The organism is Paractinoplanes polyasparticus (assembly GCF_019710575.1).
Lineage (GTDB): Bacteria > Actinomycetota > Actinomycetes > Mycobacteriales > Micromonosporaceae > Actinoplanes > Actinoplanes polyasparticus.
This window is the reverse complement of record NZ_JAHWFK010000001.1, coordinates 1-57,091: the sequence shown is the minus strand read 5'-3', so window position 1 is coordinate 57,091 and position 57,091 is coordinate 1. Positions and strand designations below refer to the sequence as shown.

The following is a 57,091-nucleotide window of genomic DNA, read 5'->3' as shown; positions in this document are numbered from 1 at the left end:
GTCGGAGCGATGAACCACCCACTCGGTTGATGCGTACCTCCGTGCGACAACTGTCGGCTGTGGGGGCTTGATAGTGAAAGGCCAGTCGGGCGCCACCCTGCAGAACGTCATTCTCGGCAGCCCGGCTGCCGACGGCGTCCACTGCGCAGGCAGTTGCACGCTCAGCAACGTGCACTGGGAGGACGTCGGCGAGGACGCGGCCACCTTCCGCGGCGCGAACGCGACCGTCGTCATCGCGGGCGGCAGCGCGGCGGCGGCCGACGACAAGGTGTTCCAGGACAATCGGGGTGCCGGGGGGTCGGTGACGATCCGTGACTTCGAGGTGTCCGACTTCGGGAAGTTGTATCGGTCGTGCGGTAACTGTTCGACGCAGGCGGCCCGGACTGTGCGGATGGAGAACATCACGGCGAACACACCGGGTGACACGCTGGCCGGCATCAACGTGAACCTGGGCGACCGGCTCACCATCGACGGCGTGCGGCTGGTCGGCGGCGAGATCGGGCTGTGCGACCTGTTCGAGGGCAACGACACGGGCGACGAGCCGACCAAGATCGGCGAGGGGCCGGACGGCACGAGCTGCGTGGCGACCGGCGTCGAAGGTTCCTAGGCGGGATGGCCCGGATGGGTGATCACCAGCACCGGCTTCGGTGATTGTTTGATCAGGTCGAGCGGCACGCTGCCCAGCAGCCGCTCGGCCACCTTCGGGCGGGTGCTCGAGCCGACCACGACGAGGTCGGCGTTGTGCTGCTTCGCGAACTCGAGCACCGCCGGGACCGGGCGGCCCGACAGCACCGTCACACTGGCCTCGACCCCGGCCTCGGCCAGGCGGCGGGCGAAGGAGGCGGCCGACGCGTACGCGTTGTCGGCGAAGACCTTGCGGGGCAGGGCGGCCAGCCGTTCGAGCTCGACCTCGTCGGCGGCGACGACCGCGACCGTGGCTCCGGTCTGTTTGGCCAGGCCGATCACGGCGTCGGCGAGCCACGGCTGGTCGGCTTCGGGCTTGGCGGCGACGACGATGCGCATCACCTGACGTTACCGGCTTATCGCGACTCGTCGATAGTTCTGACTCGACAGAACCCGAGTTGTGTACCAGCCTTGCCGTTATGGCGGACGTCACAACGCACGAGCAACCCGCGCTCAAGCGCGTCATGGGCCCGGGGCTGCTGCTGCTCTTCGTGGTCGGCGACATTCTCGGCACGGGGGTCTACGCGCTCACCGGCCGGGTCGCGGCGGACGTCGGCGGTGCGGTGTGGCTGCCGTTCCTCTGCGCGTTCGTCGTCGCGCTGCTGACCGCGTTCAGCTACCTCGAACTCGTCACCAAGTACCCACGGGCGGCCGGCGCCGCGCTCTACACGCACAAGGCGTTCGGCATCCACTTCCTGACGTTCATCGTCACCTTCGCCGTGATGTGCTCCGGCCTGACCTCGGCCTCCAGCGCGTCCAAGGCGTTCGCGTCGAACTTCGACGAGGCGTTCGACCTGTCGCTGGGCGACGGCGCCGCGCTGACCGGCATCGCGCTCGGCTTCATGCTGCTGATCGCCCTGGTCAACTTCCGTGGCGTCGGCGAGAGCGTGAAGCTCAACGTGCTGCTCACCTGCGTCGAGCTGACCGGTCTGCTGATCGTCATCTGCATCGGCGCGTGGGCGCTGGGCGGGGGCAACGGCGACCTGTCGCGGCTCACCGACTTCACCGCGGCCGAGGGCGAGTCGGCGTTCTTCTCGGTCACCGCGGCCACGGCGCTGGCGTTCTTCGCCATGGTCGGCTTCGAGGACTCGGTCAACATGGCCGAGGAGACCAAGGATCCCGTACGGATCTTCCCGAAGGTGATGCTGACCGGGCTCTGCATCACCGGTGTCATCTACGTACTGGTCTCGATCTCGTCGGTCGCCCTGGTGTCGCCGGAGGAACTCGGCGAGGGCGACGCACCCCTGCTCAAGGTCGTCGAGGCGGGCGCGGCGGGCTTCCCGCTGTGGATCTTCGCGTTCATCACGATGTTCGCCGTGGCCAACTCGGCCCTGATCAACATGCTGATGGCGAGCCGGCTGCTGTACGGCATGGCCAACGAGCGCGTGCTGCCGCGCGTCCTGGGCAGGGTCCACCCCGGCCGCCGTACGCCATGGGTCGGCATCGTCTTCACCACGCTGATCGCCTTCGGGCTGATCTGGTTCGCCGATCTGTCGGCGCTGGGCGGCACCACGTCGCTGCTGCTGCTCTGCGTGTTCACCGTGGTCAACATCGCCGTCCTGGTGCTGCGCCGCGACCCCGTCGACCACGACCACTTCAAGGCGCCCACGGTCATCCCGGTGATCGGCGCCGTCGCCTGTGCCTACCTGGCCAGCCCGCTCTCCGGCCGGGCGGCGGGCGACTACCGCATCGCCGGCATCCTGCTCGTCATCGGCGTCGTCCTGTGGCTCATCACCTGGCTCTACAACCGCAACGTCCGCCACGAGGACACGACGATCGACCCCACTAATCTGCGCGAGTGAGGCGGGCGACGCTCGGAGCCAGGGCGTGCTTGAGGGCCACGTACACCATGTCGCGGAAGAGCGGGGCCCGGCTGATGCGCATGGCCTCCGACTCGAGCCAGACGAACGTGGGCCGCCACCCGTCGTCGTAGCGGATCAGAGCCTGCAAGCGGGACCGTAGCATCGGATTCTTGATCTTCGGATCTGGTCGATAGCGCGGGATCCGCGCACCGCCCGCCCGCCGGAACTTCTCGTACGCGTCGGCTTCGAGCGGCACGAGCAGGACCAGCCGGCTCGGGGGCAGCAGGCGCATGCACTCGCGCAGCTCCCACAGGGTGCCCTCGCTCGTCCCGGCCGACAGCACCACCAGCCGCGCCTTACGGATCAGGTCGCTGACCGGCTTCTGCCAGTCGTCGAGCGGCAGGTAGACCCGGTCGGCTCCGGCGTAGGGCAGGCGCTCGCCCGGCTCGCCGACCGCGACCAGCGGCCCGATCCGCCGTACGGCCCGGGCGATCTGCTCCTCCTCGCTGCGGCCGGAAACCAGGAACTGGGTGAGCGCCGGCATGGACGGGCGCTCCTGCGGCGCGTCGAGCAGCGCATCGTCGACGAAGCTGCGTAGGTAGAGCACGAAGGGCTCGTCACCGATCGCGGTCGGCGAGTCGAGCACCCGGGCCAGATGGCGGCGCCCGTGGCGGCGCAAATTCAACCCCATCACGTACGCCGGCGCCGAGAGCGCGACGACGGCCGGAGTCAGCACCATCACCGCACCCTCGGTGTCACCCGTCATCAGACGCACGGTCAGAAAGACGCAGAGCCCCGCCACCAGAAGGCACCAAAGGGTTCCACAGAGAATCCACAACCTTCCGATACGCCGTGACTGTCCCTTCGAGAAGGGCGTCCAGGAGCTCAATCGGGGCGGCTCGGGCCGGCGCTCCCGGAACAGGAAGGCCGAGTTCTGCTGCACGAAGAGGGCGAGCATGAGCAGGGTGAACATCTCGGCCGCGTCCAGCCACAGGTGTGACGACGGCGAGAACAGCCGAACCTGGTAGGCCCCGATCGTCATCCGGTCGTCGCGCACCAGCCACAGCGCCCCGGCCACAGCCACCAGGCCGAACAGCAGAACCTGAAGGCTCCCGCCGGCGATCAGCCGGGCTCCCCATTCCCGGTTGACCAGCCGCGTGCCCCGCGTGGTGAGCCCCATCCGCAGCGGCAGCGGATGTCCGTCCCGGAATCGGGACCCCCACCAGACGTCGAACATTCCCGTCGCCGCGAACTGCGCGCCCACGGCGATCATCAGCACCTTGATGATGAGCATCGATGCTCACGGTAGCGGCCCCGCGCCCGCCTGCCCCCGATCCGCGCGGTCGACCCGGTAGGGTCAGCGCGTGACTGACGCGACGGGCGGCAACGACAACTCCACAGTCGACACCTCGACCGCTCATCCGGCGCGCCGCTACAACTACTGGCTGGGCGGCAAGGACAACTTCGCCGCCGACCGCGAGTCGGCCGACGCGATCGAGGCGGTCTTCCCCCACATCCGCACGGCCGCGGTCGAGAATCGTCGCTTCCTGCAGCGCGCCGTCCGCGTGCTCACCCAGGAGCACGGCATCCGGCAGTTCCTCGATGTGGGCACCGGCCTGCCGACGGCCGACAACACCCATCAGGTCGCCCAGCGCATCGAGCCGTCCAGCCGAGTCGTCTACGTCGACAACGACCCGCTCGTGCTCACCCACGCCCGCGCGCTGCTCACCAGCGCCCCCGAGGGCCGCACGGCGTACATCTCGGCCGACCTGCGAGACCCGGAAAGCATCCTGAGCCACGCCGACCTGGTCGCCACCCTCGACCTGAGCCGGCCGGTCGCGGTGATGCTGATCGCGGTGCTGCACTTCGTGCACGACGACGACCAGGCGGACAAGGCGATCGCCACCCTCGTGCGGGCGCTGCCGCCGGGCAGCTTCCTGGCCCTGACCCACGCCACGGCCGACTTCCTGCCGCCCGAGATCGCGGCCGCGCTCACCAGCGGCAAGGTGCGGGGCGCGAGCAGCTTCGAGGGCCGCTCCGGCGCGCAGGTCGCCCGCCTGCTCGACGACAACGGCCTCGAACTGATCGAGCCGGGCCTCACCGTGGTCAGCCAATGGCGTCCCGACCCGGGCGTCACCCCGCCCCCGGCCGAGCACGTCTCCGTCTACGGCGCGGTTGCCCGCAAACTCTGACCCGCGCTCTCCCGTTGGCGTCAACGCGACGGCGTTTTTGTCGGGCGCGGCACGGCTGTGAGGCCTTCCGTGCCAACGCTGAAGTCGCCGGGAACAGGCACGCTGTTGCCCCGGCCGAGCGAGGCGCACCGCGGTCGGGCTCGAGTGGCATGGAGAGACGCATGTCGCCTTTTGGCACGTCTATGGCGTCGACGTGGGAAGCGCAGTCCAATCGCCCTTGTGGAGCGCTACGACTGCTTCCTCTCGTACAGCCACGCGGCCGACGGACGGCTCGCGTCGGCTTTGCGTACGGGCCTGCACGGCTTCGCAAAGCCGTGGTATCGAGTCCGGGCGCTCCGCGTATTTCGTGACGACTCGAGCCTGTCCGCAAGTCCGCACCTGTGGGGGTCTATCGAGCAGGCGCTTCGGTCATCGAGGTGGTTCGTTCTGCTCGCCTCTCCGCGAGCAGCAGCGTCGTCCTGGGTGAACCGTGAGGTCAGCACATGGTGTGAACTCGGCGGCAAAGACCGGCTTCTGATCGTGCTCACCAATGGCGATCTGTGTTGGGATGCAGTGGCCGAGGAGATCGACTGGACGCAAACGACAGCGTTGCCGCCGGCTCTACGCGGATGGTTGACCGAGGAGCCCAGGCACGTCGACGCGCGCTGGGCCACCACCATGGCCGATGTCTCTGTACGCAATCCTCACTTCCGTGAGCTCGTAGCCGATCTGGCCGCGAGCGTTCACGAGCGGCCCAAGGACGACCTCATTGGTGAGGATGTACGTCAGTACCGCCGCACTCGGCGCTTGTTCCACTCGCTTGTCGCGGCGCTCGTCGCTTTCTCGTTGACGGTGTCGGTCACGGCATGGGCTGCGGTGATTCAGCGCGACCGCGCACGGGAAGAGCGCGACATCGCGCTGTCCCGCATGCTTGCCGCCCGTTCGGTAGCCGACCGGCCCGTCCGGCTCGATCGATCGTTGTTGCTCAGCATGGCGGCACTGGACGTGAGGGACACTGCCGAGGCCCGTAGTGCACTGCTGGGCGGAGTGGAGTATCTACCCGAGCTCATCGACTTCCTCCCTTACGGCGACCTTCCGGCGGAAGCCGTGGCCGCTCGCCTCCACATCGTGGCCACCGCTCACGACGGCGATGTGGTGCTGTGGGACAAGCGGACCGCTCGGCCGACCGGCAAGCTTGCCGGCCGTGGGGCGAAGGTGATCAGCATGAGTTTCAGCCTCGATGCGTCGGTCATCACCTCGGTCGATGCGCGAGGCGAGATCACCCGGTGGAGCGTGCGGGATCGCGCTGTCATACGGCGATCGAAGGCCACCTCGTTGCCGATCGATCATGCCGCAATCAATGCCGATGGGTCCCGTGTGGCTCTCTTTGGCGAAGGGGTGGCGACGCTGTGGAACGGCAGGACGTCAACGCCGCTTTCCCTGCCGGGTGGAGAAGTCCACAGCATCGCGATCACCCCCGATGGGCGAACCCTTGCGTACGGCCTGGAAGCGGGCGTCCGGTTCTTTGACCTTCGCCGCAAACGGCCGGTCGGTCCGAATATCGAAGTACCGGTTGGCGACTACAGCCAGCAGGTGAGCGTGCTGGCATTCAGCCCGGACGGAGAGTTCCTCGCCTCCGGTGGCGCAGGCGGCGGAGGGGTTGGCCTCTGGCGGACATCCGACCACGAACCGTTAGCAGGGTTGGGAGACATCGCCGGTGTGCGGCCGCCGGTAACCGCTCTTGAGTTCGTCGATGGAACTTGGGGCCCTGAGTTGGTCGCGGCTGACAGCGAGGGCAGGTTGACCCGGTGGGATGTCACTGACCACCATCAGATCGGCGAGTTGCTGCCGAGCCAGGGCGTGGTTGTCGATCTAGCCGCCGGATCCGATGGTATCGAAATGGTCTCCGCCACAACGGAGGGCGCTGCAGCGCGCTGGGACTTCAGCCGATCGATGCGGCTGGGACGTGGCCTCCTCGAAGGAGCGAGCGAGTTTGCCGGCGCAATAGTCCATGCCCCGAACGGCCATGTCTTGGCGGCTGTCATGGACCGCATCGAGGTGCTCGATCCGCGGACCCGACGGACCGCCAGAAATCCGATCACGGTGGGTGAGGACCTGTTCTTCGAAAGCCTGGCGTTCACCGCCAACGGTGCGGTTCTGGCGGCTGGGATGAGCGACGGACACGTCCGACTGTGGGACGCACGCACTTGGCGCCGGATGGCACCCGACTTGGCAGGTCACACGGGGAGTGTCACCGGTGTGGCCTTCGACGCGCGAGGTGATCTGCTCGCGTCGAGCGGATCAGACGGCAGAATCCTCGCCTGGGACGCGAGCACGTTCAAGCGGTCAGAGTCCGCTCTCATCCGTCACAAGGGGGCGGTGACGGGACTGGCCTTCCAGCCGAACGGCACCCTCCTGGCATCCGCTGGTGAGGACGGCCGGATCCTTCTTCAAGACCCGGATGCGCCCAAACCGACAGCACTATCACTCGCCGCGCATCCCGGCGGCGTCAGCGACCTCGCATTCAGCCCGGACGGAAAGGTGCTGGCCTCAAGCGGCGTCGACGGTCGGGTCGTTCTGTGGGATGTGCGGCGCGGAGCACGGTCAGGGGAGCCGCTCGCTCGAGGTAAGGCCGATCTCGGAGCGGTGGCATTTTCAACCGATGCCACGATGCTGGCGGTTGCTGCCGGCCGGACCGTGGAAATTTGGGACGTAGCGGACCGGCAGATGCTCGGCCATGTGTTGACCGGAACGCTGGACGGACTGTCGAGTCTGGCATTCAGTCCCGACAACACGCTCGCCTGGGGCAGCTTCGCTATCGCACCAACATCCGAGTTGGTGGCCGTCTGGGACGCTCGACCTGCCGCGTGGCGGATGCACGCCTGCGCGATCACACACCGGCAGCTCACCACGCAGGAATGGAACACCCATGTCGGTCCGAACCGGTCGCGTGAGTCGACATGCCGATGAGGGAAGCGTTACGGGGCGGCGTCCGGCCCCGCGAAGCTCCCTCGGAACGAAGTGCTCCGCAGCTGGGACTGGATCGCGTGGCGGTCGATGAGGGACGTGACGGCGGCTATGCGGTGGTCGACGAAGTCGTAGAAGACGTGTTCGGCGAAGGTCAGGCGGACGCCGGCGGCGGGGTACCCGAGGAAGTCGCTCTGCGGGGTGGTGACGAACAGGATGCGACAGGCGATCCGCGTGTCGGTGGCGACGATGATCCTGGCGTCGTAGAACAGGTCGGGGGCGGCGGCCAGATCGTGGGCGATCAGGGCGGCGTACTCGGCTCGGGTGATCGGTTTGTCGTTGTAGGTCAGCCGGTCGTGCACGAACTCGGCCAAGTCGTCGAGACGGCGGTCGTTGAGGGCCCGCAGGTACGCGCGGTAGGTGTCTTCGAGGGTCATGGGGTGATCATGCCTGGCCACAGGATTCTGCCAGTTCGCCCGTGAGTCAATGTCGGGCATGGATGCGGAGAGCAGGCGCCCCACGCGGGCCTCGGCGGGGTTCTGGTTCTTCTCGGCGGCGCTCTACTCGGTGGCGGTCAGCATCGCGTTGCTGGTGCCGCCGGCCGGCCTGCTCCGGCAGGAGGGCGCCTGGGTCGTCGGGCTTCTCGCGGTTCCGGTCCTGCTCAGCTTTCTGGCGGTGCTGGCCCGGGCGCAGCGCATCCTGGTGTGGGGGAGCATCGCTCTTCTGGCCGGGTTCGTGCTCTTCAGCATCGCCTCGGTCGGCCTCGTCTATCTGCCCGCCCTGGTGATGCTGGGCGTGGCGGCGGTCCGGCAGGGCCGCTGACAGCGCCTGTTAGTGGACCGGCGGAAGGGCGAGGGCCGCGCCCGGACGTGGACGCGGCCCTGGTGAGAGCGGGTGGCTAGCCCTTGACGCTGCCGGACATCAGGCCGCGCACGAAGTAGCGCTGCAGCAGCAGGAACACCGTCACGGGCACGATGATGGAGACGAAGGCGCCGGCCGAGAGCAGTTGCCAGGCCGTGCCTCTCGTGCCGCTCAGGTTGGCCAGCTGCAGGGTGATCGGGGCGACTTCGTCACCACCGCCGGCGAACACCAGCGCGACCAGCAGGTCGTTCCAGACCCAGAGGAACTGGAAGATGCCGAACGCGGCCAGCGCGGGAGTGAGCAGCGGCAGCATGACCTTGAAGAAGATCGAGACGTGGCCGGCGCCGTCGACCCGGGCGGCTTCGATCAAGCTGGCCGGGACCTCCCGCATGAAGTTGTGCAGGAGATAGATGGCCAGGGGGAGCGCGAAGGTGGAGTGCGACAGCCACAGCGTCCAGAACGTGCCGCTCAGGTTCACGTTCACGAAGATCTCGAGCAGCGGGATCAGCGTGACCTGCAGGGGAACGATCTGCAGCGCGAAGACGACCAGGAACAGCACGTTGCGGCCCGGGAAGTTGATCCAGGCGAACGAGTACGCCGCCAGGGCCGCCAGCGACATCGGGATGAGCACCGACGGGATGCAGATGATCAGCGAGTTCACGAAGAAGGCGGCCAGGTTGACGCCACCGTCCTCGCCGAAGACCCCGCGGTAGTTGTCCAGCGTGAGCGTCGGATTGCTGAAGAACGTCCACCAGCCGGTCGTCTTGATCGCCCGCTCCGGACGGAACGAGGAGACCAGCAGGCCGAAGGTGGGCAGGGTCCACAGCACGGCCAGGACGATCGCCGCGAGGGACGCCCACGGCGAGCTGAGGCGCTTCTTGGCGATCTGGGACGCGGACAGCTTGTCGGCGGCGAGCGGGGGAGTCGTCGTCACCGGAGTGGCGGTGGTCATCGTGCCTCCGATTGACGCAGCGAGCGGATGTTGTACCAGACGATCGGGATGACCAGCAGGAACAGCAGCGTCGCGAGCGCGGCGCCCAGGCCCTGGTTGTCGGCGTTGAACGTCTGGCGGTAGAACTCGTTCGCCACGACGCTGGTGTTGAAGTTGCCGCCGGTCATCGTCCGCACGATGTCGAAGACCTTCAGCGTTCCGATGCCGATCGTGGTGAGCACCACGACGACGGTCGGCTGCACGCTCGGCAGCGTGATCTTGCGGAACATGCTCCACGCGTTCACGCCGTCGAGGCGGGCCGCCTCGATGATGTCGTCCGGGATGGCCTTGATGGCCGCGGACAGGATGGTCATGGCGAAGCCGGCCTGGATCCAGATCATCACGACGATGAGCAGGAACGAGTTGAGCGGCGACTCGATGAGCAGCTGCACCGGCTTGCCGCCGAACCACACGATGAACTGGTTGATCAGGCCGATCTGCTTCACGTTGCCCTGGTCGGGGCGGTACTCGTACATGAACTTCCAGATCACGCTCGCGGCCACGAACGAGATCGACATGGGCAGGAAGATCAGGGTCTTGGCGAACGACTCGAACCGCGACTTGTCGACCAGGATCGCGTAGACCAGGCCGATCGCGGTGGCCACGAACGGGGTGAGCACCACCCAGAACACCGTGTTCCGCAGCACGGTGAGCTGGTCGGGGTCGGTGAAGATCGTGCTGTAGTTGTCGAATCCGATGAACGCGTCGCCCGCGGCATCGAAGAACGACTGGTAGATGGTGCGAAGGCCGGGATAGATGAGGCCGACCGCCAGCAGCAGGATGACGGGCAGCAGGTAGAGGTAGGCGACCACCCGGTCGCCCTTCCTGCCGCCGAACCGGCCGGCGATGAAGAGGATGACACCCATGACAGCCGCGAACAGCAGAAGCGCCGCGAGCATCTGAAGGATTTTCTCGGGGGTGGTGGAGGCGGTGTTGAACACGCGACCCGGACCTCCTTTGTGCGCTGGAAAAGGAGAGAGAGGTTCGGGGCCGGTCGGAAATGCTCCGACCGGCCCCGGCAGTGCTGGGGAACTACTTCGGCCACGCCTTTTCGATGTTGTTCAGCGTGGTCGCCGTGTCCTGTCCGGTGATCCACTGCGTCGACTGCTTCCAGAACGCGTCCGAGCCCACGGCGGCCGGCATCTGGTCCGAGCCGTCGAAGCGGAAGGTCGCCTTCGGGTCGAGCAGGATGGTGCCGGCGAGCTTGTCGATCGGGTTCGTCAGGTTGTTGGGGTCGAGGCCCTTGTTGGCGCTGACCCAGCCGGACGAGAGCTTCGCCTTGGTGTTGGCCCACACGTCCGACGAGAGGTAGGTCTGGAAGGCCTGAACCTCGGGACGGTCGGCGAAGGCCACCACGAACTCACCAGCGCCGAGAACCGGCTTGGTGGCGGCGTCCTTGCCGGGCAGGTAGAACGCGAAGACGTCGCCGTCCTCGGCCACCTTGGTGCCCTTGGGGAAGTTGGCCGCGTAGAAGCTGGCCTGGCGGTGCAGCGAGCAGGTGCCGTCCAGGATCGGCAGACCCGCGTCCTGGAAGGTGGTGGTGGCGATGCTCTTGACGTCGCCCAGACCGCCGTTGACGTACTGGTCGTTCTTCAGGTAACCGCCGACAGCGTCGAGCGCGGCCGTCGCCTCGGGGCCGTTGAACGGGATCTCGTGGCTGACCCACTTGTCGTACGTCTCCGGGTCGCTGGTCCGGAGCATGAAGTCTTCCATCCAGTCGGTGACCGGCCAACCGGTCGCGTCACCACTGCCGATGCCGGCGCACCACGGCTTCTTCTTGTCCGCCACCATCTTGTCGGACAGAGCCTTCAGCTCGTCCAGCGTGGTCGGAACGGTGTAGCCCGAGTCCTTGAACTCGGAGGGCGAATACCACACCAGCGACTTGACGCTGGCGCCCAGCGGGGCGCCGTAGAACTTGCCGTCGATCGTGGTGTAGGCCTTCCAGGCCTTGTCCCAGTTCTTGTCCACGTTGGCGGCGGTGTCCGCCGGCGCGGCCACGGCCTTGCCGGTGGCCACCAGCTGCTTGACCAGACCCGGCTGGGGCACGATCGCGAGGTCCGGCGGGTTGCCGGCGCGGGCCCGCACCAGAATCTGCGTCTCGAACGACTTGTCGCCCTCGTACTTGATCGTGGCGCCGGTGCAATTCTCGAAGGGCTTGTACGACTCGATGTGCGGAGTGTCCTCCGGAGTCACAATGCCCGTGTAGATCGTGACCGTCTTGCCCTTGAGGTCGCCGAATTTGGTGTATGGCGCACAGTCGATTGCCGACGCCGAAGCGTCGGTGCTCGCGCTGTCGTCGTCGCTGCCACCGCCGCAAGCTGCGAGGCCGAAGACCAGCCCCGCGCTCAGCGTGCCGGCGAGCGCGGCCCGAATGCGCGGGCTCGTAGGTTGACCGAACATACCGCTCCCTATGTCAAATCGCGCTTCCGACGTCCGGAGACGTCGCCGTCCGAAGCGCTACTTGGATCACAGTCAAGAGGTAACCGGCACGTTGCGCAATGATTTCCGCTTGATCGACTCGGTAACGATACGGCGTCGCTGCTCCGATGACCTTAACCGGTTAAGGTGGAGCCCCTGCTCAGGCCGCGAAAAGCGCCTCATCTGGACCCTAGCCTCAGACAGAACACCCCGCCTCGGATATCGACGAATCTCCGAGGCGGGGTGGTCTGATCGGTGGATGCGGCGGCGCGTCAGCCCGCCATCGCGATGTACTTGTAGCCCAGCCGCTCCATGCGCTCCTGGTCGAGCACGTTGCGGCCGTCGAGGACGATCGGCGTCCGCATGAGACCGACGAACTTGCCCCAGTCGAGTTCGAGATATTGCGCCCATTTGGTCACCAGGACGATGGCGTCGCAGTCGTCGAAGACGCCGTCGAGCGTGTCGCTCAGGTGCGGGGCCATTTCCGGGTATTCGCGGCGGAAACGGTCGCCGGCGATCGGGTCGTGCAGCTTGACCCGGGCGCCCCGGGCGACCAGCAGGCTCGCGATGTCGAGGGCGGGCGAGTCGCGCAGGTCGTCGGTGTTGGGCTTGAACGCGACGCCCAGCAGGCCGATCTTGCGGCCCTTGAGGATGCGCAGCTCGCTCTGCAGCCGCTCGACCGCGATCTCGCGCTGACGCTGGTTGACGTCGCGCGCCGCCTGCACGATCGGCATGTCGTACTTGTACTCGGACGCGGTCGCGATCAGGGCCTTGGTGTCCTTGCCGAAGCAGGAGCCGCCCCAGCCGACGCCGGGCTCGAGGAAGCGCGAGCCGATGCGCTGGTCGAGGCCGATGCCGCGGGCGACCTCGGTGATGTCGGCGCCGACCTTGCCGGCCAGCTGGCCGATCTCGTTCACGTAGCTGATCTTGAGCGCCAGGAACGCGTTGGCCGCGTACTTGATCAGCTCGGCCGACGCGAGGTCGGTCGACACCAGCGGGACGGCCGTGGTGTCGTCCGGCCGGGGCTGGAACGAGGGCGGGGTGAAGGTCTGGTTGATCAGCGGGCGGTAGAGCTGGTTGAGCACCTCGAGCGCGCGCGGGTTGTCCGAGCCGATGACGATGCGGTCGGGGAACAGCGTGTCGTGGATGGCGTTGCCCTCACGCAGGAACTCCGGATTCGACGCGACCGAGAATTCGCAGTTCTCGGGGCGGTCGGTGCGGGTGGCGAACGAATCGCGCAGAATCGCGTCGACCCAGTTGCCGCTGCCGATCGGAACGGTCGACTTGTTGACCACGACGGTGAACTCGTGGTCGAGGCTCTGAGCCACGCTCTCGGCGGCCGAGCGCAGGTAGCGCAGGTCGGGGCTGCCGTCGGGGGCGGACGGGGTCTGCACGGCGACGAAGACGACGTCGGCGCCGGGGACGCCCTCGGCGTAGCTGGTGGTGAAGGTCAGGTTCTGCGCGGCCTCGGCCAGCAGCTCCTCCATGCCGGGCTCGTAGATCGGGCAGCGCCCGCCCCGCAGCATGTCGACCTTCTCCTGGTCGAGGTCGACGCAGGTCACCTCGTGTCCCAGGAAGGCCAGACTCACTCCGGTGGTGAGACCGACGTAGCCCGTGCCCACAACACAAACCTTCATCAAATGCTCCTCCGCTGCGGGCTCCGCTGGGGGACGCGGGTCCGCTCCCGTAATCACGGCCAGATGATACACAGCGTAGAAAAACGTCGCGCAAATCCCTGACGTACCGTTATCGGTTCATTCCTTAGAGTTGCCGCGTGTTGTTCCGATTCATTTAGCTATTGAGAAACCCGAATGCCCGCCGCGGTTTGCCGCGCCTGTGCGGGGCCGGTACCCGCCCCGCGCGTGATCATGCCGCCGGCGGACAGCAGGCCGGCCAAGATATGCACGATTGTCAACTCCTGGTTTCCAGGGCTTGACAGAAAGATGTCGGGCCCACGACGCTGCTGGGAGCGCTCCCATGTGGAAGCTCGTCGATGGAAGGCTCTTGGATGCGTCGATCCACCATTGCCGCGGTCGTCACCGCCGTGCTGCTCAGCTCGGCCGCTGTCGCCCTGGCGCGGCCGCTCGGCGCGTCCGCGGCAGCGTCCGACCCGTACGTCTGGAGGAACGTCCGCATCGACGGCGGAGGCTTCGTGCCGGGGGTCGTCTTCAACCCCGGTGAGCGCGATCTCATCTACGCCCGCACCGACATCGGCGGCGCCTATCGCTGGAACCAGAGCGGCCAGAGCTGGACGCCGCTGCTCGACTGGGTGGGACAGGACGACTGGGGCTACAACGGCGTGCTCAGCATCGCGCCCGACCCGGTCGACACGAACCGGGTGTACGCGGCGGTCGGCATGTACACGAACAGCTGGGACCCGGACAACGGGGCGATCCTGCGCTCGTCCGACAAGGGAAACACCTGGCAGACGGCCGTCCTGCCGTTCAAGAACGGCGGCAACATGCCGGGCCGGGGCATGGGGGAGCGGCTCGCGGTCGATCCGCACGACAACCGGAAGGTCTATTTCGCCGCGGAGGGTGGAAACGGGCTGTGGCGGAGCACCGATCACGGCGCGACCTGGGCGAAGGTGACGAACTTCCCGAACGCCGGCAACTACGTGCAGGACCCGGCCGACCCCAACGGCTATCTGAGCCAGAACCAGGGCCTGACCTGGGTGACCTTTGGCGCCGCGAACCAGATCTACGTCGGCGTGGCGGACAAGCAGAACCCCGTTTACCGTTCGCTCGACGGCGGCGCGACCTGGGAGCGCATCCCCGGCCAGCCCACCGGCTACCTCGCACACAAGGGCGTCGTCGCCGGCAACCATCTGTTCATCGCCACCAGCGACACCGGCGGTCCGTACGACGGCGGCGCGGGTCAGGTGCAGCGGTTCGACACGACCACCGGCGCCTGGACGGACATCTCGCCCACGCCGGCCTCGGCCTCGCCGTACTACGGATATTCGGGCCTGACCGTCGACCGGCAGAAACCGGGCACGCTCATGGTCGCCACGCAGATCTCGTGGTGGCCCGACGCGATCTTCTTCCGCAGCACCGACAACGGCGCCACCTGGACCCGGATCTGGGACTTCGACGGCTACCCGTCGGTGTCGAAGCGCTACTCCATGGACATCTCGGCCAACCCGTGGCTCGACTTCAACACCAACCCGCAGCCGCCGGAGTCGACGCCGAAGCTCGGCTGGATGAACGAGTCGCTCGAGATCGACCCGTTCGACTCCGACCGCATGCTCTACGGCACCGGCGCGACGATCTACGGCACCACCGAGCTGACCAACTGGGACAGGAACACCACGTTCACCATCAAGCCGATGGCCCGGGGCCTCGAGGAGACGGCCGTCCTCGACCTGGCCAGTCCACCCTCGGGGGCGCCACTGGTGAGCGCGCTGGGCGACATCGGCGGCTTCCATCACGCGTCGCTCGACACGGTGCAGCCGAACTTCCACGACACGCCGGCGCTGGGCAGCAACACGTCGCTGGACTTCGCCGAGCTCAGCCCGGCGGTCTTCGCCCGGGTCGGCAACGCGGACGTGGCCCCGCACATCGGCATCTCGTCCGACGGCGGCAAGAACTGGTACCAGGGCCAGGAACCGTCCGGAGTGACCGGGGGCGGGACCATCGCCGTCGGCGCCGACGCCACCGCGATGGTGTGGTCGCCGCAGGGGGTGGGCGTCCACCACTCGACCACGCGGGGCAGCTCGTGGACGGCCTCGAGCGGCATCCCGGCCGGCGCGATCGTCGAGAGCGACCGCGTCGACCCCAGAACCTTCTATGCGTACGCGGCGGGAAAGTTCTACACCAGCAAGGACGGCGGGGCCTCGTTCACGGCTTCGGCGGCCACCCTCCCGGGGGCCGGCCGGCTGCACTTCAAGGCGGTGCCCGGCGCGCAGGGTGAGGTCTGGTTCGCGGGGGAGAGCGGACTGTTGCGCTCGACCGACTCCGGAGCGTCGTTCACCCGGATCGCTTCGGTGACCGCCGGTATCAACGTCGCGTTCGGCAAGGCGGCGCCGGGCTCCACCCGCCCGACGGTCTTCCTGGTCGGCACGGTCGACGGGGTGACCGGCGTCTTCCGCTCCGGCGACAGCGGCACGAGCTGGGTGCGGATCAACGACGACGAGCACCAGTACGGCAACGCCGGTGACGCCCTGGCCGGCGATCCCCGCGTCTACGGCCGGGTCTACCTCGGCACCAACGGGCGCGGAATCCTTTACGCCGACCCGGTATCGACCCCCACCACGCCGCCCACGGTGTCGCCACCGACTTCCACCCCGCCGCCGACCACCCCGCCGCCGACCACCCCGCCGCCGACCTCGACGCCGCCTCCCTCGGGTGGTTGCGAGGCAACGTACAAAGTGACCGGCCTTTGGAGCGGCGGCTTCCAAGGCGAGGTGACCGTCAAGAACACGGGATCGTCCCCGACCGCCGCGTGGACCGTCGGCTGGACCTACGGCGGCGGCCAGACCATCTCCCAGCTGTGGGGCGGCGCCCACACGCAGACCGGCACCGCGGTCAGCGTGCGCAACGCCTCCTGGAACGGCGCCCTGGCCGCGGGCGCGAGCACCACCTTCGGCTTCCTCGGAGGCCTCAGCGGCAGCGCCAATCCCGTCCCCTCCCCGGTCACCTGCGCCCCGGCGTAGCGCGCCTCCCCACGGAAAGGAACTCCCCGTGCAAGTAAGAGCCCCCATCAGACGCCGTTTGCGTCGCGGGATGGCCGTCACCGGCGCCGCCGTCCTCGGCGCCGGCGCGGCCCTCGTGGCCGGCGTCCCCGCCCTGGCCGCACCGAGCTGCACCGTCGTCTACAAGGTGCAGAGCCAGTGGACCGGCGGCTTCACCGGCGACATCGCCATCACCAACACCGGCGACCCGGTGTCCACCTGGAAGCTCGACTACGACTTCCCGGACGCCGCCCAGCGGGTCACCCAGGGCTGGAGCGGCGTCTACAGCCAGAGCGGCCAGCGCGTCACCGTGAACAACGCGGCCTGGAACGGCAGCCTGGGCACCAACGGCACGGTCAGCACGGGCTTCAACGGCACGTTCGGGTCGGCCAACCCGGTGCCGACGGCGTTCACGCTCAACGGCACCCGCTGCAACGGCCCGGCCAACGCGCCGACGGTCGAGATCAGCAGCCCAGCGGCGAACACCCGCTACACCGCGCCGGCCTCGATCCCGATCACGGCGGTGCCGACCGTGCCGTCCGGCGGCTCGATCAGCAAGGTCGAGTTCTACCACGACGGGCTGCTGCTCAACACGGACACGGCCGCGCCGTACACGTACACCTGGACCGGGGTTCCGGCCCAGACCGCGGCCTATCAGCTGCAGGCCATCGCGTACGACGCCACCGGCGGTAAGAGCAACACCGCGGCGGTGCCCGTGTTCGTGGACGCGGCCACCACCCCGGCGGTCGTCACCGATGCCACCTCGGTGAGCGTCTCGCCCGGCGGCAGCGCGATGTTCAAGCTGGCGCTCTCCAAGGCTCCGACGGCCGACGTGACCGTGGCGGTCGCCCGCAGCACCGGCGCCACCACCGTCTCGGCCGCGCCGGCGTCGCTCACCTTCACCCCGTCGAACTGGAACACCGGTCAGACCGTCACGGTCGCGGCCACCAGCGCGGCGGCGATCGGCGCGACGGCCGCGTTCTCGGCCACCGCGAGCGGGCACACCGCCGCGACGGTCAACGCGACGGTCGTCCGGGAAGGGGCAGCCGACGCCCGGTTCACCCAGATGTACAACGACATCAAGAACCCGGCCAACGGCTACTTCAGCCCCGACGGCGTGCCCTACCACTCGATCGAGACGCTGATCGACGAGGCGCCCGACCACGGCCACGAGACCACCTCCGAGGCGTTCAGCTACTGGCTGTGGCTCGAGGCGGAGTACGGGCACACGTCGGGTGACTGGGCGCCGTTCAACAGCGCCTGGGCGACGATGGAGAAGTACATCATCCCGTCGCACGCCGACCAGCCGACCAACGACAAGTACGACGCGTCCAAGCCGGCGACCTACGCGGCCGAGTACCCGCTGCCTTCGCAGTACCCGTCGCAGCTCGACCCGAGCGTCTCGGTGGGCAACGACCCGCTGGCGTCGGAGCTGAAGAGCGCGTACGGCACCTCCGACATCTACGGCATGCACTGGCTGCTCGACGTGGACAACACGTACGGTTTCGGCCGCTGCGGCGACGGCACCACGCGCAACGTCTACATCAACACGTTCCAGCGCGGCCCGCAGGAGTCGACGTTCGAGACCGTGCCCCAGCCCAGCTGTGACACGTTCAAGCACGGCGGCCCCAACGGCTACCTCGACCTGTTCACCAAGGACACCAGCTACGCCAAGCAATGGAAGTACACCAACGCCCCGGACGCGGACTCGCGCGCGGTGCAGGCGGCGTACTGGGCGTTGACCTGGGCCACCGAGCAGGGCAAGCAGTCGCAGCTGACCGCGGCCGTGGCCAACGCGGCCAAGATGGGCGACTACCTGCGCTACTCCTTCTACGACAAGTACTTCAAGCAGCCGGGCTGCGCCTCGACCTCGTGCGCGGCGGGCAACGGCAAGAACTCCTCCAGCAACCTGATGTCCTGGTACTACGCCTGGGGTGGCGCGACCGACACCAACGCCGGCTGGGCGTGGCGGATCGGCTCGAGCACCAGCCACTTCGGCTACCAGAACCCGATGGCCGCCTACGTCCTGTCCAACGTCAGCGCCTTCGCTCCGAAGTCGCCGACGGCCAAGGCGGACTGGCAGGCCAGCCTGAACCGGCAGCTCGAGTTCTACCAGTGGCTGCAGTCGTCCGAGGGCGCGATCGCCGGCGGCGCGACGAACAGCTGGAACGGCAGCTACCAGGCCCGGCCGGCCGGCACGCCGACGTTCTACGGACTCGCGTACGTGGAAGCCCCGGTCTACGAGGACCCGCCGTCGAACCGCTGGTTCGGCATGCAGACCTGGTCGCTGGAGCGGCTGGCCGAGTACTACTACCTGACCAACGACGCCAAGGCCAAGTCGGTGCTCGACAAGTGGGTGCCGTGGGCGCTGGAGAACAGCACCATCAGCGCCACCGACTTCTCGATCCCGTCCGACATGGCGTGGTCGGGCGCCCCGGCCACCTGGAACGCGTCGTCGCCGGCGCCCAACACCAACCTGCACGTCACGGTGACCAGCCACGGCCAGGACCTCGGCGTGGCGGGCTCGTTCGCCAAGCTGCTGACCTACTACGCGGCCAAGTCGGGCAGCGCCTCGGCCAAGACGGCGGCCAAGAACCTGCTCGACGCGATCTGGACCAAGAAGGACTCGAAGGGCGTGTCCGTCACCGAGACCCGCGCCGACTACAACCGGATGGACGACACCTACAACGCGTCGACCGGTCAGGGCATCTACATCCCGCCGGGCTGGACCGGCAAGATGCCGAACGGCGACGAGATCAAGCCGGGCGTGTCCTTCCTGGACATCCGGTCCTTCTACAAGAACGACCCGGACTACCCGAAGGTCGACGCCTACCTGAAGGGCGGCCCGGCGCCGACGTTCAACTACCACCGCTTCTGGGCCCAGGTCGACGTGGCCACCGGCTACGCCGACTTCGCCCGGCTCTTCCCCAACGGATAGGAGGTCTCGTCAATGCGAAAAAAGCTTCTTGCGTACGCGCTCGCAGGGCTGCTTGCCGCCGGTGTCGGCGCGGTGGTCTCACCGGTCGCCGCCCAGGCCCACGGCGCGATGATGGTGCCGGGCAGCCGCACATGGCTCTGCTACAAGGACGGCCGCAACCCGCAGACGGGTGCAATCGAGCCGAAGAACGCCGCGTGCGCGGCCGCCGTGGCGCAGAGCGGGACGACCTCGCTCTACAACTGGTTCGCGGTGCTGCGCTCGGACGGGGCGGGCCGGACCTCCGGGTTCATCCCCGACGGTCAGCTGTGCTCGGGCGGCACCGGTGGCCCGTACAACTTCACGGGCTTCAACCTGCCGCGCAACGACTGGCCGCTCACCCACCTGACCGCCGGCCGGCAGATCGGGGTCCAGTACAACAACTGGGCCAAGCACCCCGGCACGTTCCGCATGTACATCACCAAGGACAGCTGGAGCCCGACCCGGGCCCTGGCCTGGAGCGACCTGGAGTCGGCCCCGTTCGACTCGGTGACCAACCCGCCGTCCAACGGTGGTCCCGGGTCCGATGACGGGCACTACTACTGGAACGCGACGCTGCCGTCCGGCAAGAGCGGCCGCCACCTGATCTACTCGGTGTGGCAGCGCTCGGACAGCAACGAGACGTTCTACGGCTGCTCCGACGTGACCTTCGACGGCGGCAACGGCGAGGTGACCGGCGTCGGTGGCGGCGGCACCACGACGCCTCCGCCCACCACGCCTCCGCCCACGACCCCGCCGCCGACCACACCGCCGCCCTCCACGCCTCCGCCTACGACCCCGCCGCCTGCGGGATCCGGCGACTGCACCGCGATGTTCAACATCACGGGCACCTGGAACGGCGGATTCCAGGCCGAGGTGATGGTCCACGCGGGCACCGCGGCGATCAACAACTGGTCGGTCAACTGGACCTGGCCCGGGTCGCAGACCCTGGCCCAGGCCTGGAGCGGCACGGCCACCAGCAGCGGCTCGCTCGTGACGGTCAAGAACGTCAACTGGAACGGCACGGTCGCCGCCGGCAAGTACGTGACGTTCGGGCTGATCGGCTCGGGCACGGCGCCACCATCGGTCAACAACCTGGCCTGCGCCACCACCTGACCTGACCCGCTCCGAAATGGAACCCGGCGGCGGCGCGACCCCATCGCGCCGCCGCCGGCCCCTTTGACACCGGATCCGCCCGGCTGCCAAGCTGCCTCATGGGCTTTCGCGCGCCCTCGGCGGACAAGATCTACCGGTACGCTCTGCGCCTGGACAGCACCGGAGGCCTGGTCGACCGGTTCGGCTGGTCCATAGTGGTGCTGAACGACAGCTCGGCCGCGTCCCGGCAATTCCTCTCGCGCTACTGCGTCGACCTCTGCGTCCGTACGGCCGACCGGGTGCGGTTCGTCTTCTTCTCCGACTTGTCGGTGGGCGCTTTCACGGCCGCCATGTGGGAGGGGCACGACGGCCCGCTTCGTGGATCGAAGCTCGGAGTCATCGGGCCGGTGCTCGACAGCATCGCCCGCCTGGACTTCGAACGGGATCCGTGGCGGCAGCTGCGGCCGGCCGCGCTGCGGCCCTTCGTCGACCTCGGCGAGATCGACGAGCAGATCGGCTGGGAGTGTTCGGAGAAGGCAGCGATGCCGGGTTCGGGCGAGGCGTTGCGATTCGCCCAGCGGCTCGGCATCGGCGCCCAGGTCCCGTGCATCCTCGTCTTCACGGACATCGGCGCGCTCACCGTGCATGTGTTGCCGTTCGAGGGTGCCTCCCCGGATCAGATCTTCGAGCGCGTACGGGGCTGGATCGACGACTTCTACGCGGAGAACCGTGCCGCGCTGGCCCGGTGGCAGTCGGTCGAGGACGACATCGCCCGGCTCGCCGAGCAGTCCCGGTCGACGCTCAGGGCCGTTCGGGGCTGGCAGCATTCGCGGCGGAACGCGTGGAACGACCTCAGGAACGCGCTCGGGGCCAAGCGCGCACTCGCCGACGGCCCGGAGGCGGGTCTGGCGGAACTGCAGCGGATCGTGACGGACTATCACATTCCCTGGCGCTTCCGTAACCGCGTCATCGAGCTCGCCGCGGACTTCGAGGCCGTCGTGCGGCCCTCGGCCGCGGTCCTGGAGTTGCGCCGCCGAGCGGTGAAGCTGCCCGCTCACACCGAACCGAAGCGGATCCGGGCGCAACTGCGAGAGATCGAACGCCGGTCGGAGCTACTGGGACCGGTCTCCCGGGCGGCGGTCGCCGAGGCGTCGGCGGCGCTGCGGAACTCACGATCGGCGCACCCGCCGCGCGATCGCCTGTTCCGGTGGTGGCGAGGCACGGTGCTCACCTTGCTGTCCAACAGGCAGTTTCGTCGGCAGCGCCTGCAGTGGACTCCGTCGGAACCGACGGACGCCCACGCACAACTGCGCACGCGGGACAGACTGCGAATCGAGTACGGCGTTTTTCGCGAAGCTGTCGGCGGCTGCCGGGTAACCGCCGGCGCCGAGACGATCGCCGACTGCGCCTTCTCCGCGCTGGCCGCGTTCCATGAGATCCCGGAGGGCTCGTCGGCCTGGATCGCCGCCACGTCGGGTCACCGGCAGAACCTCGTCGCAAGTCTCGGAAGACTGCGATGGGGCGTGCCGCGCTGGCTCGAAGGGCTGCCGATCGGTGAATGCGTGCCGCTCGGACGTCCGGCCGACCCGGATTCGTTCGAGGCGTTCATCCGGTCCCAGCCCCGGTTGCTCGCCGTGGTGGAGTCGGAGGCGGCGCGGTGGAGTGAGGCTGAGGAAACCCACGCGCGGCATCGCGACCGGGTCGCCGAGGCGCTACGAATGGAGCTGACGCCGCCGACCCCGGCCGCGGCGGTCGAGAAGCTCCGCCAGGCTCTGGCGGAGGTTCACGCCGAGATGCTCGCCGACGCGCGTGCCCGGGCCCTCGCCGACGATTCAGCCGACCTGCCGGAAACGGATCTCGCGTCGGTGCCGCTGCTGGCGGAGTCGCTCGACGAGTACGACGCCGCCGTGGCCCGGATAAGCTTCCCGCACCTGCGTGACCCCCTGCTCGTGCCGGTGCCGACCGAGCTGTCCCCGGCGGAGGCGGCTGGGGCCGAGCGGCACCCGCCCCGCCCCGGCCCGTCAGAACGGCTGGCGGAGGCGGTCGCCACCACCCGCCAGGCGTACGACATGATGACGAGGGCCGAGGCGGATCGCTCGCGTCGGGCCGCGGTCCTGTCCGGCGTGGTCGGACCGGCCCGGCTGCCCGCCCTGTTAACCGCCGGCGGCGATCAGGCCCCGTTCGAGACGCTGGTCGAACGCCTCGACGCCGACGAGCTGAACGCCCTGCGGCAGGCCCTCGACGGCCGGAATCACGTCGCCGCACGTGTCTCCGCGGCGTCGCCGACCCGGTTCGACGTCTTCATGGCCCACAACAGCGCCGACAAGCCGGCGGTCCTGGACCTGTGCCGCCGCCTGCGGGACCGCGGGCTGAAGCCGTGGATCGACGTCGAGCAGATCCCGCCCGGCCGCTGGTTCTCCGACGTCATTCAGTCTGCCGTCCTGAAATCTGACGCCGCCGCGGTCTGCATCGGTCCGGCGAGCGTCGGCCGCTGGCAGGCCCTGGAGATCCGTACCTTCCTGGAACAGTGCGTGGAGCGGCAGGTGCCGGTGATCCCGGTGCTGCTGCCCGGCGCCGACCGCATCCCGGCCGAGCTCGTCTTCCTGCGCAACCTCCACCATGTCCGCTTCACCGACCACCTCGACGAACCGGCCGCCCTGAACGACCTCGTCTGGGGCATCCGCGGCCACAAGCCATGATCCACCTTGGCGGTGGATCCTACGATGCGGTTATCGATCGGCGATGGGCGGACGGATGCCTTCGAGAAGCCGGGGTCACGGCGGGAACGGTGATGTCGGACCGTCACGCTCGCGCACCGGCGGGACCGAATCGGTCCGAGCCGAGCAACAAATGGTTACCGAGGTCTCGGCGACCGGGCGCTCGGTGGAGAACGGCGGCACCGGCAGTCGGCCCGAGTCGACGGACACGCAGCGGCAGCACGCCGACGACCGGCTCACCCGACGATCCGGTCGACCCGGCGACGCCCCGTACGGCCCGCCCAAGGACATCAAGCCGGGCGAGGACTCCGAGGTCCGCCGTTCGCTGGAGATGGAGAACTCGGGCGCCGTCGTGCTCGCTGATCGGGGCTATCACGTCCAGCAGAACCCGTCCAAGGCCGACGTCGCCCAGGCGCGGATGAACGCCGGCGATCTGGGAGATCCGGGCAAGGACCCCGATTATCTTGTCGAAGGGCGGGTGTTCGACTGCTACTCGCCGGTCAAGCCCACGAAGGCTGTGCGAGGCATCTGGTCCGAGGCCCAGGAGAAGGTTGAGGACGGTCAGACCCAGCGGGTGGTGGTGAATTTGGAGGATTGGCGCGGAGACATGTCCGCACTGAGGAAGCAGTTCGCGGACTGGCCCGTTCCAGGGCTCAAGGAGGTCAAAGCGATCACCCCTGAGGGCGACATCGTGCAGATCGACCTCCCGCCGTATCGACCGATGGAAGAGCACCCATGGCTACCCAGTACAAGCTGACACTGGCCGGCGACACCCCGGTGAATCAGGTCGCCGAGCGGGCCTTTCCGGCGTCCGACGAGCGCCCGACCGGTGTCGCGCCGCGTCTTGTCGCGGATCTGAAAGGGCGGTACGGATTCGACGTGACGATTGCGGCCGGGCGCGACGGCTACCTCGACCTGGAAACTGACGAGGGATCATTCGAGTGGGAACCCGAGTCGTATGTCCGGATCGTCTTTCGTCTGGACCGGCTGGCTGATCCGCTGTGGGCGGTGGGGAATCTGCTGACCGCGGTTCGCCGGGTGCTGGACACCGGGTCGGAGGACGCCATCTTCGATTTCAACGGGGACATTCTGTTGTTCGCCCGTCATGGCGGCGTGGTGACGAAACATCGACGGGGCACGTGGTGGGAGCGGTACTCCGACGGGGGTCAGCTGATTCCTGACTGAGCGTTCCGGTCTTGGCGGGCGTGCGAGAGACTCGATTGCACGCCTACGAGGGGGCACACATGCCGTACCTCAATGTAGTTGATCCGGGCTTCGACTTCACGGCGCCGGAGGTGTTCGCCGCCCAGGCGGCCGGGTGGTGGGCCGAGAGTCCGCTCGGGCCGCTGGTGTTGCGGTATGCCGAGACTCAGGAGCTGTTGCGGGACAGGCGGCTCGACCATGGCGGCGACGGGTATCTGATTCAGCACGGCGTCACGTCGGGGCCGATCCACGACTGGTGGGCTCCGATGATCGTCAACCATGACGGGGCGGACCATCGGCGGCTGCGGGGGCTGGTCGGCCGGGCGTTCACGCCGCGCATGGTCGAGCAGGTGCGGCCGTTCATCCGGGAGACGGTGGAGGCGCTGGCCGACGAGGTCGAGGCGGCCGGGGACGTCGAATTCGTCGAGGCGTTCGCGAGCCGGCTGCCGCTGGCGGTCATGGGGGAGCTGCTCGGCGTTCCCGCTGACGACCACGACCTGTTCAGCGTCTGGTCGAGCGACATCGGGCTGATCTTCGCGCTGGCCGCCGGCGGTGACACGGTGTCCCGGGTGGAACGGGCTGTGGCCGGGCTGGACGGGTACGTCGAGTCGCTGATCGACGTCAAGATGGCTCGTCCGGCCGATGACCTGATCTCCCGGATGGTCGCCGTGTGGCGGGACGAGCGGACGGTGAGCCGGGCAGAACTTCGGAACCTCGTCGTCACGCTCGTTTTCGGGGCGCACGACAACACACTCCACCAGTTGTCGAACGCGATGGTGACGTTCGCCGAGCATCCGGCGCAGTGGGGGCTGCTGCGGGAGCGGCCCGAGCTGGCCGATCGGGCCGTCACCGAGGTTATGCGGTGGCGTCCGTCGGCGGCCAGTGTGTTCCGGCGGGCGACCGAGGATATCGACTACCGCGGCCTGGCCGTCGCGGCCGGCACGTTCGTGACGATGGCGGTGCAGGCGGCCCAGAGGGATCCGCTCGCCTATCCGGGCGGCGACGCCTTCGACATCACGGCTGTCCGCGATGCGCCCCTGCTGCAGTTCGGGGCCGGCCCGCACTACTGCCTCGGCTCGGCGCTGGCCCACGCCCAGTTGAGCGAGGCGCTGCCGATCCTGGCCCGCCGGTTCTCACCGCCGGTCGTCACCGGCCAGGTCACCTGGCGTCCGGCGATCGGCACTCACGGGCCGAACGCGTTGCCGTTGTGCTTCACGAGGCCGGGCTGAAGGGACTGCTGGCGGGCCAGCAGGCGGGAGACGCCGTCGGCGGTCATCGGCTCGGCCAGGTGGAAGCCCTGGCCCAGGGTGTAGCCGAGCTCGCGCAGCGCGGCCACCTGCTCGGGGCTCTCGATCCCCTCGGCCACGGTGTCGAGGCCCAGGGCGTGCGCGAGCTGGATCACCGCCCGGGCCACCGCCTGGCGGGCGTCGGCCGCGGCCGGCTGACCGTCGTCGATCTCGATGCCGTCGACGAAGGACTTGTCCAGTTTGACGATGGCGGCGGGGAAGGCCCGCAGCAGGCTCAGTGACGACTCGCCGGTGCCGAAGTCGTCGAGGGCGAGCCGGATGCCCATGCGGTCGAGTTCGTGCAGCGCCCGGGAGACCTGGGGGCCGCGCAGGACCGCCGATTCGGTCACCTCCAGCACCAGGCGCTCGCAGGGCAGGCCGCTGTCGGCCAGCGTCTTGGCGACCTCGGACACGAAGTCGGGGTCGTGCAGCTGCCGGGCGGAGACGTTGAGGGCGGCTTCCTTCAGCGCGTCGGGGCCGAACTCGTCGAGCCACGCCGCGGCCTGACGGCATGTCTCGCGCAGCACGAAGCGGCCCAGCGGCACGATCAGGCCGGTCCGTTCGGCGGCCGGGATGAAATCGCCCGGGCCGACCAGGCCGCGGCCCGGGTGGTGCCAGCGGACCAGGGCCTCGACGCCGATCACCCGGTTGCCGTCGAGCCGCACGATCGGCTGGTAGACCACCCGGAACTCGTCGTTGTCGAGAGCGCGGCGCAGTTCGGCGCCGAGTTGCATGTGCGCCAGCACCGGCTCGCCCATGCCGTCCACATAGCGTACGAACCCCGCCTTGCCCCGCTGTTTGGCCGTCTACATCGCGACGTCGGCGTCCCGCAGCACCGAGTCGACGGTCGCCTCCGGCGCCGCGGTGGCGATGCCGATGCTCGCCTGCACCAGCAGCCGGTGCTCACTGATCGGATGTGACAGCGCGGTCAGCAGCCGCTCGGCCAGGTGCTCGGCGTCCAGCCCGTTCCCGTTCAGCACCACGGCGAACTCGTCGCCGCCGACGCGGGCCGGCAGCCCCCGGCCGCCCACCTCGGTGTGCAGCAGCAGCGACACCGAGACCAGCAGCCGGTCGCCGACCCCGTGCCCGAGCAGGTCGTTGACGGCCTTGAAGTCGTCCAGGTCGAGCAGCAGCACGGTGGTCGGGCCGCCGGTGGCCAGCTCGGTGGTGAGCCGGTCGCGGAACAGCGCCCGGTTGGCCAGCCCGGTCAGACCGTCGTGGCTGACCTCGTACTGAAGCCGTTCCTCCTGAAAGCGCGCGTTCCGCAGCAGGCGGGAGTTCTCCCGGTACGCGAGATATTGCCGGACCATGACCAGCGCGGTCACTACGACGGCGGCGATCAGCACCACCCGCACGGGCGGGCGCAACGGCGCGCCGAACGCCACGGCGATCAGCGGCACGTCGACCAGCACCATGGCCAGGTAGGGCAGCAGCACCCCGACCCGGGCCGGCGGCCGGCGTAGCCCGCGTTCGGCCCGTTCCTGCGCGGCCACGCCCAGGGCGATCGCCACTGGGGCCAGGGGCAGGACGATCGAGCCGGCCGGGACGCTGGCGAGATAGCCGAACTGGACCGCGAGCACCGCGCAGGCGGCGGCCGGAACACCGCCGGCGGCCGCGACGAGACGCATCGCCACCCGGTCGACCGGGCCGCCGGCGATGTACGACACCTTGGTCGCGGACCCGACGGCGACCAGGAACCCGAGTCCGACCAGAGCTGTCGCCTGAGGGCTCCACGGCTCGCGGGCGGCCAGCATCGGGGCCAGCCCGAGATACCAGAGCACGGCCGCGCAGCCGAGGAACGCGATCATCCGGTCCAGGGTCATCCGCCACCGCTCGGCGCCGTGCGCCGCGCCCACCGGCACGCGAGCCAACGCCCAGATGGCGATCAGGAAGCCGAGGATCGCGAGGGCCGCCGCCGGCGCCGGCATGCTGCGCGTGCGGACCTCGTCGGGGTGGGCGAACATGTCCACCGCCAGCCACGCGTAGCCGATCGTGTTCAGGCCGACGGCGAGCAGGATGGCCCGCCAGAATCGCCGCGCCACGGGATCGAGCCCGCTCGCGACGCGGGTCAGCCGGTGGACGGACGCGGTCGCCAGGGCCGCGTTGACCGGGACGAACAGGTACGCGATCGTCTCCGGTCCGGCGCCGGTCCGCAGATAGACCACGCACCAGAGCGTTCCGATTGCGGCGACGGCGGCGGTGGCCAGCACATACCGGCGAGCTGTCGGCTCGAGCACATCCCGCGTCACGGGCCCGACCCTAACGGCTCCGATGTAGAGCTGATCTCCCCCGAACGTTCACGTTCACCCGGCGGCGAGTTTCTCGCGGACCCGGGCCGGCTGCCACCCACCGCCGATTCGGGCATAGATAACGATCACTGGAAGCGGCCAGAATCGGGCCATGAGGGAATACGACCTGTTCGCCCCCGAGGCGATGGCTGACCCCGACGCCTTCCTGCACAGAGTCCGCGCCGAGAGCCCGATCGCCTGGCTGCCGCGGCTCGACGCCTACCTGCTGACCCGGTACGCCGACGTCGACGCGGCGCTGCGGAACAAGCGCCTCGACACCGCCAACATGTTGCGGGTCCTCCAGCGCCTCAGCCCGGCCGAGCAGGAGGAGCTGGAGCCGGTCCGCCGATCCATCGAGATGTGGATGGGGCACACCGTCCCGGCCGACCATGTCCGCTTCCAGCAACTGCTCAAGCGTTACTTCACCCCGGCGATGGTCGACCAGTTGCGTCCGCGGGTGCGCGAGTTCACGCACGAGCTGATCGACGCGGTCGCGTCCAAGGGGCAGATGGATGTGGTCCGCGACCTGGCGTACCCGCTGCCCGCGAACGTGATCGCCGAGCTGCTCGGCATGCCGGTCAGCGATCGTGAGCAGTTGCAGGCGTGGTCCCGGGACATCGTGCCGATCTTCGGCCTGGGCGACCGCCGGCAGTTGCTGCAGGCCCAGCGCAGCATGCTCGAGATGCACGACTACCTGCGACTGCTCGCGGCCGACCGCCGCCGCGAGCCTCGCGACGACGTGCTGAGCACGTTCATGGCGGCCGAGGCCGAGGGCGTCCTCACCGAGGACGAGGCGGTGGCCAACTGCGTGCTGCTGCTCTTCGCCGGCCACGAGACCACGGCCAACCTGATCGCCAACGGCCTCGTCCTGCTCTTCGACAACCCCGGCCAGTTGGCGCTGCTGCGCGAGGACCCGGCCCGGATGCCGCTCGCCGTCGAGGAGATGTTGCGATGCGACGGCCCGGCCGGCGTCATCGGCCGGGTGACCACCGAGCCCGTCGAGCTGGCCGGGACGAGCGTGCCGGCCGGCAAGCATGTCTATCTGGCCCTCATGGCGGCGAACCGCGACCCGGAGGTCTTCGCCGACCCGGACCGCTTCGACGTCACCCGCCGGGGCAGCCGGCATCTCAGCTTCGGCATGGGCACCTACTACTGCCTGGGCGCGGCGCTGGCCCGCATGGAGACGGACGAGTGCCTGCGGATCCTGCTCGACCGCTGCCCGGACCTCCGCCCCGCCTACGCGACGCCGGACTGGACGCCGAGCCTGCCGATCGGCCACCGCCTGGCTTCGCTGCCGGTCACTTTCTGACGGCGCGCAGGCCTCGCAGGACGAAGTCGAGGCGGCGGCGGTAGTCGTCCCGGGTCTGCTGGTCGCAGGCCCGCACGATGACACCGCGCTCGAGGATCAGGTAGGCCAGGTCGTCGGGGGTGATGTCGGCGCGGACCACGCCGGCGGCCTGGGCCTCGTGCAGCAGGCGGCCGCCGAAGTGGCAGGCGCGATCGAACAGGGTGGTCAGCGGCTCGGAATCGGGGAGGACCCGCATCAGGACGTCGTTGGCCGCGGGCTCGTCGAACTGCAGCAGCCATGTGCGCAGCAGGTATTCCTCGAAGCGGAGCAGCGGGCCGTCGAGGGCGTCGACCGCCTCGATGATGCCGGCGATGCGTTCGGCCACCAGCTCTTCCACCACCGCGTCGATCAGGCCGGTGCGGCTGCCGAAGCGGTGGTAGATGGTGCCCTTGCTGACCCCGGCGGCCCGGGCCACCTCGTCGAGCGGGGTGGTGAGGCCGCCGGCGCGGAACACGTCGAGGGCAGCGCGGCGGATGCCCTCGACGTTGCGCCGGGCGTCGGCTCTCATGCGGGGGAGGCTGCCCTGTCCTGCCAGGTCACGTCGAGCGCCTGGCGGAACAGCTCGATCGGCTGGGCGCCGGAGACGGCCCGCTTGTTGTCGAAGACGAAGAACGGGACGCCGCTGATGCCCAGTTCGCGGGCGCGGGCCAGGTCGGCCCGGATGTCCTGCTCGTAGGCCTTGGTCTCGAGCGCCTTCAGCGCCTCGGCACGGTCGAGCCCGAGCTCGGCCGCCAGGTCGGCCAGCACGCCGTGGTCGGCCAGGTTGAGGCCGTCGGTGAACTCGGCCCGGAACAGGCGGTCGACCATGGCCGGCTCGGCGTCGTGGGCCTTGGCCAGGTGGATCATGCGGTGGGCGTCGAGCGTGTTGATCATCATCGTGGCCGGGAACCGGTAGTCGAGGCCGGACTGGGCGCCCCGGGCCGCCAGCTGGGCGTGCGAGGCCTCGATCTGAGCCTTGGGCATGCCGTACTGCTGGGCGAGGTAGTCGTCGGCCAGGACGGCCTCACCGACCGGGAAGCCGGGGTTGAGCTGGAAGCTGTGATAGCGGACCTGCACCGCGCTGCCGTGCGGGAACTGGTCCACCGCCTCTTTGAGGACGGCGTTGCCCAGGTAGCAGAACGGGCAGACGACGTCGCTCCAGACGTCGATGACGATCGGCTCGGCCGCGGGGCCGAAGACGCTGCCGCTCATCAGTCGCACCACCCGTCGACGGCGCAGACACCGGAGTCGTCCGGCGTCTCCAGCATGATCAGTGGCGCGGGAGCCGGCTCGGCCGCCTCCGCCTCGACCTGGGTGTCGTCCTCGACGACGTTACTTGACTGCATAGTCAAGAAGTTACCAGCAACTTGACCGCGCCGCCAAGATAGTGACTTTCGACATGGTGGCCGAAAGTTCCGACGTATTGCGAATATCAAAACGCGACGAAAGTGCTTCTGATCAAGGAAAGTAATCTTGACGACATAGACGGTCGCCTTTACGTTACGAAGGTCCGCCCGATGTGTTTCCGAAACTTCCGGCCACCGCGGGAGTTTCGGCGCTTGCTGACCCCGGCGGCCGAGAAGGAGCTCCCCCATGCCCACTCGACGCGAGTTACTCGCTCTGACCTCCGGCGCAGCAGTCACCGCCGCGGCCGGATTGCCCGCCCCCGCCCAGGCCCACGCCTCCCGTACGGACGGCTGGACCGCCACGTGGGCGGCCGCCCCCACCACCGTCCCGCCCACCCCGTCCACCGTCCTCGCCAATCAGACCGTCCGACAGATCGTCCACACCAGCCTCGGCGGCGACGAGATCCGCATCCGGGTCACCAACGAGTTCGGCAACGGTCCGCTGCGCCTCGGCGCGGCCCGCGTCGCCCTGCGTTCCGGCGAGGGCGCGAGCACGGCGATCGTTCCCGGCTCGGATCGCCGCGTGACCTTCGGCAACCGCGCCGCGGTGACCATCCCGGCCGGCTCGCCGCTGGTCAGCGACCCGGTCCGCCTGCGGGTGACACCGGGCGCCGACCTGGCGATCAGCCTCTACCTGCCGGCCCGGACGCCGGTGACGACGCTGGCCGCGTTCGCGTTCCAGGACAACGTCATCGCCGACGGCGACGTCACCGCGGCCCGCACGGTGAGCCCGGTCGCCACCATCGGGCAGTACCTGTTCCTGTCCGGGGTGGCCGTCCGCCGCGAGGCCCGGGCCGTCGTCACCCTGGGCGACTCGATCACCAACGGCGCCAACACGGCCAGCAACCTCAACCACCGCTGGCCCGACCTGCTCGCCGCCCGGCTGCGCCACATCGGCGTGGCCAACGTCGGCATCTCGGGCAACCGACTGCTGCACGATCCGAACCCGGCGCCCGGAAGTGACGCCGAGGGCTTCGCGGCGTACTTCGGGCACAGTGGCCTCCGCCGTTTCGACCGGGACGTCATCGCCCAGCCCGGCGCTGCCTACCTGGTCGTGCTGCTGGGCGTCAACGACCTCGGCCACCCGGGCACGGTCGCTCCCGCCTCCGAGGTGGTCAGCGCCGACGACCTGATCGGCGGTCACCGCCAACTGATCGCCCGCGCGCACTCGGCCGGCCTGGTCGCGATCGGCGCCACGGTCCTGCCGTTCAAGGGTGACACCCTCGGCTTCTACAGCGAGGCCAACGAGCGCAAGCGCGACGTGCTCAACCGCTGGATCCGGTCCGGTGGCGAGTACGACGGGGTCATCGACTTCGACCGGGCCCTGCGCGACCCGGCCGACCCGCTGCGGCTCAACCCGGACTACGACAGCGGCGACGGCCTTCATCCCAACGACGCCGGCATGGCCGCGATGGCGGACGCCGTGCCGCTGAGGCTCTTCTCATGAGGGCCGCGATCGCTTCTCTGACGGCCGCGAGCCTCCTGGTGCTCGCGCCGGTGCCCGCAGCGGCCGGCCACGCTTCGGTCGGTGGGAAGACCCAGTCGTACGTCTCCACGGAGAACGGCCCGGGCCGCTTCCCCCTGCGGGGGGCGCCCATCGTGGTCAGCAAGGACGACTTCGCGGGCGTCATCCGCGTCGCCGACGACCTGCAGACCGACCTCGGGAAGGTCACCGGCGTCAAGCCCGTCGTCGGGCACGACACGATTCCGGCCGGGCGCGACCCGGTCATCGTCGGCACCATCGGCAAGAGCCCGCTCATCGACCGGATCATCGCGCGCGGCAAGCTCGACGTGCGGGGGATTCAGGGCAAGTGGGAGACCACGGTCGAACAGGTCGTCCGGGATCCGCTCCCCGGCGTACGGCGTGCCTTCGTCATCGCCGGAAGCGACCAGCGGGGCAGCATCTACGGCGCCTACGACCTGTCGCGGAAGATCGGTGTCTCGCCCTGGCACTTCTGGGACGACGTGCCCGTGCAGAAGAAGGCCGAGCTCTATGTGCTGCCCGGCCGGCACACCCAGGGCACCCCGAAGGTGAAGTACCGCGGGTTCTTCATCAACGACGAGAACCCGGCCACCGGCACGTGGGCGCCCGGCTACTTCGGGCCGGGCAAGGCGCCCGGTCATCCCGGCGGGCTCAACAGCGAGTACTTCTCCCAGGTCTTCGAGACCATGCTGCGGCTGAAGGCCAATTACCTGTGGCCGGCCGTGTGGGGGCGCGCCTTCGCCGAGGACGACCCGCTCAACCATGCCACCGCCAGCTTCTACGGCGTCGTCATGGGCACCTCGCACGAGGCGCCGATGATGCGCGGCATCGAGGAGTGGAACCGGCACCCGACCGGGACTGGGGAGTGGAGCTTCCGCCGGAACGCGGACGCCATCAAGGCGTACTGGCGGGACGGCGCCGAACGGATGCGCGACCAGAACATCGAGGGCGTCATCACGCTCGGCATGCGCGGCAACGGCGATGTCAGCCTGCCCGACGGCGACGGCATCGACCTGATGTCGTCCATCATCGACAGTCAGCGGCAGATCCTGCGCGAGACCGGGCTGATCGACCGGCCGCAGGTGCAGACCCTCTACAAAGAGGTGCAGCGGTACTGGGACAACGGCTATCGGCCGCCGGACGACGTCACGGTCGTTTTCTGCGACGACAACTGGGGCAACATGCGGAAGCTGCCCGACGCGTCGTTGCCTGCCCGCAGCGGGGGCTACGGCATGTACTACCACTTCGACTACGTGGGCGACGGCCGCAACTACAAATGGGCCGACACCATCAATCTCACCAACACGTGGGAGCAGCTGAACCTCGCGTACCGCAAGGGTGTCGACCGGCTCTGGGTCGTGAACGTGGGCGACCTGAAGAACGAGGAGCTGCCCACCCAGTTCTTCCTCGACTACGCGTGGAACCCGGATTCGGTGCCGCTGCACGGGATCGACGAATGGACCACGTCGTTCGCCGCCGAGAACTTCGGGAAATCGCTCGCGCCGGCCGTCGCGGAACTGCTCGACGAGTACTCATTCCTGCAGTCGCGCCGCAAGCCGGAGTTGCTGAACCGGCGCATCACCGTCGACCCGGCCAAGGACATCACCACCGACCCGACGGCCGTCGTCTACAACGACCAGGCCACCCCGTTCAGCCTCACCGACTACGGCGAGATGGACCGCGTGACCGAGGACTGGATCGATCTCGCCCGGCGGGCCGAACGGCTGCGAGCGAAGGTGCCCCCGGCCTGGCAGGACGCGTTCTATCAACTGGTCTACTACCAGATCAAGGACACGGCTGTCATCTATGAGCTGCGGCGCGCGCAATTCACCAACATCGCCTACGCGGCGCAGGGCCGAGCGGCCACGAACAAGCTCGCCGACACCGCCGAACGGCTCTTCGCCGAGGACCAGGCGATGAGCGACTACTACAACACCGTCCTGGCCGGCGGGAAGTGGAAGAACTGGCAACTGCAACCCAAGATCGGGTACGGCAACGTCGAGCGCTACGGCCCGAACGCGCCCTGGCAGCAGCCGGAGCTGAACAACGTGGCCCTGCCGGACGAGATCTACCCGCACCTCCAGCGGATCGACGTGCCCGCGGGCAGTGAGCTGGGAGTCGGGCTCGACGGCGGTGACCCGGAGACGCTGCCGGCGTTCAGCCCGTGGCAGGCGCAGCGTCCGCAGTACATCGACGTCTACAACAAGGGCGCGACGCCGTTCCGGTACCGGATCACCACGGGCGCTTCGTGGGTGCGCGTGGCGCCGGCGTCCGGCATCGTGGACGACCAGGTGCGGGCGACGGTCAAGGTCGACTGGCGGCGCGCGCCGAAGGGCACGACCACCGTGCCGATCACCGTCACCGGCGCCGGGACATCCGTCGTCGTGCGGGCGCCGATCGCGAATCCCACGGTCAAGCCGGTCGGCTTCCTCGAGGCCAACGGGTACGTGGCCATGGAGGCGGACCACTACACCGGCCGGACCGGGAAGTGGCAGCTGCTGCCGGGCATCGGCAAGACCGGCAACGGGCTGACGCCGGTGGACACCTCGGACGCCCGCCTCGACTACAAGATGACGCTCACCACCAGTGGTCCGGTGCGTGTCACCGCGTACCTGTCGCCGCGCAACAACGTGCTGCCGGGGGACGGCCTGAAGTACGCGGTGTCCATCGACGGGCAGACGCCGCAGGTGGTGAACGTGACCAAGGCGACCGGCGCCAACGACACCACCATGAACCGGCAGTGGGCGCGCAACACGTCCGACAACATCAACCGCACGACGACGACCCACCAGATCTCCGGGCCGGGCGTGCACACGCTGACGTTCCGGGCGATCGACCCCACGGTGATCGTGCAGCGTCTGGTCGTGGACACCGGCGGGGTCAAGGACAGCTACTTCGGGCCGCCCGAGAGCCGGAGGCGCTGACATGCGGCGAAGGACATTGCTGAGCCTCGGCGGGGCGGCGGTGCTGCCCGTGCCGCTGTCCGGCGCGGCGGCAGCCGGCGGCCGGAAGCGGTGGATCCACACCTGGACCGCGATGCCGCAGCTGACCGAGCCCCACAATCTGCCACCGGCGCCGTTCACCGGGGAGAGCGCGGTGCTGGTCGACACCACCCTGCGTCAGACCGTGCACGTGACGGTCGGTGGTTCCCGCGTACGGATCCGCTTCTCCAACGCTTTCGGCGGAGCGGCCCTGCCGCTGACGGCGGCGGCGGTGGCCCGGCCGGTCGGCGGCCAGGCCGGAGTGCCGGCGATCGTGCCCGGGTCGAGCCGCCCGCTCACGTTCGGCGGGCGGCGGTCGGTCACGGTGCCGGTCGGGGCGCAGATCGTCTCCGACCCGGTGCCGCTCCCGGCCGGGCGGGGCGAGAACCTGACCGTCACCGTGTACCTGGCGACGGGACAGGCCACGCTCAACCTCACCTCCCATCCCGGGTCGCGGACCACCTCGTACCTCGTCGGCGGTGACCAGCACGCCGCGCCCGACCTGCCCGGCGCCGTCGGCGTCGCGCACTGGTATCTGCTCAGCGGCGTCGAGGTGGAATCGGACGCGCCGGCGCTGGCGGTCGTCGGCGACTCCCTCACCGACGGGCGGGGCTCGACGACCGACGGAAACGACCGCTGGCCCGACCAGCTGTTCGCCCGGGGGGCCCGCGCGGCCGTGCTCAACCAGGCGGCGGGCGGCAACCGGGTGCTCAACGACGGGCTCGGGCCGAGCGTGCTGGCCCGGCTCGACCGGGACGTGCTCGCCACCAGCGGCGTCGACCGGATGCTGCTGTTCGAGGGCGTCAACGACATCGGCACGGCGCCGGCCACGGTCGCCGATCAGAAGGCGGTGACCGACGATCTGCTGGTCGCCTACGAGCAGATCGTGCTGCGCGCCCACGCCGCCGACCTCAGGGTGTACGGCGCGACGATCACCCCGTTCGGCGGCAACACCGGCTACGACGATCCCGGTGGTCTGCGAGAGGCTTCGCGGACGGCGGTCAACGCGGCCGTCCGGCGGCGCGGCCTGTTCGACGGGGTGGCCGACTTCGACGCCGCCGTGCGGGACCCGGCCGTGCCACGGCAGCTTCTCCCGGCGTACGACACGGGGGACCACCTGCACCTGAACCCGGCCGGCTACCGGGCGATCGCGCAGGCAGTGCCGTTGCGCTGGCTGAACTGACGTCGCAGCCGGCGGTGGCCTTCGGGCGACCTACTATCGGGCGGTGACGTTCCGCGGCTGGCCCAGCGAGGCCCTCGAGTTCTACGAGGGCCTCGAGGCCGACAACTCGAAGACGTACTGGACCGCGCACCTCGACTTCTACGAGAAGCAGGTGCGCGATCCCATGCGGGAGCTGCTGGCCGAACTCGAGCCCGAGTTCGGCCCCGGCAAGATCTTCCGGCCGTACCGGGATGTGCGGTTCAGCAAGGACAAGTCGCCCTACAAGACGCACCTCGGGGCGTGGCTCGACATGGGCGGCTACCTCCAGCTTTCGGCCGAGGGGCTGGCAGCGGGCTGCGGCGTCTACCAGATGGACAAGGAGCAGCTCGACCGCTACCGGCGGGCGGTGGTCGACGATCGCGCCGGCGCGGAGCTGGCCGCCATCGCCGGCCAGGTCGGCGTACACGGCCACGGATCGTTGAAAACGGCGCCCCGGGGCTACGACAAGGAGCATCCGCGCGCCGACCTGTTGCGGCACAAGGGCCTGACCACGTGGCAGCAGTGGGAGCCGGCAGCCTGGCTCGGGACCGCGGCCGCCAAGAAGCGGATCGTCGACTTCCTGCGCGCGAGCCGGCCGCTCAAGGACTGGCTGGACACCAACGTCCGCTGAGGGCCTTGCTAGCGGCCGATCGCCTCGTCTTTCGTGCTCTGGTCGATCAGGGGACGGCCGCCCAGTGGGGCGGTGAGCTTGATCGGATAGAGGCGGACGGGTGGCACCGGCGACGTACGGTCGGAGTCGCAGAGTATCTTCGCCTGCGTGCACGTTCCCGTGAGCGTGATGGTGACCGATTCGGGGGACTCCTGCACGCTGAGGCCGTCCACGCGGAACGCGCCGTCGACGGCGACGAGCAGGTTGGTTCCGGCCGGAAGGTCGAGGTCGAAGGGATTGGCGTTCTCGACGGTCGTGTATCGCCACACGGCGAGCAGGCCGTCAGTGCCCGTGCCGGTCGTTCCGGATGACGGGGTCGCAGCGGCCGAGGTCCTGGTGGTCGAGGGGAAGGCCGACGGGGTGGCGGGGGCCGGCGGTGGCGCGAGCTCGACGTGGGTGGTTCCGAACCGTTGCTCGCGGGCCTTACGAACGGCGGCGGCGTCGCCCTGGACCGAGTCGGCGCGGATGAGATAGCCGCCCAGGATCACCACGAGCAGGATCGTGCCGACGCCGGCGGCCCGCCCCAGGTTGTAGGAGAGGTCGCTGGGCTCGTTCGCGTCCGGATCCCGATAGCGCCAGGCGTTGAGCGTCAGCCACTGGTGGCGCGGCGCGATCACGGTCCACAGCGCGAAGGCGATCAGCAGAACGCCGCCGATGATCAATCCCACGAGGCTCAGTCTGGCAAAGCGGATCCAGGCCGCCGCGGGAGGCGCCCGGGAGCGAGGGGCGGCCCGGCAGCGGATCGGGATCTACGCTGCCCGGCATGGCCTTGCGACCGGACGAGTTCTACGCCCATGCCCTCGAAGCCGCGGACGGCCAGCGGCGGCTGCCGCTGGCCCGGATGACCGGCTGGGACATCAGCCCGTTCACGCCGGACGGGCTGAGCGTCTCGCCGCTGCGCGAGCCCGTGCTGCCCGAGCCGCCCCGGCACGGCGAGGACCCGGCCGACTGCCGGTCGTGCGACCGCCGCGACGAGGGCCTCTGGCTGAACGACAGCTGGCGGCTGACCCGCATCCCCAAGGCGGGCGTGCCGCTGATCCTGATGCTGCATCCGCGCGACCACCACGACCTGGCCGACCTGCCCGACGAGCTCGCGGCCGAACTGGGCGTGCTGACCAAACACCTCGCCCGGCACATCCAGGCGTTGCCGAACATCTCGCGGGCCCACGTCTACCGCATCGGCGACGGCGGCGCCCACCTGCACGTCTGGTTCTTCGCCCGGCCCGAGGGCCAGTCCCAGCTGTACGGCTCGTGGCTCGTCGTCTGGGACGACCTGCTGCCCGAATACCCCGACGACGTGGCCGCGGCCGACGCGTCCGTGGTCGTCGACGCCCTGATCGACTCGTACGGCGGCCGCCGCCCCTGAGCCGGTGTGTCAGATCGTGGCGGCTGTCCGGCCGGCGAGGGGCGCCGCCAACGGGTACGGCCTCTCGCGCGGCAGGAGCTCGGCCGCGCCCGCCTCGTCGCCGGCCGAGAGCCGCGCCCGGATGGCGTGCGCCTGCTCGGTCACCTCGGTGAGCCGGGTGACCCAGTCGTCCACATAGCGCTCGACGGCCTCGCCGCCGAGACCGACCTGCAGCGAGCGGTACGGCAGCGGCTGCAGACGCACGGAACGCTCTGATGATGGCCGAGGGCGGGCCGGGCCCGACAGCGGATTTCAGAGCACGGCGTGACCGTAGCGGAGGGCCGGCCCGGCGAGGTCGGGCAGGCCGTACTGCGCCGTCAGGGCCGCGAACCGGGCCGTCGCGCCCGGCCCGAAACGAGCGAGCGAGGCCGCGTACGCCGAAGGGGTGTTGAAACGGGGCGGCGAGGTCTTGCTGTGGAACTTGTCGGCGTACATCACGAGGGTTTCCTCGGGGGTCTCGGCCAGATAGTCCACGGGCGGCAGGGGCAGCCGCTGGCGCAGGACGTCGTCGCGGCTGATGCCGACGCCCGTGTGGTGGGAGCAGATGCGGGCGAGCGGCTCCGGCAGGTCGAGCGCGCGCAGCATTTCGTGGCCCAGAAGGCCATGTCTGACGTACGACTCGCCCGGCGCCAGCCGATAGACGCCGATGTCATGGAGCAGGGCGCCGGCCCGGACGAGGTCCCCGTCCTCATCGGTCAGCAACTGCCCGGCGATGTCGCCGATGATCCGGCAGTGGGTCCAGACCAGCTCGAACGCCTCGCGGTCGGGGGCGAAGCGCTCGTGCAGGGCGCGGATCTCGTCGTCGCTCGGCAGGTCCACGGCGTCAGCCGGCCTCTGTCGTCTGCGGGTCCGACACCTGGCTCCCCACGAGTAAGGCGGCGAGCGGGTCGGCATCCACGATGTCCAGCCTACGGGTCCTCGACCCGCCGGTCAGGGCGGAGCGCCGATCGCTGGGCAACCCGATCGTGGTCGGCGTTGTCCGGAGCATCCCCCGCTGTCCTACAGTGTCGGTTGCGTCAACCCCGGATGTCTTGGAGCACGAAGCGTGAAGCGAGTTCTCATCAGCTTTTCCCAGGAGAGGAGCCGCGAACTCGCCCTCGTCCTGCGGAGCTGGCTGCCCGATGTCATCCAGCAGGTGCAGCCCTGGGTGTCGCATGAGGACATCGAGAAGGGGCAGCGCTGGGCGGCCGAGATCTCCCGGCATCTCGACGGCTCGACCGAGGGCCTGATCTGCGTCACGCCCGAGAACCAGGCGAAACCCTGGCTCAACTTCGAAGCCGGCGCGCTGGCGGTTCGAGACCGGCGACTGAGCCTCAGGTCGCGAGCAGGGCGGACAGACCGGTGGGGTAGAGCGGAGCTTCGGGGGTGAAGCTGCTCAGCGGCCGCCAAAGCACGCGGGTGCCCGCGTCGTCGAGCACTTCGCCGACGACGTCGCGTTCGTAGAGAGCCGGGTCGGCCAGGCGGCAGCCGAACACGAAGACGATTTCGTGGCCGTCCCGTCCGTACGCGTGAAACAGGTTCTCCAGTACGCCGATGCGGTGCACATCGTCGAGCTCGGCGGCCAGCTCCTCCCGCAGCTCGCGGCGCAGGGCAGCCTCGGCGGTCTCGCCGAACTCGATGCCGCCGCCGAGAGGGCGGTAGAACGTCTGGTCATTCGTCGGATCGTGCGCCTCGAAGACCAGGATGTCGGGGCCGCGGCGCGGGACGGCCAGGGCGATCGGGCGGATCACCGGGTGGCGGCCGCGGCCGGGTCGAAGCCGAACGGGAGTTCCAGGCGGTGGGCCCGCAGCAGGGCCTCGTCGGTGAGGACGGCGGGGGTGGGGGCGTCGGCCACGATGCGGCCGTTGTCCAGGATCACGGCGCGGGGGCACAGCTGCAGCGCGTACGGAAGGTCGTGGGTCACCATCAGGATCGTGATCGGCAGCGGGGCCAGGATCTCGGCCAGCTCGCGCCGGCTGGCCGGGTCGAGGTTGGAGGAGGGCTCGTCGAGCACCAGGATCTCGGGGCGCATGGCCAGGACGGTGGCGACGGCCACCCGGCGGCGCTGGCCGAACGACAGGTGGTGGGGGACCTGGCCGCGGTGGTCGCTCATGCCGACCGCGGCCAGGGCCTCGTCGACCCGGGTCTTCAGCTCGGCACCCCGTACGCCCAGGTTCTGCGGGCCGAAGGCCACGTCCTCGGCGACCGTGGGCATGAAGAGCTGGTCGTCCGGGTCCTGGAAGACGATGCCGACCCGGCGGCGGATCTCGGCCAGGGCGGTGCGGTCGGCCGGGTTCACCCGGGCGCCGGCGATGTCGATCGTGCCTGGGCCGCCGTTCAGGATGCCGTTGAGGTGCAGGACGAGCGTGGTCTTGCCGGCGCCGTTCGGGCCGAGCAGGGCGACCCGCTCACCGGCGGCCACGGTGAGGTCGACGCCGTGCAGCACCGGTGTGCCGTCGGGGTAGGCGAAATGCAGCCCGGCGACGCGCAGGGCCGGGGTCTCGGAGCTGCTCATGGTCGTCATGATCCCAGGGCGGCGGCCAGCGCGATGCCGCCGGTGGCGATCGGCAGCACGGCCGCCGCCATCCACTGCCCGACCGGCGCCCGGGCGGCCTCGTCGTGAGGCAGCCGTCCGGCGTACCCCCGCGAGACCATCGCCAGATAGACCCGCTCGCCCCGCTCGTACGCCCGCAGGAACAACGCCCCGACGCTGACCGCGAACGCCTTCACCTGCCACAGGAAGCGCGGATCGTAGCCGCGGGCCAGCCGCGCGATCCGCATCCGCCGGGCGTCGTCGGCCAGCACGTCCAGATACCGCAGCATGAACGTGGCGATCTGAGTGAACACGGTGGGGCAGCGGAGCCGGTCGAGGCCCAGGATCAGGTCGCGCATCGTGGTGGTCGCGGCCAGCAGCAGCGACGCCAGCACGCCGAGGGTGCCCTTGGCGAAGATGTTCCACGCGCCGTGCAGGCCGTCGACCGACAGGGACAGCCCGAGCCAGTCGACCCGCTCGCCCTGCCCGGCGAAGGGCAGCGCGACCGCCAGCAGCACGAACGGCAACTCGATCGTGGCCCGCCGGGCCAGCCACAACGCGGGCACGCGAGCCACCACCGCGACGACGGCCAGCAGCACGGCATAGCCGCCGAAGGCCCAGAACTCCGTCCGCGGGGTGACCACCACGATGATCGTGAAGAGCAGGACCGCGGCGATCTTCACCTCGGGGGCGAGGCGGTGCACCGGGCTGACCCGATCGAGGTGCAGCACGGCGTGCCCGGCGCCCACCTCAGGCGTCCTGCTTGCGGCGCCGCGCCACCCGGAACAGCCCGGCGCCGATGCCGAACGTGATCAGCACGCCCGCCGCACCGGCGAGGGCCGTCGACAGGAAGCTGTTCTCGATGCCCCGGATGCCGTAGTCGGCCAGCGGCGAGTCCGCGAGCTGATGCGAACCCTCCTGCTGGGCGATGCACGTGCCGCCGGTGATCTCGCCCTCGGCGTTGAACGTGCAGCCCTCGCGCGCCGTCGCGTCCAGCCCGTCCGGGCTCGACGACGCGAAGTTGCTCACCACGCCGGCCAGCAGCAGCGCCACCAGCAGGCCACCGGCCAGGAACCAGCCCAGTCGCCTGGTCATGCGTTCACCTTCGTTCCGACGACGATCGGCTGGCGGAACCGTCGCAGCGCGTACACCAGGTCGGGCCGGACCCTGGCCACGGTGGCGACGGTCGTGGCGGCGATCAGCCCCTCACCGATGCCGATCAGCGCGTGGACGCCGGCCAAGGTGCCCGAGACCCAGGGCAGCGACAGCTCGGTGGTGCCGCCCAGCGCGTACTCGAGAACGAAGCCCTGCGAAGCGACGACCACCGACACCACCGAGGCGATGAAGGCGGTCGCGGCCAGCCCTCGGGCGTTCCGGGGCAGGACGCGCAGCAGCCCCGCCACCAGCAGGTATCCGGCCGCGGTGCCCAGCAGGGCCATGTTGGTGATGTTGAGGCCGAGCGCCGTCAGCCCACCGTCGGCGAACAACAGGCACTGCACGATCAGGACGGTCGAGACGCACAGCGCGCCGACCCACGGCCCGACCAGGATGACCGCCAGCGTGCCGCCCAGCAGGTGCCCCGAGACGCCCGGCAGCACCTGGAAGTTCAGCATCTGCACCGCGAAGATGAACGCCGCGACCAGCCCGGCCATCGGGGCGAGACGCTCGTCGAGGTCGTTACGGGCCTTCCGCACACAGAAGGCCAGCGCAGCGACAGCCAGGACCGCAAAGACAGCCGACACCGGTCCGTCGACGATCCCGTTGGCGATGTGCATCGCCGTGGTCTCCATGGGGCCTCCTCGTAGGCAGTAAGACATACCTACCGCTATTGCGAAGTCTTGGCAATTGAACAGCGGATGGCAACTAGGAGTTCGCTGCATCACTGAATCCGGATGGGCAACGCCCACGATCAAGAGCGGGATGTCGTAGCGGGGTGGTGGGCACAGACCGCTGCTCACGCCGAGGGCGCGGGTGGGCCGAGCTGGCCGCGGGCGCGTCCAGAACGCTCGGCCCACCCGCGCGACCTGCGTAAATGGTCACGCTCCGAACCGCCGGGCCGCTCCCAGCCGTCTGGTGCTGTCCGGCCTGCCGACCGTGACCAAGTGGTGGGTGGAGCAGCAAGTTGCTGATCGCGGTCGCGTGCTCGTGGTGGTGGCGGATCAGAAGAGGGAGAGCTGGCCCGGGGTGGGCTCGCGGCGGGCGGTCAGGCTGCCCCGGAAGACCCACGGGCGGAACTCGGGCGTGGGGTCGGCGTCGGGGGCGGTCGGCGGGTCGCCGCCGGTGAGGGCCCACAGCGATGGGCCGAGGTTGATGCCCCGGGCACGCAGGGCGCGGCGCATGACAGCCGTGCTGAGCGGGAGGCGGGCGCCCGACAGGTCGGGGATCGGCAGGTCGTGACGCATGCTCATGAGGCGGCGGTTGCGGTCGACGATGTCTCGGGCGTCGGGGGCGGTGAAGCAACTGGCGGCGTGGGCGCCCACCGTGTCGCGCACCAGAGCGGCGCCTGCCTCCCAGGCTGCTTCGAGGGTGCCGAACGCGGTCAGGAGCTTGGCTGCCGTGGTGGCGCCGAAGCGGCGTACGCCGTGGAGGTTGTCGGACGGGTCGCCGCGAAGCGCGGCGAAGTCGCGGTATTGCCACGGGTGGACGCCGTAGAGCGCGGGCAACGCGGCCGCGTCGATCAGCACCGCCTCGTCGAAGCCGCCGTTGCGGACGCGCAGCACCGTGGTGGACTCGTCGATCAGGGCGAAAGCGTCGCGGTCGCTGGTCATGAGTACCGAGCGCCAGCCGCCGGCCCGGGCCGTGGCCGCCGCGCTGGCCAGCACGTCGTCGGCCTCGTAGGCGGGGGGAACCACGACGCAGACCCCGGCGTCGCGCAGCAGGGCCGGCGCGGCCAGCAACTGGGCGGTCAGGTCTTCGGCCTTGTCGGGGCGATGGGCCTTGTAGGCCGGATAGTCGGTGCGCCGGGCCGAGTCGACGGGGCAGTCGAAGCCGACCACCACCGCGTCGGGCCGCAGGTGGGCCGCCGCCCGGGCCAGATAGCCGACCAGGCCCCGCAGCGCCCAGATGGGATTGCCGTCGTCGTCGACCCAGCCGTCGCCGGCGCCGGCGTGGTAGGCGCGGTGGAGCAGGCTGTTGCCGTCGAGAACGAGGAGCAGGGGGTCGGGGCGCGGCACCTGACAGAGACTACGCCGGGGGTGCGACGCTTTCCGGTGCCGCGGCCGCGGCGGCTATTGCGGGGGTGCCACGCTGTCCCGTTGCACGAGGGTGGGGGCGATGATGCGTCGCGCGCCCTCGGTGGTGCCCGACTCGATCTGGGCCAGCAAGAGCTCGAGGCTGGCGGTGGCGACCGCGTCGAAGTCGGGGCGGATCGTGGTCAGCGGCGGCGTGTAGAAGCCGGCCTCGGGCACGTCGTCGAAGCCGACCACGCTGACGTCGGCCGGCACCCGGCGCCCGTGCTCGTTGAGCGCGCGCAGCAGCCCGAGAGCGATGTGGTCGTTGGCCGCGAACACCGCCGTCGCTTCGGGCAGGCGAGCCAGCAGCTGGCCGTTGCGGTAGCCCGAGGCGGCGCTCCAGTCGCCGGTGAGCAACGGTGGCACCTCGCGGCCGGCTTCGCGCAGCGCGGCCTCCCAGCCCCGCACGCGTCCGGCGGCGTCGAACCAGTCGGCCGGGCCCGAGATGTGCCAGACGGTGCGGTGCCCGAGGCTGAGCAGGTGTTCGGTGGCGGCCTTGGCCCCGGCGAACTGGTCGACCGTGACCAGGGACGCCGCGTGCTCCGGGTCGCCGTCGATGGTGACCAGCGGGATGTCGCCGGGCAGCTTGGCCAGGGCGGGCGCGGCCGAGGTGACCGGGGCGATCACGACCAGCCCGGCCACGCGCTGGTCGAGGTGGCGTTCCACGGCCTCGGCGATGGACTGCTCGTCGAGGTTGCGCACGCTGCCCACGTTGACCGCGAAACCGGTGGCCTGCGCGGCCTCCTCGAACGCGGTGAGCATCGACGCCGGCCCGTACAGCGAGGAGTTCTGGGCGACGACCCCGAGCACCTTGGACGTGCCGGTGACCAGCGCCCGGGCCGCCCGGTCGGGCCGGTAGCCGAGCTCGGCGATGGCGGCGCGCACCTTGAGGCGGGTGGGTTCGCTCACGTTGGGGTGCTCGTTGAGCACCCGCGACACGGTCTGGTGCGACACGCCGGCCAGCCGGGCGACGTCCATCATTCCGGGCGGCCGCCCACGCTTCACACTCATCCGCGGCAGCATAAACCGAGCGGGCCCGGGTGCGGTGACCGCCGAACGGCCGGCGGGCGCGTTCTAGTGCGGGTCCTGCCGGTCGGCGAAGGCTGCCCATGGGTCCTCGCGCGGCGGCGCGGAGCGCGCCGGCCCGGCCGCAACCGCTCGCGCAGGCGAGGAAGTACGAGCGGCGGCGTACGCCGCCAGGGCGGTGGTGATGGGCACGGCCGTGATCAGCCCGATCGTGCCGACCGCGCTGCGCACAAGCTCCTGCGCGATCAGCTGACCGGTCAGCAGCTCGCCCACCGGCGTCTCGCCCGCCGCGAACAGCAGCATCAACGGCAGCGAGGCCCCCGCGTAGGCGAGCACGATCGTGTTGATGACCGACGCGATGTGCGCCCGCCCGATGCGGGTTGCCGCGCCGTAGAGCTGGCGGAACCCGTACGCCGGATTGGCCTGCGCCAGCTCGGCCACCGTGGCCGACTGGGTCACGGTGACGTCGTCGAGCACGCCGAGCGACCCGATCACGATGCCGGCCAGCAGCAGGCCGCGCATGTTGATCTCACCCTGGGTGATGCTGAGGAAGTTGGCCGTCTCGTCCGCGACCCCGTTGAGATGGGTGCCCGCCGTCGCCGCGGCCGACAGCAGCGCCGTGATGGTCAGGCTGGCCAGCGTGCCGGCCACGGCTATCGACGTCGTGATCGAGAACCCGTGCGTCAGGTACAGCACGGTCAGCATGATCGCGGCCGCCCCGACCACGGCCACCAGGACGGGTGACCTGCCGTCGAGGATGGCCGGCACCACGAAGAGCAACAGCACGACGAAGGTGAGCCCCAGCCCGGCCAGCGCGGTCAGCCCGCGCCAGCGCCCGAACGCGATCACCGCCAGCGCGAACGCCGCTCCGAGCAGCCACAGCTCGGCGCCGCGCTGGTGGTCGACGATCGAGTAGCTCTCACTCTCGCCGCCCTCACCGTCGAGCAGCCGCAGCAGTACGACGTCGTCGCCCGGAGCCACCTCGACGGCCCCGGGACCGTTCGGGATATCGGCCGTGACCTCCTGGCCGCCGGACAGCCGTACGGTGACCGTTCCGCAGTTCTGCCCGGGCGCCGGATCGCCGTCCGGCACCTCGGCACAGGGCAGGGGCGTGACCGCGCGCACCTCACCCATGACGCGGGTCAGTCCCTCGGCGTCCCTGGCTCCGGGGAGCGACTCGCTCGGCCACAGCAGCAGCATGCCGAGAACGGTCAGCAACGCCGCCGGGACCAGGAACAACAACGTCAGCCGGCGGGTGCCCGGAGAGCCCGCGAACGAAGGGTGATGGTGGCCCGGCATGGCGACCAGGGTAGGGCAGCGCGCGGCGGCTCCGAGCGGCAAGGCACCATGGGCCGCTATGAACCGGAGGTCGTCAGTTTCCGTACGGAAGGCCGTGGGGAACGTTTGGCACCGCCGGCTCGTGTCCTGGCTGCTCGCGACCGGCCTTGCCGTGATCGTCCCGGCGCTGGGCTGGCCCGCGCAGCCCGCCGAGGCCCACGCCATCCTCACCCAGGCCTCGCCGCAGCAGGGCTCGGTGGTCAAGGCCGCGCCCGAGCAGGTGATGCTGCGCTTCAACGAGGCGATCCAGGTGATCCCGGGCCGCACCCAGGTGATCGGCCCCGACGGCAAGCGGGTCAACGTCGGCGACCCGGTGCCGCAGCAGAACGGCATGACGATCAAGTTGCGCCCGGCCGACCGCCCGCTCGGCACGTACCTGGTCAGCTACCGCATCGTCTCGGCCGACAGCCATCCCATCTCGGGCGCCTTCACGTTCTCGGTGGGCGCCCCGTCGGCGAGCGCCCCGTCCGCCCCCGACGAGGGCGTCGACCCGGCCGTGCAGACCGCCACGGCCGTCTCCAAGTTCTTCGGGTACGGCGGTCTCACGCTCGCCGTCGGCCCGGTGCTCTTCCTCGCGCTGTGGTTCCGGCGCCGCTCCCTGGTCACGATGGCCCGGGCCGGCCTGGGCGTGGTCGCCGCGAGCACGCTGGCCGCGATCTGGCTGCAGGCGCCGGCGTCGTCCGGCGCCGGCCCGTTCGACGTCTCGGCGGGTGAGCTGGGCCAGGTGCTGACCAGCTCGTTCGGGATCATCCTGGCCGTCCGCCTGATCCTGCTGGGCGTGGCCGCCTGGCTGGTGCCGCGGGTGCGCCGGCACGCCGGCCGGGGCCCGACCGCCGTACTCGTGGCCCTGGTCGTGGCCATTCTGGTGACCTGGCCGTTGACCGGTCACCCGGCGGCCTCGCCGTTCGCCTGGCTGCTGGTCGTGGCCGACACCGTCCACCTCGCCGGCATGGCCGTGTGGCTCGGCGGTCTGGTGGTGCTGACCACCGTCGTCCTGCGCCGGGCCGAGACCCGGCAGCTGCGGCTGATCCTGCCGTCCTGGTCGCGCTGGGCCGCCATCTCGGTCTACTGGCTGGTCGCGGCCGGGGTGCTGCAGGCCGTCGTGCAGACGGGCAGCGTCGAGGCCCTGTTCGACTCCGGCTACGGCCGGCTGCTGCTGATCAAAACCGGTCTGCTGGCCGTCGTGCTGGGCGTGGCGGCCTGGTCGCGCCGGCTGGTGCAGCGCGGCGCCTCGGTCGCCACCACCAGCCGGCTGCGCCGGGCGACCGCGGCCGAGGTCGGCATCACCGCTCTGGTGCTGGCGGCCACCGCCGTGCTCGTGCAGACGAACCCGGGCCGGGCCGTCGACGTCGAGGCGGTCGCGGCGGCCAAGGCGCGGGGCTTCGTGACCACGCTGAACAGCAAGCTGTACTCGGTGCAGTTCGACGTCTTCCCGGCCTCGGTCGGCGAATACAACACGATCCACGCCTTCGTCTACACGCCCGAGGGCAAGCCGCTGAAGGTGCTCGAGTGGAAGGTGACGCTGGCCCTGCCCGAGAAGGGCGTGGAGCCGATCGACAACCCGGTCTCGTCCATTCTGGAGAACCAGGGCCTGGGCAACCTCACGTTCCCGTTCCCCGGCGAGTGGCAGCTGTCGATGACGTTGCGCACGACCGAGATCGATCAGGCGACGGTGACCACCACGATCCCGGTGCGGTAAGTACGCTCGGGCGCATGAGTGCGACCGACAAGGCGCGCCAGGTGTGGGACAGGGCGGCGCCCGCGTACGACCGGCAGATCGTGTTCCTGGAACGCGTCTGGTTCACCGGCGGCCGCGAGTGGATCGGCCGGCGTGCCCGCGGCCGGGTGCTCGACGTGGCCGTCGGCACCGGGCGCAACCTGCCGTTCTATCCGGCTGACGCCACGATCAGCGGCATCGAGCTGAGCCCGGTCATGCTGGCCCACGCCCGTCGGCGGGCGGCCGAACTGGGTCGTCCGGCCGATCTGCGCGAGGGTGACGCCGAAAATCTGCCGTACGACGACGACAGCTTCGACACCGTGGTCTGCGCGCTGTCCCTGTGCACGATTCCCGACCCGCGCGCCGCGGTCGCCGAGATGCACCGCGTGCTCGTGCCGGGCGGCCGCCTGCTGCTCGTCGACCACATCGGCAGCTCGTGGCCCCCGATCCGGGCCGCCCAGTGGCTGCTGGAACGCGTGACCATCGCGACCGCGGGCGAGCACTTCACCCGGCGTCAGCGTTCCGTCGTCGAGGCCGCCGGGTTCGGGATCGTCGAGAGCGAGCGGCTCAAGGCCGGCAGCATCGAACGGATCCACGCCGTCAGGATCAGAGAAAGGGGCTGACGTGCGCCGCCCGGCGCACGTCAGCCTCGATCCTCAGGCGAGCGGGCAGGTGTTGCGGTAGTCGGAGACCGAGACGCTGGACGGTCCCGGGCAGATGAACTGGTCGTAGCGGGTGTCGTTGTCGACGAACCGCTTGAGCCAGGCCACCGCGAGCCGCGCGGTGAACGTGTTGGTCGTCTGCGGGAAGAAGTGGCTCGCGTTGTTCAGCTCGAGGTACGCCTTCTCGGTGGCCGACGGGATGGTGTTGTAGAACGGGATCGAGTGCGAGCTGACCGGGGCGATGGAGTCGCTCTCGCCGCCGACGATCAGGGTCGGGACCCGCAGGCTCGACCAGCTCTTGGTGGTGTTCCAGGGCGCCAGCGGCACGGCCGCCTGCAACGAGGGCCGGGTGCGGGCGGCCTCGAGGCTGCCGCCGCCACCCATCGAGTGCCCGGACACGGCCAGGCGGGTCGTGTCGATGCGGGAGCGCACCGAGCTCGACCGGGTCAGGTAGTCGAGCGCGGCCAGCAGCTGCGAGCCGCGCGAGTCGGGCTGGTCGAGCAGCGTGTTGGTCTCGATCCCGATCACGACGAAGCCGTGCGACGCGATGCGCGGGCCCAGCCAGGCCAGGGTCGACCAGGTGGCGGTGAAGCCGGGCGAGATGGCGACCGCGCCGAAGGTGCCCTGCGTGGTGCTGGTCGGGTAGTAGATGGTGCCGCCACCGAAGCCGGAGACGAGCGATGACACGTTCTCGGTGCCGACTGCGAAGGGGCCACGGCTGGCGTCGAGCGCGGCGACCGTCGGGTCCGGTCCTCGTTCGTACGGGTTGTCGGCGGCCTGGGCCGGCGCCGGGGCGAGGCCGACGGCGAGAGCCGACGCGGTGGCCATCGCCAGGACGATCCGGCGGAGTTTGCGAACCTGCTGCACCTGACACGCTCCCGGGGGATAGGGAATTGATGGCGGTCAGTGTTTGCGCGGCTCCGACGAGTGCGCATCGGCGAAACCACCGGCCATCCGTAATGGCCTGTTAACACCGCTGAAATTTCACCAGCCGAAAAGTCGGCGTCGATGTCTTCCGGCCCGCGACGGGCGCCGACAGACTCTCGACATGGAAGATGCACCCACAGTGCAAGAAGTTCCGGACGCCGTGCGCGCCGTGCTCGATGCCGCCGGGGCCGGCCGCGGCGGTGTGCTGGTTCTGCACGCAGGCATCGGCGAGGGCCGTACGACGATGCTGCGCGCCGCCGCCACCGGACGGACCGGGTGGACGGTGCTGGCCGCACCCGGTCACGCCGACGAGTCCGCCGTGCCCGGCGCGGGCCTCCAACGCCTGCTCGCGCCGCTGGCGGAGCTCTGCCGGCACGACGAGCCACTGTCCGCGCTGATCGCCGGCCACGAGCCCCGCTGCGCCCCGCTCGTGCTCGCCCTGAGCCTGCGGGCGCTCGTGGCGGAGGCGGCCCGCCGCGGTCCGGTGCTCCTCCTGCTCGACGACGCCGACCAGTTCGACCCACTGTCCTGGCAGCAGATCCGGATGCTCGCCCGGCGGGTCCACGAGCTCCCGGTGGCGATCCTGGCCTCCGTCACCTCCGCCTCCGCCGCGGCCGGCCTCCCGGCGTACCGCCTCGCACCCCTCGACGAACAGGCGAGCCACGCCCTCGTGCGGCGGCACGCCCCCGACACGACCGGCGAGGTCGCCGCGGCCCTGATCACCCTGGCCGGCGGCCATCCCGGCGCGCTGACCGAGCTGGCCGGCGCCCTGACCCGGCAGCAGCAGCGCGGCCTCGCACCGCTGCCCGTCTCGCTGCCGCCGGAGAGCCCGTTGCGGCTGCGCTTCCGAACGGCCCTGGCCGCGCTGCCCGACGCGACCCGTGACCTGCTTCTGCTCGCCGCCACCGACCCGGGCGCGCACCCGTCCGACCTCCTCGCCGCCGCGGGACCCGGCCGCGGCCTGGCCGACCTCGAACCGGCCGAACGGGCGGGGCTGATCGTCGCCCACGCCGACGGCGTGCGCTTCCGCCCGTCCGTGCTGCGCCTGATCGCGTACGACGACGAACCGATCGGCCGCCGCCGAGCCGCCCACCTCGCCCTGGCCGAGGTCCTGGCCGGCCGTGGCCGTCGGCTGGCGGCGCTGCTGCACCGCGCCGTCGTGGCCGTCGCACCCGACGACGCCCTGGCCCACGACCTGCTGCTGGCCGCCGGGGACGCGTCCCCGCCCGAAGCGTTCGCCGCACAGCGCCATGCCGCCGGCCTGAGCAGCAGTCCGGCCGGCGAGGCTCGGGCCCTGCTGGCGGCGGCCCGCTCGGCGATGGCCGCGGGCCGTCCGCACGACGCCCGCCCGTTGCTGCGCCGCGCGTCCCGGCTGCGGGGAAATGCTGCGGTCCGCGCCCGGGCCCGCGGCCTCATCGCCGAGATGCGCCTGCGGCGGGCTCCGGCCGAGGCCCGCGAGGCCCTGCTCGACGTGGCCGGCGAGCTGATGACGACCGACCCGTCCGGTGCCGTCGACGCCCTGCTGCTGGCGGGCGAGGCGTGCGGGCGGACCGGTGACCCGGGCCGCTACCCCCGGCTCGCCCGGCAGGCCGCCGTCCGGTGCCGTGACGGCCGCCCGGCCACCGACATGGCTCTGCACCAGGTCGTCGGCGTCGCGGACCTGATGACGGGCGACGAGGACACCGCGTTCCGCCACCTGCGCGAGGTGCTGCGGCTCGCGGATCACACCACCGACCCCTCGGCCCTGACCTGGGCGGCCGGCACCGGCCTGCTGCTCGGCCAGGACCGGCGTGCCGCCCGGCTCGCGTGGCGCGCGGTGTCGCTGGCCCGCGAGGCCGGTAACGCGCCGCTCGTGCCGGAGGCCCTGGAGGTGGCGGCCTTCGCCGAGCTGGCCGCGGGCCGCCACGACGCTGCCACCGAGGCCGCTCTCGACGGTGCGGCGGTCGCCCGGGCCGCGGGCCGCCCCGACCTGGCCGACGCCCACTGGGACCTGCTCGGCCTGCTGGCCGCGTTCCGGGGCGACGCCGAGACGAGCCGTGAGCGGCCCGCCGCGGGCGATCTCGGAGACTGGTCGGAGGCACTGCTCGATCTGGTGGCCGGGCGGCCGGAGCCCGCGGCGGAGCGGCTCGCGCGGATCGCCCGTACGGGCTCGATGATCTTGCGGGTGGCGATCGCGCCGCACCTGGTCGAGGCGTCCGGCGGGGGCGGCGAGGTCTTCGACCGCTGGGCTGCCCGCACCGGACAGCCGGGCTGGCTCGCCCTGCGCAGCCGGTGCCGGGCCCTGCGCGGGGAGGAGTCCGCCGACGACTACTTCCGCGAGGCGCTGGCCTGGCACGAACGGGACGAGGACGCGGGCTTCGCCCGGGCCCACACCGAGCTTCTGTACGGCCGGCACCTGCGCCGCCGCCGGCGGCCGGCCGAGGCCCGCGACCACCTGCGCCGCGCCGCCGAACGGTTCCGCCGCTTCGACGCCCAGCCGTGGGCCGAGCAGGCCGCCCGCGAGCTACGGGCGGCGGGGGAGCGGATCGGTCCGGTCGGCCGGGCCCCGCTGACCGCCCAGCAGGAGCGGATCGCGGGCCTGGTCGCCGAGGGCGCCACCAACCGCGAGGTGGCCCAGCAACTGCACCTGAGCCCCCGCACGATCGACCATCACCTGCGCAATGTCTTCGCCCGCCTCGGCGTGCGGAGCCGGACCGAGCTGGCCCGGCTCCTCGCCGGCTGAATCGTCACCTCAGATCTTCTCGACCGTGACCGGGGTGACCAGGCGGCGGTCGCGGTCCTCGACGACGCGCACGTCGCCGGTCAGCGTCACCCGGCCGGTGCACGGCAGGTCGGTGGCCGACGTGCCGACCAGCACGTCGAGGTCGCCCGGCTCGACCACGCGCGAGTAGTCGCGGCCGGTGAACGCGGTGCGGTCGGCGTGCACGGTGAACGTCACGTCCTTGGCCTCGCCCGGCTCGAGCGGCACCCGGGCGAACCCGGTCAGCTGCTTCACCGGCCGGGTCACCTGGGCCACCAGGTCCTTCAGATAGAGCTGCACGACCTCGTCACCCGGCCGCGAGCCCGTGTTGCGAACCCGCACAGTCACCGTGAACTCGCCGTCGACCGGCACCGGTCCCTCGCTGATCCGCAGGTCGTCGAGCTCGAACGACGTGTACGAGCGGCCGTGGCCGAACGGGAACAGCGGGGCCGGGTCAAGGTTGCTGACCCCGGTGTTCTCGGCCCCCAGTGCCGGCTGCAGGTAGGTGCCGGGCTGCCCGCCGGCGTGCCGCGGGATCTGCACCGGCAGCTTCGCTCCGGGATTGACCCGGCCGGTGAGCACGCCCGCGATCGCGGCGCCGCCCTCCTCGCCCGGCATGAACGCCTGGACCAGCCCGGCCGCCCGGCCGGCGAAGGCGCCGAGGGCGTACGGGCGTCCGGAGACCACGACGATGACGACCGGCCGGCCGGTGGCGAGCAGCTCCTCGAGCAGGTCGGCCTGCACGCCGGGCAGGGTCAGGTCCGCCGCGTCGCAGCCCTCGCCCGAGGTGCCGTGCCCGAACAGGCCGGCCAGGTCGCCGACCATCGCGACGGTCACGTCGGCGCCCCGGGCTGCCTCGACGGCCGCCGCGAAGCCGGACCGGTCGTCCCCGATGACCGCGCAGCCCTGTTCGTACACGATCTCGCTGCCCTTAAGTGCAGATCCGAGCGCTTCGACGGCGGTTGGCACCTCGATGCCCAGACCGGCGTCGGGATAGCGCGGCAGCACGTGGTTGGGGAAGGCGTAGCAGCCCATGAACGTCCGCGGATCGGCTGCCGCCGGGCCGACCACCGCGACCCGCTTGACGTCGGTGGCCAGCGGCAGCGCCGATCCGGCGTCGAGCAGCACGATCGACCGCTCGGCCAGCTCGCGGGCCAGCTCGCGGTTCCCGGCCGAGTCGAGATCGACCTCGTCCGCGCCGGCGACCGACTTCTCCGGAGTCCAGTCCGCGTCGAGAAGTCCCAGCTCGACCTTCTGGGTGAGCAGGCGGCGGACGGCGCGGTCGATCAGCTCCTCGGGCACCCGGCCGATCAGCTCGGGACCGAAGCCCAGCGTGTCGGGCAGTTCGACGTCGATGCCGGCGGTCAGCGACTGGACGCCGGCGTCGACCATGTCGGTCGCGACGTGATGGGTGCTGGCCAGGAACGGCACGGCCCAGTAGTCGGAGACGACGGTGCCGGTGAAGCCCCAGCGGTCGCGCAGCAGTTCGGTGAACAGCCAGGGATCGGCCACGGCGGGCAGGCCGTCGATGTCCGAGTAGGAGTTCATGACCGAACCGGCGCCGGCCTCGCGGATCGCCGTCTCGAAGGTCGGCAGGATGACGTCGAGCAGCTCCCGGCGGCCCATCGGCACCGGCCCGTGGTTGCGGGCGCCGCGCGAGGCCGAGTAGCCGGCGAAGTGCTTGAGGGTGGCGATGACGCCGGCGCTCTGCAGGCCGCGGACGTATCCGGCGCCGAGCAGAGCAACCAGGTACGGGTCCTCGCCGATGGTCTCCTCGACCCGGCCCCAGCGGTAATCGCGGACGACGTCGAGCACGGGGGAGAGGCCCTGGTGCACGCCGACGGCCGCCATGTCGCGGCCGATCGCGGCGGCCATCCGCTCGACCAGATCGGGGTCGAAGGTGGCGCCCCACGCGATCGCGGCCGGGTAGACGGTGGCGCCGAAGGTGGTGAAGCCGGTCAGGCACTCCTCGTGCACGATGGCCGGAATGCTCAAGCGGGAGTTGGCCAGGACGATGTGCTGCTGACGGATCACCTCGGCTGCGCCCTGAGCGGGGGTGAGCGGGTAGCTTCCGAAGACACGCGTGAGATGGCCCAGTCCGTTCCGGCTGGCCTCATCGAGGGGTATGGTGCCCGATGCGGCGAAAACGTCCTGCATGGGTGCGACGTTGAGGGTCTCCTCCGGGGATTCCACTTCTTCGGTCTGCATGTCGTTTCCGACCCAACGGCTGCCGAGTTGGCCTACCTTCTCTTCGAGGGTCATCTCGGCGAGCAGAGCGTCGACGCGCTCGGCAACGGGTAGCGCCGGGTCCTGCCATGGCTTGCGTGCCGGTTCTGTGGTCACGGCGCACTCCTCAGTTGTTGCTCAGACGTTCCGAAACTTTCAGTGTTTGCACAGCGGGTTCTTCCGGTGCCCGATGATCTTAAGCAGGGTCTTGCGCGCAGGTCGGGACAGCGTCCACTCTTGCCGTGGGAGCGCGACCACAGCAAGACTCTTGACATGATCACAGCGAAACCCTACGTTAACGAAACCTCGTGTTAATTTGCGGTTGTCAAGCGAAAGTTGCAGCTCTTGTGACGCGGACGACCACTGACCACGGCGGATCCTCTCGCCGCCACCGAGGCGGCATTCGAGTTCGGAGATCAGCGTGACCAATAGCCCTCTCTCCCGGCGGAACTTCATGGGCCTCGCCGCGGGTGCCGCCGGCGCCGCGGCGCTCGCGGCCTGTGGCAGTGACGGCCCCAGCGAAAGCGGCGGCGGCAACAGCGGCGGCAGCAGCGGCGGCGGTGCGGCCTCCTACTGGTCGCTGAGCGGCCCGCCCGGCGAGCCCGTCCGCAAGGCGTCCATCAAGCGGTTCAACGACGCCAACCCGGACACCAAGCTCAGCGAGCTGTACTTCCAGAACGACGCGTACAAGCAGAAGATCAAGACGTCGCTGGGCGCGAACCAGGGCCCGACGATGATCTGGGGCTGGGGCGGTGGCGGTCTCAAGGAGTACGTCAACTCCAACCTGGTGGAGGACCTGACCGACTTCTTCGGTCAGAACGCCGCGGTGAAGGACAAGATCCTGCCCAGCTCGTTCGGTGCGGCCACGGTCAACGGCAAGATCTACGCGATGCCGATCGAGACGGTCCAGCCGATCGTGCTGTTCTACAACAAGAAGGTTTTCGAGCGCGTCGGTGTGCAGCCCCCGAAGTCGTGGGGCGAGATCATGGCGCTGGTGCCGAAGTTCAACGCGGCCAAGGTTGCCCCGTTCTCGCTGGCCGGGCAGTCGCGCTGGACGAACATGATGTGGCTGGAGTTCCTGCTCGACCGCACCGCGGGTTCGGAGGTCTTCGACCGGGTGTTCGCCGGCGAGAAGGGCGCGTGGAGCGACCCGGCCGTGCTGGACATGCTGACCAAGATCCAGGATCTGGTGAAGGCCAACGGCTTCCAGAAGGGCTTCTCGTCGACCACGGCCGACTCGAACGCCGACCAGGCGCTGCTCTACACGGGCAAGGCCGCCATGATGGTCCACGGCTCCTGGTCGTACGGCATCCAGACCGCTCAGGGCGGCAACTTCGTCAAGGACGACGGCCTGGGCTGGATGAACTTCCCGCCGGTCGAGGGCGGCAAGGGCGACCCCAGCAACACCGTCGGCAACCCGGGCCAGTACCTCTCGATCTCGTCCAAGGCGAGTGCCGAGGCCAAGGAGACGGCGAAGAAGTTCATGTCGACGACCCTGGTCGACGACGCCGAGAAGGAAGCCTGGGTCAAGTCCGGCGGTGTGCCGGTGCTGAAGAACAGTGACAGCCTCTTCACCGGCGGCGACGCGCAGTTCCTCAAGGACATGGCGGCGATCGCGAACGGCGCCAAGACGTTTGCGCAGTCGTGGGACCAGGCGTTGAGCCCGACCGCGGCCGAGACGCTGCTGGACAACATCGCCAAGCTGTTCCAGCTCCAGGTCAGCCCGCAGCAGTGGGTCGACGCCATGAACGGGGTCATCGGCAAGTGACGACGATCGCTCCGCCTGTCGTACGGACGAATCAGTCCACCCGGTCCAGCGGCGGGCGGAGCGGTTCCGTCGTCTGGATGGCACTACCGGCGCTCTTCTGGTTCCTGGCCTTCGGTGTGGTTCCCCTGCTGGGCGTGCTCTGGCTCAGCTTCACCACCTGGAACGGCATCGGCGAGATCCAGCAGTCCGGCTTCACCAGCTGGAAAGCCACGCTCTCCGATCCCGGTCTGCCCAACGCCCTCTGGGTCACGTTCCTGATCATGGCGTTGTCGTGGGCGGTGCAGACCCCGTTGTCGATCCTGATCGGGGTGTTCATCGCGGCTCGTAAGCGTTATCGCGAGTTCCTGGCGGTGTTGTTCTTCAT

48 protein-coding genes and 1 pseudogene are annotated in these 57,091 nt (G+C 70.1%); 24 read left to right on the top strand and 25 right to left on the bottom strand.

Annotation, left to right across the window (positions count from 1 at the left end):
• Positions 1-73 precede the first annotated feature (73 nt).
• Positions 74-607: a pectate lyase gene (locus KXC43_RS00235; protein WP_308128901.1), complete on the top strand. Its 534-nt coding sequence runs from the start codon at positions 74-76 to the stop codon at positions 605-607.
• Here the strand turns inward: KXC43_RS00235 and KXC43_RS00230 are convergent.
• Entirely contained in the window at positions 604-1,023 is a 420-nt protein-coding gene (locus KXC43_RS00230; RefSeq protein ID WP_221373791.1) for a universal stress protein, read from the bottom strand. The genes KXC43_RS00235 and KXC43_RS00230 overlap by 4 nt on opposite strands.
• 80 nt (positions 1,024-1,103) lie before the next feature.
• Here KXC43_RS00230 and KXC43_RS00225 point away from each other — a divergent pair, with 80 nt between their 5' ends.
• A complete protein-coding gene (locus KXC43_RS00225; RefSeq protein ID WP_221373790.1) occupies positions 1,104-2,486 on the top strand; it encodes an APC family permease in 1,383 nt (460 codons plus the stop codon).
• Here the strand turns inward: KXC43_RS00225 and KXC43_RS00220 are convergent.
• Positions 2,470-3,780, bottom strand: a complete 1,311-nt coding sequence (locus tag KXC43_RS00220) for a hypothetical protein (RefSeq protein WP_221373789.1) — start codon at positions 3,778-3,780, stop codon at positions 2,470-2,472. The genes KXC43_RS00225 and KXC43_RS00220 overlap by 17 nt on opposite strands.
• 70 nt (positions 3,781-3,850) lie before the next feature.
• On the opposite strand from KXC43_RS00220, the gene KXC43_RS00215 reads away from it, so the two are divergent.
• Positions 3,851-4,678 carry an SAM-dependent methyltransferase gene (locus tag KXC43_RS00215; RefSeq protein WP_221373788.1) on the top strand — a complete coding sequence of 276 codons (828 nt, stop codon included), beginning with the start codon at positions 3,851-3,853 and terminating at the stop codon, positions 4,676-4,678.
• A gap of 57 nt (positions 4,679-4,735) precedes the next feature.
• Positions 4,736-7,627 carry a TIR domain-containing protein gene (locus tag KXC43_RS00210; protein WP_308128900.1) on the top strand — a complete coding sequence of 964 codons (2,892 nt, stop codon included), beginning with the start codon at positions 4,736-4,738 and terminating at the stop codon, positions 7,625-7,627.
• An 8-nt stretch (positions 7,628-7,635) separates the two neighbouring features.
• Here KXC43_RS00210 and KXC43_RS00205 read toward each other — a convergent pair whose 3' ends face one another.
• Complete coding sequence (locus KXC43_RS00205) at positions 7,636-8,061, bottom strand: ester cyclase (RefSeq protein WP_221373786.1); 426 nt, start codon at positions 8,059-8,061, stop codon at positions 7,636-7,638.
• 58 nt (positions 8,062-8,119) lie between these two features.
• Between KXC43_RS00205 and KXC43_RS00200 the strand changes: the two genes are divergently transcribed.
• A complete protein-coding gene (locus KXC43_RS00200; protein WP_221373785.1) occupies positions 8,120-8,446 on the top strand; it encodes a hypothetical protein in 327 nt (108 codons plus the stop codon).
• Positions 8,447-8,522: 76 nt separating this feature from the next.
• Here the strand turns inward: KXC43_RS00200 and KXC43_RS00195 are convergent, their stop codons facing one another.
• The 4 genes from KXC43_RS00195 to KXC43_RS00180 form a co-directional block, all read right to left on the bottom strand.
• Complete coding sequence (locus KXC43_RS00195) at positions 8,523-9,437, bottom strand: carbohydrate ABC transporter permease (protein ID WP_221373784.1); 915 nt, start codon at positions 9,435-9,437, stop codon at positions 8,523-8,525.
• Positions 9,434-10,375, bottom strand: a complete 942-nt coding sequence (locus KXC43_RS00190) for a carbohydrate ABC transporter permease (RefSeq protein WP_221374692.1) — start codon at positions 10,373-10,375, stop codon at positions 9,434-9,436. The genes KXC43_RS00195 and KXC43_RS00190 overlap by 4 nt, the downstream gene beginning before the upstream one ends.
• A 133-nt stretch (positions 10,376-10,508) precedes the next feature.
• Positions 10,509-11,876: an ABC transporter substrate-binding protein gene (locus tag KXC43_RS00185; protein WP_221373783.1), complete on the bottom strand. Its 1,368-nt coding sequence runs from the start codon at positions 11,874-11,876 to the stop codon at positions 10,509-10,511.
• A 290-nt stretch (positions 11,877-12,166) separates the two neighbouring features.
• Positions 12,167-13,531 (bottom strand): UDP-glucose dehydrogenase family protein, encoded by a 1,365-nt coding sequence (locus KXC43_RS00180; protein WP_221373782.1) that lies wholly within the window; start codon positions 13,529-13,531, stop codon positions 12,167-12,169.
• Positions 13,532-13,902: 371 nt separating this feature from the next.
• Here KXC43_RS00180 and KXC43_RS00175 point away from each other — a divergent pair, with 371 nt between their 5' ends.
• The 7 genes from KXC43_RS00175 (at position 13,903) to KXC43_RS00145 (ending at position 25,763) form a co-directional block, all read left to right on the top strand.
• Positions 13,903-16,548, top strand: coding sequence for a cellulose-binding domain-containing protein (locus KXC43_RS00175; RefSeq protein ID WP_221373781.1), 2,646 nt, complete (start codon positions 13,903-13,905; stop codon positions 16,546-16,548).
• A 70-nt stretch (positions 16,549-16,618) separates the two neighbouring features.
• Positions 16,619-19,504, top strand: coding sequence for a glycoside hydrolase family 48 protein (locus KXC43_RS00170; protein ID WP_221373780.1), 2,886 nt, complete (start codon positions 16,619-16,621; stop codon positions 19,502-19,504).
• Positions 19,505-19,516: 12 nt separating this feature from the next.
• Entirely contained in the window at positions 19,517-20,635 is a 1,119-nt protein-coding gene (locus tag KXC43_RS00165) for a lytic polysaccharide monooxygenase auxiliary activity family 9 protein (protein WP_221373779.1), read from the top strand.
• A gap of 98 nt (positions 20,636-20,733) precedes the next feature.
• The gene (locus tag KXC43_RS00160) at positions 20,734-23,313 is read left to right on the top strand and encodes a toll/interleukin-1 receptor domain-containing protein (RefSeq protein ID WP_221373778.1); all 2,580 of its coding nucleotides are present in this window, start codon (positions 20,734-20,736) and stop codon (positions 23,311-23,313) included.
• Between the two features lie 349 nt (positions 23,314-23,662).
• Complete coding sequence (locus KXC43_RS00155) at positions 23,663-24,088, top strand: CdiA C-terminal domain-containing protein (protein ID WP_221374691.1); 426 nt, start codon at positions 23,663-23,665, stop codon at positions 24,086-24,088.
• Between the two features lie 20 nt (positions 24,089-24,108).
• Positions 24,109-24,516 carry a SitI3 family protein gene (locus tag KXC43_RS00150; protein WP_221373777.1) on the top strand — a complete coding sequence of 136 codons (408 nt, stop codon included), beginning with the start codon at positions 24,109-24,111 and terminating at the stop codon, positions 24,514-24,516.
• 59 nt (positions 24,517-24,575) lie between these two features.
• Positions 24,576-25,763 (top strand): cytochrome P450, encoded by a 1,188-nt coding sequence (locus tag KXC43_RS00145; RefSeq protein ID WP_221373776.1) that lies wholly within the window; start codon positions 24,576-24,578, stop codon positions 25,761-25,763.
• Here the strand turns inward: KXC43_RS00145 and KXC43_RS50345 are convergent.
• A complete protein-coding gene (locus tag KXC43_RS50345) occupies positions 25,718-26,578 on the bottom strand; it encodes a putative bifunctional diguanylate cyclase/phosphodiesterase (RefSeq protein WP_255643272.1) in 861 nt (286 codons plus the stop codon). The genes KXC43_RS00145 and KXC43_RS50345 overlap by 46 nt on opposite strands.
• A gap of 48 nt (positions 26,579-26,626) precedes the next feature.
• Positions 26,627-28,069: a diguanylate cyclase domain-containing protein gene (locus KXC43_RS52510; RefSeq protein WP_308128899.1), complete on the bottom strand. Its 1,443-nt coding sequence runs from the start codon at positions 28,067-28,069 to the stop codon at positions 26,627-26,629.
• 151 nt (positions 28,070-28,220) lie between these two features.
• On the opposite strand from KXC43_RS52510, the gene KXC43_RS00135 reads away from it, so the two are divergent.
• Positions 28,221-29,417 carry a cytochrome P450 gene (locus KXC43_RS00135; protein WP_221373775.1) on the top strand — a complete coding sequence of 399 codons (1,197 nt, stop codon included), beginning with the start codon at positions 28,221-28,223 and terminating at the stop codon, positions 29,415-29,417.
• Here the strand turns inward: KXC43_RS00135 and KXC43_RS00130 are convergent.
• Genes KXC43_RS00130 through KXC43_RS50335 form a run of 3 tightly spaced genes read right to left on the bottom strand, consistent with a single transcriptional unit; the run spans position 29,407 to position 30,781 of the window.
• Complete coding sequence (locus KXC43_RS00130) at positions 29,407-29,964, bottom strand: TetR/AcrR family transcriptional regulator (protein ID WP_221373774.1); 558 nt, start codon at positions 29,962-29,964, stop codon at positions 29,407-29,409. The two genes, KXC43_RS00135 and KXC43_RS00130, sit on opposite strands and share 11 nt — an antisense overlap.
• Positions 29,961-30,647, bottom strand: coding sequence for a DsbA family oxidoreductase (locus tag KXC43_RS00125; RefSeq protein WP_221373773.1), 687 nt, complete (start codon positions 30,645-30,647; stop codon positions 29,961-29,963). The genes KXC43_RS00130 and KXC43_RS00125 overlap by 4 nt, the downstream gene beginning before the upstream one ends.
• The gene (locus tag KXC43_RS50335; protein WP_255643271.1) at positions 30,647-30,781 is read right to left on the bottom strand and encodes a hypothetical protein; all 135 of its coding nucleotides are present in this window, start codon (positions 30,779-30,781) and stop codon (positions 30,647-30,649) included. The genes KXC43_RS00125 and KXC43_RS50335 overlap by 1 nt, the downstream gene beginning before the upstream one ends.
• Before the next feature lie 247 nt (positions 30,782-31,028).
• Here KXC43_RS50335 and KXC43_RS00120 point away from each other — a divergent pair, with 247 nt between their 5' ends.
• From KXC43_RS00120 to KXC43_RS00105, 4 genes are read left to right on the top strand one after another with little or no spacing between them, the layout of a single operon-like run.
• Positions 31,029-32,288 (top strand): SGNH/GDSL hydrolase family protein, encoded by a 1,260-nt coding sequence (locus tag KXC43_RS00120; RefSeq protein ID WP_221373772.1) that lies wholly within the window; start codon positions 31,029-31,031, stop codon positions 32,286-32,288.
• The gene (locus KXC43_RS00115) at positions 32,285-35,248 is read left to right on the top strand and encodes a glycosyl hydrolase 115 family protein (protein WP_221373771.1); all 2,964 of its coding nucleotides are present in this window, start codon (positions 32,285-32,287) and stop codon (positions 35,246-35,248) included. The genes KXC43_RS00120 and KXC43_RS00115 overlap by 4 nt, the downstream gene beginning before the upstream one ends.
• A 1-nt stretch (position 35,249) precedes the next feature.
• A complete protein-coding gene (locus tag KXC43_RS00110; protein WP_221373770.1) occupies positions 35,250-36,488 on the top strand; it encodes an SGNH/GDSL hydrolase family protein in 1,239 nt (412 codons plus the stop codon).
• A 43-nt stretch (positions 36,489-36,531) separates the two neighbouring features.
• A complete protein-coding gene (locus KXC43_RS00105; RefSeq protein WP_221373769.1) occupies positions 36,532-37,137 on the top strand; it encodes a DUF2461 domain-containing protein in 606 nt (201 codons plus the stop codon).
• Between the two features lie 8 nt (positions 37,138-37,145).
• On the opposite strand, the gene KXC43_RS00100 is transcribed toward KXC43_RS00105, so the two are convergent.
• Positions 37,146-37,844, bottom strand: coding sequence for a DUF6199 family natural product biosynthesis protein (locus tag KXC43_RS00100; RefSeq protein WP_221373768.1), 699 nt, complete (start codon positions 37,842-37,844; stop codon positions 37,146-37,148).
• Between the two features lie 95 nt (positions 37,845-37,939).
• On the opposite strand from KXC43_RS00100, the gene KXC43_RS00095 reads away from it, so the two are divergent.
• The gene (locus KXC43_RS00095; protein WP_221373767.1) at positions 37,940-38,542 is read left to right on the top strand and encodes an HIT family protein; all 603 of its coding nucleotides are present in this window, start codon (positions 37,940-37,942) and stop codon (positions 38,540-38,542) included.
• 9 nt (positions 38,543-38,551) lie between these two features.
• Here the strand turns inward: KXC43_RS00095 and KXC43_RS00090 are convergent, their stop codons facing one another.
• Complete coding sequence (locus KXC43_RS00090; protein ID WP_308128898.1) at positions 38,552-38,785, bottom strand: DUF4291 family protein; 234 nt, start codon at positions 38,783-38,785, stop codon at positions 38,552-38,554.
• Between the two features lie 48 nt (positions 38,786-38,833).
• Positions 38,834-39,400, bottom strand: coding sequence for an HD domain-containing protein (locus tag KXC43_RS00085; RefSeq protein WP_308128897.1), 567 nt, complete (start codon positions 39,398-39,400; stop codon positions 38,834-38,836).
• Positions 39,401-39,626: 226 nt separating this feature from the next.
• Here KXC43_RS00085 and KXC43_RS53175 point away from each other — a divergent pair, with 226 nt between their 5' ends.
• Positions 39,627-39,950 carry a TIR domain-containing protein gene (locus KXC43_RS53175; protein ID WP_221373765.1) on the top strand — a complete coding sequence of 108 codons (324 nt, stop codon included), beginning with the start codon at positions 39,627-39,629 and terminating at the stop codon, positions 39,948-39,950.
• Here KXC43_RS53175 and KXC43_RS00075 read toward each other — a convergent pair.
• The 8 genes from KXC43_RS00075 to KXC43_RS00040 all read right to left on the bottom strand — a co-directional run bounded on the left by KXC43_RS00075 (position 39,895) and on the right by KXC43_RS00040 (position 46,648).
• Positions 39,895-40,311: an NUDIX hydrolase gene (locus tag KXC43_RS00075; protein ID WP_308128896.1), complete on the bottom strand. Its 417-nt coding sequence runs from the start codon at positions 40,309-40,311 to the stop codon at positions 39,895-39,897. The genes KXC43_RS53175 and KXC43_RS00075 overlap by 56 nt on opposite strands.
• Positions 40,308-41,075 (bottom strand): energy-coupling factor ABC transporter ATP-binding protein, encoded by a 768-nt coding sequence (locus tag KXC43_RS00070; RefSeq protein WP_221373764.1) that lies wholly within the window; start codon positions 41,073-41,075, stop codon positions 40,308-40,310. The genes KXC43_RS00075 and KXC43_RS00070 overlap by 4 nt, the downstream gene beginning before the upstream one ends.
• Before the next feature lie 5 nt (positions 41,076-41,080).
• Complete coding sequence (gene cbiQ / locus KXC43_RS00065; protein ID WP_221373763.1) at positions 41,081-41,842, bottom strand: cobalt ECF transporter T component CbiQ; 762 nt, start codon at positions 41,840-41,842, stop codon at positions 41,081-41,083.
• A gap of 1 nt (position 41,843) precedes the next feature.
• Positions 41,844-42,188, bottom strand: coding sequence for a PDGLE domain-containing protein (locus KXC43_RS00060; RefSeq protein WP_221373762.1), 345 nt, complete (start codon positions 42,186-42,188; stop codon positions 41,844-41,846).
• Positions 42,185-42,883, bottom strand: coding sequence for an energy-coupling factor ABC transporter permease (locus tag KXC43_RS00055; protein ID WP_221373761.1), 699 nt, complete (start codon positions 42,881-42,883; stop codon positions 42,185-42,187). The genes KXC43_RS00060 and KXC43_RS00055 overlap by 4 nt, the downstream gene beginning before the upstream one ends.
• 369 nt (positions 42,884-43,252) lie before the next feature.
• Positions 43,253-44,266: a 5'-3' exonuclease gene (locus tag KXC43_RS00050; RefSeq protein WP_221373760.1), complete on the bottom strand. Its 1,014-nt coding sequence runs from the start codon at positions 44,264-44,266 to the stop codon at positions 43,253-43,255.
• Between the two features lie 54 nt (positions 44,267-44,320).
• On the bottom strand, positions 44,321-45,334 hold the full coding sequence (locus KXC43_RS00045; RefSeq protein WP_438870844.1) for a LacI family DNA-binding transcriptional regulator: 1,014 nt from the start codon (positions 45,332-45,334) through the stop codon (positions 44,321-44,323).
• A 63-nt stretch (positions 45,335-45,397) separates the two neighbouring features.
• On the bottom strand, positions 45,398-46,648 hold the full coding sequence (locus KXC43_RS00040; protein WP_221373759.1) for a YibE/F family protein: 1,251 nt from the start codon (positions 46,646-46,648) through the stop codon (positions 45,398-45,400).
• A 121-nt stretch (positions 46,649-46,769) separates the two neighbouring features.
• Between KXC43_RS00040 and KXC43_RS00035 the strand changes: the two genes are divergently transcribed.
• Together KXC43_RS00035 and KXC43_RS00030 are read left to right on the top strand one after the other, a co-directional pair.
• A complete protein-coding gene (locus KXC43_RS00035) occupies positions 46,770-48,386 on the top strand; it encodes a copper resistance CopC/CopD family protein (protein WP_221373758.1) in 1,617 nt (538 codons plus the stop codon).
• Positions 48,387-48,400: 14 nt separating this feature from the next.
• On the top strand, positions 48,401-49,027 hold the full coding sequence (locus KXC43_RS00030) for a class I SAM-dependent methyltransferase (protein ID WP_221373757.1): 627 nt from the start codon (positions 48,401-48,403) through the stop codon (positions 49,025-49,027).
• A 33-nt stretch (positions 49,028-49,060) separates the two neighbouring features.
• Here the strand turns inward: KXC43_RS00030 and KXC43_RS00025 are convergent, their stop codons facing one another.
• Positions 49,061-49,894 (bottom strand): alpha/beta hydrolase family protein, encoded by an 834-nt coding sequence (locus tag KXC43_RS00025; protein WP_221374687.1) that lies wholly within the window; start codon positions 49,892-49,894, stop codon positions 49,061-49,063.
• 220 nt (positions 49,895-50,114) lie between these two features.
• On the opposite strand from KXC43_RS00025, the gene KXC43_RS00020 reads away from it, so the two are divergent.
• Entirely contained in the window at positions 50,115-52,715 is a 2,601-nt protein-coding gene (locus tag KXC43_RS00020) for a helix-turn-helix transcriptional regulator (protein WP_221373756.1), read from the top strand.
• Positions 52,716-52,724: 9 nt separating this feature from the next.
• Here KXC43_RS00020 and KXC43_RS00015 read toward each other — a convergent pair whose 3' ends face one another.
• Positions 52,725-55,076, bottom strand: coding sequence for a glycoside hydrolase family 3 N-terminal domain-containing protein (locus tag KXC43_RS00015; RefSeq protein ID WP_221373755.1), 2,352 nt, complete (start codon positions 55,074-55,076; stop codon positions 52,725-52,727).
• A gap of 304 nt (positions 55,077-55,380) precedes the next feature.
• Between KXC43_RS00015 and KXC43_RS00010 the strand changes: the two genes are divergently transcribed.
• Both KXC43_RS00010 and KXC43_RS00005 read left to right on the top strand, forming a co-directional pair.
• On the top strand, positions 55,381-56,727 hold the full coding sequence (locus tag KXC43_RS00010; RefSeq protein WP_221373754.1) for an extracellular solute-binding protein: 1,347 nt from the start codon (positions 55,381-55,383) through the stop codon (positions 56,725-56,727).
• 77 nt (positions 56,728-56,804) lie between these two features.
• A pseudogene (locus tag KXC43_RS00005) lies at positions 56,805-57,091 on the top strand (sugar ABC transporter permease); the annotation flags it as partial.

What these genes read in the sequence shown, in the direction of transcription:
- KXC43_RS00230 (WP_221373791.1), bottom strand. Translation starts at nt 1,023, where the DNA reads ATGCGCATCGTCGTCGCCGCCAAGCCCGAAGCCGACCAGCCGTGGCTC.
- KXC43_RS00225 (WP_221373790.1), top strand. Translation starts at nt 1,104, where the DNA reads ATGGCGGACGTCACAACGCACGAGCAACCCGCGCTCAAGCGCGTCATG.
- KXC43_RS00220 (WP_221373789.1), bottom strand. Translation starts at nt 3,780, where the DNA reads ATGCTCATCATCAAGGTGCTGATGATCGCCGTGGGCGCGCAGTTCGCG.
- KXC43_RS00205 (WP_221373786.1), bottom strand. Translation starts at nt 8,061, where the DNA reads ATGACCCTCGAAGACACCTACCGCGCGTACCTGCGGGCCCTCAACGAC.
- KXC43_RS00200 (WP_221373785.1), top strand. Translation starts at nt 8,120, where the DNA reads ATGGATGCGGAGAGCAGGCGCCCCACGCGGGCCTCGGCGGGGTTCTGG.
- KXC43_RS00195 (WP_221373784.1), bottom strand. Translation starts at nt 9,437, where the DNA reads ATGACCACCGCCACTCCGGTGACGACGACTCCCCCGCTCGCCGCCGAC.
- KXC43_RS00190 (WP_221374692.1), bottom strand. Translation starts at nt 10,375, where the DNA reads ATGCTCGCGGCGCTTCTGCTGTTCGCGGCTGTCATGGGTGTCATCCTC.
- KXC43_RS00185 (WP_221373783.1), bottom strand. Translation starts at nt 11,876, where the DNA reads ATGTTCGGTCAACCTACGAGCCCGCGCATTCGGGCCGCGCTCGCCGGC.
- KXC43_RS00180 (WP_221373782.1), bottom strand. Translation starts at nt 13,531, where the DNA reads ATGAAGGTTTGTGTTGTGGGCACGGGCTACGTCGGTCTCACCACCGGA.
- KXC43_RS00175 (WP_221373781.1), top strand. Translation starts at nt 13,903, where the DNA reads ATGCGTCGATCCACCATTGCCGCGGTCGTCACCGCCGTGCTGCTCAGC.
- KXC43_RS00170 (WP_221373780.1), top strand. Translation starts at nt 16,619, where the DNA reads ATGGCCGTCACCGGCGCCGCCGTCCTCGGCGCCGGCGCGGCCCTCGTG.
- KXC43_RS00165 (WP_221373779.1), top strand. Translation starts at nt 19,517, where the DNA reads ATGCGAAAAAAGCTTCTTGCGTACGCGCTCGCAGGGCTGCTTGCCGCC.
- KXC43_RS00160 (WP_221373778.1), top strand. Translation starts at nt 20,734, where the DNA reads ATGGGCTTTCGCGCGCCCTCGGCGGACAAGATCTACCGGTACGCTCTG.
- KXC43_RS00155 (WP_221374691.1), top strand. Translation starts at nt 23,663, where the DNA reads ATGGAGAACTCGGGCGCCGTCGTGCTCGCTGATCGGGGCTATCACGTC.
- KXC43_RS00145 (WP_221373776.1), top strand. Translation starts at nt 24,576, where the DNA reads ATGCCGTACCTCAATGTAGTTGATCCGGGCTTCGACTTCACGGCGCCG.
- KXC43_RS50345 (WP_255643272.1), bottom strand. Translation starts at nt 26,578, where the DNA reads ATGGGCGAGCCGGTGCTGGCGCACATGCAACTCGGCGCCGAACTGCGC.
- KXC43_RS00135 (WP_221373775.1), top strand. Translation starts at nt 28,221, where the DNA reads ATGAGGGAATACGACCTGTTCGCCCCCGAGGCGATGGCTGACCCCGAC.
- KXC43_RS00130 (WP_221373774.1), bottom strand. Translation starts at nt 29,964, where the DNA reads ATGAGAGCCGACGCCCGGCGCAACGTCGAGGGCATCCGCCGCGCTGCC.
- KXC43_RS00125 (WP_221373773.1), bottom strand. Translation starts at nt 30,647, where the DNA reads ATGAGCGGCAGCGTCTTCGGCCCCGCGGCCGAGCCGATCGTCATCGAC.
- KXC43_RS50335 (WP_255643271.1), bottom strand. Translation starts at nt 30,781, where the DNA reads ATGCAGTCAAGTAACGTCGTCGAGGACGACACCCAGGTCGAGGCGGAG.
- KXC43_RS00120 (WP_221373772.1), top strand. Translation starts at nt 31,029, where the DNA reads ATGCCCACTCGACGCGAGTTACTCGCTCTGACCTCCGGCGCAGCAGTC.
- KXC43_RS00115 (WP_221373771.1), top strand. Translation starts at nt 32,285, where the DNA reads ATGAGGGCCGCGATCGCTTCTCTGACGGCCGCGAGCCTCCTGGTGCTC.
- KXC43_RS00110 (WP_221373770.1), top strand. Translation starts at nt 35,250, where the DNA reads ATGCGGCGAAGGACATTGCTGAGCCTCGGCGGGGCGGCGGTGCTGCCC.
- KXC43_RS00095 (WP_221373767.1), top strand. Translation starts at nt 37,940, where the DNA reads ATGGCCTTGCGACCGGACGAGTTCTACGCCCATGCCCTCGAAGCCGCG.
- KXC43_RS00070 (WP_221373764.1), bottom strand. Translation starts at nt 41,075, where the DNA reads ATGAGCAGCTCCGAGACCCCGGCCCTGCGCGTCGCCGGGCTGCATTTC.
- KXC43_RS00060 (WP_221373762.1), bottom strand. Translation starts at nt 42,188, where the DNA reads ATGACCAGGCGACTGGGCTGGTTCCTGGCCGGTGGCCTGCTGGTGGCG.
- KXC43_RS00055 (WP_221373761.1), bottom strand. Translation starts at nt 42,883, where the DNA reads ATGGAGACCACGGCGATGCACATCGCCAACGGGATCGTCGACGGACCG.
- KXC43_RS00045 (WP_438870844.1), bottom strand. Translation starts at nt 45,334, where the DNA reads ATGAGTGTGAAGCGTGGGCGGCCGCCCGGAATGATGGACGTCGCCCGG.
- KXC43_RS00040 (WP_221373759.1), bottom strand. Translation starts at nt 46,648, where the DNA reads ATGCCGGGCCACCATCACCCTTCGTTCGCGGGCTCTCCGGGCACCCGC.
- KXC43_RS00030 (WP_221373757.1), top strand. Translation starts at nt 48,401, where the DNA reads ATGAGTGCGACCGACAAGGCGCGCCAGGTGTGGGACAGGGCGGCGCCC.
- KXC43_RS00025 (WP_221374687.1), bottom strand. Translation starts at nt 49,894, where the DNA reads ATGGCCACCGCGTCGGCTCTCGCCGTCGGCCTCGCCCCGGCGCCGGCC.
- KXC43_RS00020 (WP_221373756.1), top strand. Translation starts at nt 50,115, where the DNA reads ATGGAAGATGCACCCACAGTGCAAGAAGTTCCGGACGCCGTGCGCGCC.